General features: G+C 66.1%; 52 protein-coding genes, 1 tRNA gene and 1 pseudogene (2 of these 54 running past the window's edge). 33 read left to right on the top strand and 21 right to left on the bottom strand.

All coding sequences use genetic code 11. The annotated features are described in order from the left end of the window. The 4 genes and pseudogenes from VGK27_10115 to tatA form a co-directional block, all read right to left on the bottom strand. Positions 1–1449, bottom strand: partial view of a DUF3426 domain-containing protein gene (locus VGK27_10115; protein ID HEY3490457.1) — the 5' portion only. The gene continues 159 nt to the left of window position 1, outside the view; 1449 of the gene's 1608 nt are visible here — the first part of the coding sequence; the start codon lies at positions 1447–1449; its stop codon lies off the left edge, out of view. Further along, positions 1446–2021, bottom strand: coding sequence for a hypoxanthine phosphoribosyltransferase (hpt, locus tag VGK27_10110; protein HEY3490456.1), 576 nt, complete (start codon positions 2019–2021; stop codon positions 1446–1448). The genes VGK27_10115 and hpt overlap by 4 nt, the downstream gene beginning before the upstream one ends. Continuing rightward, positions 2018–2836 carry a twin-arginine translocase subunit TatC gene (tatC, locus tag VGK27_10105; protein HEY3490455.1) on the bottom strand — a complete coding sequence of 273 codons (819 nt, stop codon included), beginning with the start codon at positions 2834–2836 and terminating at the stop codon, positions 2018–2020. The genes hpt and tatC overlap by 4 nt, the downstream gene beginning before the upstream one ends. Positions 2837–3063: 227 nt before the next feature. Next, positions 3064–3201: pseudogene (gene tatA, locus VGK27_10100) on the bottom strand (twin-arginine translocase TatA/TatE family subunit). 139 nt (positions 3202–3340) lie between these two features. Here tatA and VGK27_10095 point away from each other — a divergent pair. Together VGK27_10095 and VGK27_10090 are read left to right on the top strand one after the other, a co-directional pair. Next, positions 3341–6400 carry an acyl-CoA dehydratase activase gene (locus VGK27_10095; protein ID HEY3490454.1) on the top strand — a complete coding sequence of 1020 codons (3060 nt, stop codon included), beginning with the start codon at positions 3341–3343 and terminating at the stop codon, positions 6398–6400. Then, the gene (locus VGK27_10090) at positions 6397–7677 is read left to right on the top strand and encodes a hypothetical protein (GenBank protein HEY3490453.1); all 1281 of its coding nucleotides are present in this window, start codon (positions 6397–6399) and stop codon (positions 7675–7677) included. Before VGK27_10095 ends, VGK27_10090 begins: the two co-directional genes overlap by 4 nt. A gap of 7 nt (positions 7678–7684) precedes the next feature. Here the strand turns inward: VGK27_10090 and VGK27_10085 are convergent, their stop codons facing one another. Further along, entirely contained in the window at positions 7685–9718 is a 2034-nt protein-coding gene (locus tag VGK27_10085) for a PBP1A family penicillin-binding protein (GenBank protein ID HEY3490452.1), read from the bottom strand. 210 nt (positions 9719–9928) lie between these two features. Here VGK27_10085 and VGK27_10080 point away from each other — a divergent pair, with 210 nt between their 5' ends. Then, positions 9929–10555, top strand: a complete 627-nt coding sequence (locus tag VGK27_10080; GenBank protein ID HEY3490451.1) for a hypothetical protein — start codon at positions 9929–9931, stop codon at positions 10553–10555. Positions 10556–10583: 28 nt separating this feature from the next. On the opposite strand, the gene VGK27_10075 is transcribed toward VGK27_10080, so the two are convergent. The 5 genes from VGK27_10075 to VGK27_10055 form a co-directional block, all read right to left on the bottom strand. Next, positions 10584–12713, bottom strand: a complete 2130-nt coding sequence (locus VGK27_10075) for an EAL domain-containing protein (protein HEY3490450.1) — start codon at positions 12711–12713, stop codon at positions 10584–10586. Next, positions 12713–13087 carry a response regulator transcription factor gene (locus VGK27_10070; GenBank protein ID HEY3490449.1) on the bottom strand — a complete coding sequence of 125 codons (375 nt, stop codon included), beginning with the start codon at positions 13085–13087 and terminating at the stop codon, positions 12713–12715. Before VGK27_10070 ends, VGK27_10075 begins: the two co-directional genes overlap by 1 nt. 22 nt (positions 13088–13109) lie before the next feature. After that, positions 13110–14708 carry a methyl-accepting chemotaxis protein gene (locus tag VGK27_10065; GenBank protein HEY3490448.1) on the bottom strand — a complete coding sequence of 533 codons (1599 nt, stop codon included), beginning with the start codon at positions 14706–14708 and terminating at the stop codon, positions 13110–13112. Positions 14709–14842: 134 nt separating this feature from the next. After that, positions 14843–15469, bottom strand: coding sequence for a response regulator transcription factor (locus VGK27_10060; protein HEY3490447.1), 627 nt, complete (start codon positions 15467–15469; stop codon positions 14843–14845). Then, a complete protein-coding gene (locus VGK27_10055; protein HEY3490446.1) occupies positions 15466–16872 on the bottom strand; it encodes a HAMP domain-containing protein in 1407 nt (468 codons plus the stop codon). The genes VGK27_10060 and VGK27_10055 overlap by 4 nt, the downstream gene beginning before the upstream one ends. A 79-nt stretch (positions 16873–16951) precedes the next feature. Here VGK27_10055 and VGK27_10050 point away from each other — a divergent pair, with 79 nt between their 5' ends. The 23 genes from VGK27_10050 (at position 16952) to dnaB (ending at position 39319) form a co-directional block, all read left to right on the top strand. After that, entirely contained in the window at positions 16952–17569 is a 618-nt protein-coding gene (locus tag VGK27_10050; protein HEY3490445.1) for a LysE family translocator, read from the top strand. A 35-nt stretch (positions 17570–17604) separates the two neighbouring features. Next, the gene (locus tag VGK27_10045; protein ID HEY3490444.1) at positions 17605–18375 is read left to right on the top strand and encodes an ATP-binding protein; all 771 of its coding nucleotides are present in this window, start codon (positions 17605–17607) and stop codon (positions 18373–18375) included. Continuing rightward, positions 18372–19733, top strand: a complete 1362-nt coding sequence (locus VGK27_10040; protein HEY3490443.1) for a sigma-54 dependent transcriptional regulator — start codon at positions 18372–18374, stop codon at positions 19731–19733. Before VGK27_10045 ends, VGK27_10040 begins: the two co-directional genes overlap by 4 nt. 204 nt (positions 19734–19937) lie before the next feature. Then, complete coding sequence (locus tag VGK27_10035; GenBank protein HEY3490442.1) at positions 19938–20315, top strand: response regulator; 378 nt, start codon at positions 19938–19940, stop codon at positions 20313–20315. A 48-nt stretch (positions 20316–20363) separates the two neighbouring features. After that, positions 20364–22268 carry a molecular chaperone DnaK gene (gene dnaK, locus VGK27_10030; GenBank protein HEY3490441.1) on the top strand — a complete coding sequence of 635 codons (1905 nt, stop codon included), beginning with the start codon at positions 20364–20366 and terminating at the stop codon, positions 22266–22268. A gap of 125 nt (positions 22269–22393) precedes the next feature. Continuing rightward, positions 22394–22846, top strand: a complete 453-nt coding sequence (locus VGK27_10025) for an Hsp20/alpha crystallin family protein (GenBank protein ID HEY3490440.1) — start codon at positions 22394–22396, stop codon at positions 22844–22846. Positions 22847–23505: 659 nt separating this feature from the next. Then, the gene (locus tag VGK27_10020; protein ID HEY3490439.1) at positions 23506–24519 is read left to right on the top strand and encodes a DnaJ C-terminal domain-containing protein; all 1014 of its coding nucleotides are present in this window, start codon (positions 23506–23508) and stop codon (positions 24517–24519) included. Positions 24520–24579: 60 nt separating this feature from the next. Beyond that, positions 24580–25443, top strand: a complete 864-nt coding sequence (htpX, locus tag VGK27_10015) for a zinc metalloprotease HtpX (GenBank protein ID HEY3490438.1) — start codon at positions 24580–24582, stop codon at positions 25441–25443. Between the two features lie 44 nt (positions 25444–25487). Further along, the gene (locus VGK27_10010) at positions 25488–27758 is read left to right on the top strand and encodes an ATP-dependent Clp protease ATP-binding subunit (GenBank protein ID HEY3490437.1); all 2271 of its coding nucleotides are present in this window, start codon (positions 25488–25490) and stop codon (positions 27756–27758) included. After that, complete coding sequence (locus tag VGK27_10005; GenBank protein HEY3490436.1) at positions 27759–28241, top strand: DUF1844 domain-containing protein; 483 nt, start codon at positions 27759–27761, stop codon at positions 28239–28241. Continuing rightward, on the top strand, positions 28241–29716 hold the full coding sequence (locus tag VGK27_10000; protein ID HEY3490435.1) for a DegQ family serine endoprotease: 1476 nt from the start codon (positions 28241–28243) through the stop codon (positions 29714–29716). The genes VGK27_10005 and VGK27_10000 overlap by 1 nt, the downstream gene beginning before the upstream one ends. A 156-nt stretch (positions 29717–29872) precedes the next feature. Further along, positions 29873–32467, top strand: a complete 2595-nt coding sequence (clpB, locus tag VGK27_09995; protein ID HEY3490434.1) for an ATP-dependent chaperone ClpB — start codon at positions 29873–29875, stop codon at positions 32465–32467. Positions 32468–32545: 78 nt separating this feature from the next. After that, positions 32546–33397, top strand: coding sequence for a 4-(cytidine 5'-diphospho)-2-C-methyl-D-erythritol kinase (ispE, locus tag VGK27_09990; protein ID HEY3490433.1), 852 nt, complete (start codon positions 32546–32548; stop codon positions 33395–33397). A gap of 20 nt (positions 33398–33417) precedes the next feature. After that, positions 33418–33702 (top strand): septation regulator SpoVG, encoded by a 285-nt coding sequence (spoVG, locus tag VGK27_09985; protein HEY3490432.1) that lies wholly within the window; start codon positions 33418–33420, stop codon positions 33700–33702. A 14-nt stretch (positions 33703–33716) separates the two neighbouring features. Beyond that, a tRNA-Gln gene (locus tag VGK27_09980) sits at positions 33717–33790 on the top strand. An 88-nt stretch (positions 33791–33878) separates the two neighbouring features. Next, entirely contained in the window at positions 33879–34820 is a 942-nt protein-coding gene (locus VGK27_09975) for a ribose-phosphate pyrophosphokinase (GenBank protein ID HEY3490431.1), read from the top strand. 32 nt (positions 34821–34852) lie between these two features. Continuing rightward, on the top strand, positions 34853–35512 hold the full coding sequence (locus VGK27_09970; protein HEY3490430.1) for a 50S ribosomal protein L25: 660 nt from the start codon (positions 34853–34855) through the stop codon (positions 35510–35512). Then, positions 35478–36101 carry an aminoacyl-tRNA hydrolase gene (gene pth, locus VGK27_09965; protein ID HEY3490429.1) on the top strand — a complete coding sequence of 208 codons (624 nt, stop codon included), beginning with the start codon at positions 35478–35480 and terminating at the stop codon, positions 36099–36101. Before VGK27_09970 ends, pth begins: the two co-directional genes overlap by 35 nt. Before the next feature lie 73 nt (positions 36102–36174). Beyond that, on the top strand, positions 36175–36561 hold the full coding sequence (rpsF, locus tag VGK27_09960; GenBank protein ID HEY3490428.1) for a 30S ribosomal protein S6: 387 nt from the start codon (positions 36175–36177) through the stop codon (positions 36559–36561). Between the two features lie 15 nt (positions 36562–36576). After that, on the top strand, positions 36577–36993 hold the full coding sequence (ssb, locus tag VGK27_09955) for a single-stranded DNA-binding protein (protein HEY3490427.1): 417 nt from the start codon (positions 36577–36579) through the stop codon (positions 36991–36993). A gap of 39 nt (positions 36994–37032) precedes the next feature. Further along, positions 37033–37323: a 30S ribosomal protein S18 gene (gene rpsR, locus VGK27_09950; GenBank protein ID HEY3490426.1), complete on the top strand. Its 291-nt coding sequence runs from the start codon at positions 37033–37035 to the stop codon at positions 37321–37323. An 11-nt stretch (positions 37324–37334) separates the two neighbouring features. Beyond that, complete coding sequence (gene rplI / locus VGK27_09945) at positions 37335–37781, top strand: 50S ribosomal protein L9 (GenBank protein HEY3490425.1); 447 nt, start codon at positions 37335–37337, stop codon at positions 37779–37781. 149 nt (positions 37782–37930) lie between these two features. Continuing rightward, positions 37931–39319, top strand: a complete 1389-nt coding sequence (gene dnaB, locus VGK27_09940) for a replicative DNA helicase (protein ID HEY3490424.1) — start codon at positions 37931–37933, stop codon at positions 39317–39319. A gap of 6 nt (positions 39320–39325) precedes the next feature. On the opposite strand, the gene VGK27_09935 is transcribed toward dnaB, so the two are convergent. Genes VGK27_09935 through dusB form a run of 6 tightly spaced genes read right to left on the bottom strand, consistent with a single transcriptional unit; the run spans position 39326 to position 44545 of the window. Then, the gene (locus tag VGK27_09935) at positions 39326–39649 is read right to left on the bottom strand and encodes a multidrug efflux SMR transporter (GenBank protein HEY3490423.1); all 324 of its coding nucleotides are present in this window, start codon (positions 39647–39649) and stop codon (positions 39326–39328) included. Then, positions 39649–40461 carry a hydroxymethylpyrimidine/phosphomethylpyrimidine kinase gene (locus VGK27_09930; protein HEY3490422.1) on the bottom strand — a complete coding sequence of 271 codons (813 nt, stop codon included), beginning with the start codon at positions 40459–40461 and terminating at the stop codon, positions 39649–39651. Before VGK27_09930 ends, VGK27_09935 begins: the two co-directional genes overlap by 1 nt. Beyond that, the gene (gene thiE / locus VGK27_09925) at positions 40434–41081 is read right to left on the bottom strand and encodes a thiamine phosphate synthase (GenBank protein HEY3490421.1); all 648 of its coding nucleotides are present in this window, start codon (positions 41079–41081) and stop codon (positions 40434–40436) included. Before thiE ends, VGK27_09930 begins: the two co-directional genes overlap by 28 nt. After that, entirely contained in the window at positions 41078–42520 is a 1443-nt protein-coding gene (locus VGK27_09920; protein ID HEY3490420.1) for a sigma-54 dependent transcriptional regulator, read from the bottom strand. The genes thiE and VGK27_09920 overlap by 4 nt, the downstream gene beginning before the upstream one ends. 10 nt (positions 42521–42530) lie before the next feature. After that, positions 42531–43643, bottom strand: coding sequence for an ATP-binding protein (locus tag VGK27_09915; GenBank protein HEY3490419.1), 1113 nt, complete (start codon positions 43641–43643; stop codon positions 42531–42533). Beyond that, positions 43640–44545 carry a tRNA dihydrouridine synthase DusB gene (gene dusB, locus VGK27_09910; protein HEY3490418.1) on the bottom strand — a complete coding sequence of 302 codons (906 nt, stop codon included), beginning with the start codon at positions 44543–44545 and terminating at the stop codon, positions 43640–43642. The genes VGK27_09915 and dusB overlap by 4 nt, the downstream gene beginning before the upstream one ends. Positions 44546–44702: 157 nt before the next feature. Between dusB and VGK27_09905 the strand changes: the two genes are divergently transcribed. Together VGK27_09905 and VGK27_09900 are read left to right on the top strand one after the other, a co-directional pair. Next, on the top strand, positions 44703–47159 hold the full coding sequence (locus VGK27_09905) for a sodium-translocating pyrophosphatase (GenBank protein HEY3490417.1): 2457 nt from the start codon (positions 44703–44705) through the stop codon (positions 47157–47159). A gap of 127 nt (positions 47160–47286) precedes the next feature. Beyond that, entirely contained in the window at positions 47287–47859 is a 573-nt protein-coding gene (locus VGK27_09900) for a zinc-ribbon domain-containing protein (protein ID HEY3490416.1), read from the top strand. Positions 47860–47869: 10 nt separating this feature from the next. Here VGK27_09900 and VGK27_09895 read toward each other — a convergent pair whose 3' ends face one another. Both VGK27_09895 and VGK27_09890 read right to left on the bottom strand, forming a co-directional pair. Beyond that, positions 47870–48970 carry a thermonuclease family protein gene (locus VGK27_09895; protein HEY3490415.1) on the bottom strand — a complete coding sequence of 367 codons (1101 nt, stop codon included), beginning with the start codon at positions 48968–48970 and terminating at the stop codon, positions 47870–47872. Between the two features lie 15 nt (positions 48971–48985). Beyond that, positions 48986–50860, bottom strand: a complete 1875-nt coding sequence (locus VGK27_09890) for a SurA N-terminal domain-containing protein (protein HEY3490414.1) — start codon at positions 50858–50860, stop codon at positions 48986–48988. A 194-nt stretch (positions 50861–51054) separates the two neighbouring features. On the opposite strand from VGK27_09890, the gene VGK27_09885 reads away from it, so the two are divergent. The 5 genes from VGK27_09885 to rodA are packed head-to-tail and all read left to right on the top strand — an operon-like array spanning position 51055 to position 56509. Further along, positions 51055–52098 carry a rod shape-determining protein gene (locus VGK27_09885; GenBank protein ID HEY3490413.1) on the top strand — a complete coding sequence of 348 codons (1044 nt, stop codon included), beginning with the start codon at positions 51055–51057 and terminating at the stop codon, positions 52096–52098. Positions 52099–52145: 47 nt separating this feature from the next. Further along, positions 52146–52988, top strand: coding sequence for a rod shape-determining protein MreC (gene mreC / locus VGK27_09880; GenBank protein ID HEY3490412.1), 843 nt, complete (start codon positions 52146–52148; stop codon positions 52986–52988). After that, positions 52985–53470: a hypothetical protein gene (locus tag VGK27_09875; protein HEY3490411.1), complete on the top strand. Its 486-nt coding sequence runs from the start codon at positions 52985–52987 to the stop codon at positions 53468–53470. The genes mreC and VGK27_09875 overlap by 4 nt, the downstream gene beginning before the upstream one ends. Beyond that, on the top strand, positions 53467–55362 hold the full coding sequence (gene mrdA / locus VGK27_09870; protein HEY3490410.1) for a penicillin-binding protein 2: 1896 nt from the start codon (positions 53467–53469) through the stop codon (positions 55360–55362). The genes VGK27_09875 and mrdA overlap by 4 nt, the downstream gene beginning before the upstream one ends. Before the next feature lie 13 nt (positions 55363–55375). After that, positions 55376–56509 (top strand): rod shape-determining protein RodA, encoded by a 1134-nt coding sequence (rodA, locus tag VGK27_09865; protein HEY3490409.1) that lies wholly within the window; start codon positions 55376–55378, stop codon positions 56507–56509. Between the two features lie 12 nt (positions 56510–56521). On the opposite strand, the gene VGK27_09860 is transcribed toward rodA, so the two are convergent. The 3 genes in view from VGK27_09860 to VGK27_09850 are tightly spaced (at most 56 nt apart) and all read right to left on the bottom strand, a layout consistent with a single transcriptional unit that may run on beyond the window. Then, positions 56522–57079 (bottom strand): hypothetical protein, encoded by a 558-nt coding sequence (locus VGK27_09860; protein ID HEY3490408.1) that lies wholly within the window; start codon positions 57077–57079, stop codon positions 56522–56524. Then, positions 57076–57402, bottom strand: a complete 327-nt coding sequence (trxA, locus tag VGK27_09855; GenBank protein ID HEY3490407.1) for a thioredoxin — start codon at positions 57400–57402, stop codon at positions 57076–57078. The genes VGK27_09860 and trxA overlap by 4 nt, the downstream gene beginning before the upstream one ends. A gap of 56 nt (positions 57403–57458) precedes the next feature. Further along, positions 57459–57491, bottom strand: the 3' portion of a protein-coding gene (locus VGK27_09850) for a CoA-binding protein (GenBank protein ID HEY3490406.1). Its footprint extends 366 nt past the window's final position; only the last 33 of its 399 coding nucleotides appear in the window; the start codon falls outside the window, past its right edge; the stop codon is at positions 57459–57461.

The raw sequence follows: 57491 nt of genomic DNA, 5'->3' as shown, positions 1-57491 counted from the left end.
GGCGGTCCTGAGCGCCTCGCCACCCAAAACGTTCCCGGCATAGACGGTCTTCTCGGCCATGGTCTTGTTGGAGGCGTCCAGCAGCGCCGCATGGATCCGGATGCGTCCCTTCGCCACGGTCCCCATGTTGGCGACCTGCCCCTTGATGACGAACATCCGGCCGGCCTTCGTGGTGTTGTCGTAGTACCCGATCAGGTTTCGGACGTCGAAGGGCGATCCTGCCTGCCGCGCCGCGTTGTCGCCCCCCAGGAGCGGGGCGAGCGACGGGACCAGCGCGCCGAGCCTGGCGCGTCCGGCGTCGGTGAAGCCCAGGTAGCCGCCCGTCCCTGCGATCGCCAGGAACAGGAGGGCGAGCCCGGCGACCGCGGGGCGAAAAGACGACTCCCGGCGCTTTCGTTGCGCGCTTTCCCGGACGGCGGTCTTCTGGACGGGGTATTCCGGCGGAAGCGCCTGGGGCTGGGACGGCTGCCGATCGGGCGGAGGCTCCTCCGCTTCCTGGGTGAGGATCGGCGACATGCCGGTTCCCGTGGCCGGGAGTTCCGGGACCCGCATCGTCTCCTCGTCAAGCTGGAAGGGAAAGGGGTCCGCCACCATCGTGTCGGACGCGGGGGGCGCCGGGGGAGCCGTCTCTGTCACCGTGTTTCCCAGCAGGTCGAGCGTTTCCATGTCGTTGAGCACGAAGGGGTGCGATTCCTGCGCGGGCTCGGGAGGGAGCTCGGGAAAGGGCGCATCCATCGGAAGGGACGCCTCGTCCTCGCGCTCGTTCCCGGCCAGGAACTGCTCGAACGCCAGGTCGACTTCGTCGAGCGGCGGAGACGCAGGCGGCGGAGCGCTCTCGAACGACAGCTCAAGGGGTTTCTCTGTGAGCAGGAGCGGCGTCTCGGGAGCGGTGGTTGCCGCATCGGCGAAAGGGTCGATCCCGCTTTCGTAGACCACCGGGGGCGCTTCCCCGGAAGCGCCGGCGTCGGAACGGTGCGACCAATCCCCGGGGAACGCCGTCGTCTCAATCGCGTCTTGTTGGGCGGGGCTCTCCGGCTGCGCCGTCGGGGACAGCGCGCCGAGGTCCATGAAGTCGTCCTCCGGCGTGAAAGCCGGCGGCGCCGGAGCTACGGGCGGGGGCTCCGGCGCGAGGGCCGGAAGCTCCGGGACCACAGCCGGCGGCTCGGCCGCATAGGCCGGGGGCTCCGGGGATGGCGGTGCCTGCCCCTGCGGCTGGAACGCGGACGCTCTCGCGCCCAGCGATTCCTCGAGGGCCTGGCCGATATCGAATTGTCCGGCGGCCGGCGCCGCGTCGATCGGCTCCATCTCGACCGGCACTTCAGGAAGATCCTCCTTCATGACCAGGATGGATTCGTTGCATCGCCTGCATCGGACGCGGGCGCCCTTTCCCTTGATCTTGGACTCGTCCAGCCGGAAACGCGCATGGCAAGCCTGGCATTCGATGATCATTCCTGGTCCTCCGACGGTTGGTTTTCCTGTTCGGGTTCGGGCAGGGCATAGATGTGCGGGAGATTCCGATACTTCCCGGCGTAATCCATGCCGTATCCGACGATGAATCCCTTGTCCAGGCAGAAGCCCGGGTAATCGATCGCGACGTCGACCTCGCGCCGCTCGCGCTTGTCGATGAGGGCGCAGCAGCGAAGCGTTCGGGCGTTCTTCGCCGCGAAGTGGCGACGCAGGTAATGGAGCGACCGACCGGTGTCGACGATGTCCTCGACGACGACGACGTCCTGCCCCGTGATGTCGATCTCGATGTCCTTCGTGATCTCGGCGGCATCGCCCGGGGATCGGCCGGCCCCGTAGCTGCGCAGCCGGAGGAAGTCGACCTGCACGGGGACCGAGACTCGTCGAGCGAGGTCGGCCAGCAGGAAGGCGCCGCCGTTGAGGACGCCGACCAGGATGACGCCCCGGGGGTGATCGGCCGAGATGCGGCCGGCCAGCAGGGCGATCCGCCTCCGGATGCGGGCGGCCGAGAACCGGAGCTGCGCGCCGGCGGGCAATGCGCCGAAGGTCTCCGTCATGCCGCGGCCGCCTTCCGGTGCCGGCGGGCGCCCACTCCGCAGGTGAGGATGCCGACCTCGTAAAGGACGTAGAGCGGGACGGCGATCAGGAGCTGGGACACCACGTCGGGAGGCGAAAGGACGGCGGCGAGGATCAGCGCGCCGAGGACCGCCAGCTTGCGCCCCTTGCGCAGCAGCCTCGACGTGAGGATTCCCCCCCGCCCCGCGAGATAGAGCGCCAGCGGCAGCTCGAACAGCACGCCGAAGATCGTCAGCGTGCGGATGACCAGGGAGAGCGAGGCCTGCATCGACGGCATCGGCACGACGGTCTGCCGCCCGAAGGACAGCAGGAAGGAGAAGATCGAGGGGATGGCCACGAAATAGCCGAAAGCGACCCCGGCGACGAGCCCGGCGGCGGACCAGAAGGCGAAGCGCAGGACGAGCGCGCGTTCCTTGTCGTAGAGGCCCGGGCTGACGAAACGCCAGACCTGGTGGAAGACGACCGGGCTGGCCAGCAGGAAGCCGCCCCAGAGCGCGACCTTGAAATAGGTCAGGAACGCCTCGGTCAGCTCGGTGAAGATCAGGCGCGATTCGGGCGGAAGGGAACGGGTGAGCGGTGCCATGAGCGTCTTGTAGATCGGCCCGGCCCAGTTGTAGCAAAGGAGAGTGCCGATTCCGACAGCGATCATCGCCCGGACCAGCCGCTTGCGCAACTCTTCGAGGTGCCCGGTCAGCGGAAGGCGGCCGTCGGTGCCGGCGGGCTCGGGAGCGTCTTTCGCGGGGGCTTCAGTCGCGGGTGCGTCGTTCTCGGGAAGCGTCATGCGCCGGTCCGTCACGCCTCCTTGCGGGTTTCGGGCGTCGGGGCCGGCTTTGCGTCAGCGCCGGGCACGATGGGCTGCGCGGCCTCGGGAGAGGGCGAAGGCTTGTCCGGCTCGGGCATCGTCGCGGGGGGCAAACCGAACGCCTCCGGTGGATAGGGCGAGCCCTGCTGCGGGTCCTGGACGGACGGCGATGGCGTCTCCTTTGACTCGGGCTCGCGGGTCGCGTCGATGAGCCCCTGCCGTACCTCTTCGGACGCCTTCTTGAATTCGGCCATTCCCTTGCCCAGGTTGCGGGCGAGGTCGGGCAATTTCTTGGGGCCGAAGAAGATCAGCGCCACGACAAGAATGAGAATCAGTTCCGGCATGCCGATTCCGAACATGGATGGTATCCTTTCTTTCCCCGATAATCGAATATACCGCGTCGCGTGTCCCTAAATCCAATATAACCGGGTTCGGGGGTCCGTTTTGCCCCAGGTTCTGATAACATACTGGCTATACCCGAAAAAACGGCAGTATCGAATGTCCCCGCATGGAGGCGTTGTGTTTCTTGGCGTAGATGTCGGATCGACCAGCATGAAATTCGTTTTGTACGTTCCCGCGGGGGAAGCATCCCCGCCGGACGGCGTTCGCGCGTCGTTTCTCGAAGCCGGGCCCGTCCCGCTGGCCGTCGGCGGGGGCGAACTTTTCCTGCTCTCGAACGAGCGCGTCCTGGGCGACCCCGGGAAGAAGGTGACCGATCGCCTGCGCTGCTGGCTCGACGTCCTCGGCGACGGCCGGGTGGCCGGCATCGTGTTCACGGGCCGGAGCGGCCGGCAGATCGCCCAGTCGCTCGGTGGCAAGTACGAGAACGACTTCCGCTGCCTGGTCAAGGGCGTGGCGGCCACCTGCCCGGAGGTCCGCACGATCTTCGAGATGGGCGGCGAGAACGCCAAGGTGATCCGGCTCGACGCGGGCCGCGACGGCGGGCCGCCCCGCGTGCGCGACTACGACACCAACGGCGATTGCGCCGCGGGCACCGGCTCCTTCATCGACCAGCAGGCCGTTCGGATGAAGATCCCGGTCGAGGAGATCGGCGACCTGGTGGCGAAGGTGGGCAGCGCCGCCCGCATCGCCGGCCGCTGCTCCGTATTCGCCAAGAGCGACATGATCCATGCGCAGCAAAAGGGAGCCTCCCCCGAGGAGATCCTCAAAGGGCTGTGCGAGGCGGTCGCGCGCAACTTCAAGAGCAACATCAACAAGGGGAAGGACACGCGCTCCCCCGTCGCCCTGGTCGGCGGCCTGTTCGCCAACCGGGGCGTCGTCGAGGCGGTGCGCACTGTGTTCGAATTCTCCGACGCCGACTTCATCCTGCCCCGAGGCTTCGCCTGCCTGGGCGCCGCCGGCGCCGCCATCGCCGCGTCTCAGCTCGCGCCCGCAGACCGCAAGGCCATCTCCTTCGACCGGCCGGAGGCTGAAGAGAAGACCGTTTTCGCATCGTGGGACCCGCTCAAGCTCGACAATGTCGTGTTCCTGCGCGACCGGCAGCAGCCGCCTCCGAAGATCGAGGGTCGCCCCGACGTCTACCTGGGCATCGACATCGGCTCGGTCAGCACCAACTTCGCCGTCATCGACGTCGAGGGCAACCTGATCAAGGAGATCTACGTCCGGACGCAGTCGCGGCCCGTGCAGGTCGTGACCGACGGCCTCCGGATGCTGCAGGAGGAGTTCGGCGACACGCTCAACGTCCGCGGCGTCGGCACCACCGGTTCGGGACGCGAGCTGATCGGCGAGCTGTGCGGCGCCGACACGGTCCAGGACGAGATCACGGCGCACAAGACCGGGTCGACCTTTATCAGCAACCGGTACTTCGACCGCCCCGTCGACACCATCCTCGAGATCGGGGGGCAGGACGCCAAGTTCATCGGGCTCGAGAACGGCGTCGTCACCGACTTCGCGATGAACGACGCGTGCGCTGCAGGCACCGGCTCTTTCCTCGAGGAGCAGGCCGAGCGGCTCGGGGTGCAGATCAAGGGCGAGTTCGCCGAGCTTGCGCTTTCGTCGAAGGCGCCCCTCCGGATGGGGGAGCGCTGCACGGTCTTCATGGAGCAGGACGTCAACAGCTTCATGGAACGGGGCGCCGGCAAGGCCGACATCGTCGCAGGGCTTGCCTACTCGGTCGCCCTCAATTACCTCAACCGGGTGGTGCGCGGCCGGAAGATCGGCGACGTCATCTACTTCCAGGGCGGAACCGCCTACAACGACGCCGTCGCGGCCGCCTTTTCGATGGTGCTCGGCAAGCAGGTCATCGTTCCGCCGCACAACGGGGTGATCGGCGCGATCGGCATGGCGCTGCTCGCGCGCGACAAGGTGCGCGCCACCGCCGAGCCGACCCGCTTCCGCGGCTTCGATCTCTCGAAGGTCGAATACAGCCGGCGGGAGTTCGTCTGCAAGGGGTGCAGCAACTACTGCGACATGCAGGAGATCCGCATCGAGGGGGTCAACAGCTACTGGGGCGACAAGTGCTCCGACCGCTACCGGAAGGCCGTCGAGACCGGCAACAAGCCGATCATCGAGGACCTCGTCGCCCTGCGTAACGGCCGCATGGATGCGCTCGCCGACGATTTCCGTCCGGGCCCCCGGGGGACGATCGGTTTCCCGCGCGCGATGTACTTCTACGACCATTTCCCATACTGGAAGGCGCTGCTCGAGACGCTGGGGTTCGGCGTCAAGGTCAGCCCTCGCACCGATCGGGCGATCGCGCGCGAAGGATTCGAGCGCACCGTCGCGGAGCCGTGCTACCCGATCCAGGTGGCGCACGGCCACGTGGCGGCGCTGCTTCGCGACGGCGTCGACTACCTGTTCATCCCCAACGTGATCAACGCCCAGACCGAGCACCGGCACACCGAGTCGCACTTCTGTCCCTGGGGCCAGACGCTTCCGTTCGTGATCGCGTCGGTTCCGCAGTGGGAAGAAGAGCTGGGGCGCAAGCTGCTGGCGCCGACCATCCGGTTCCGCGATTCCGAAAAGCTCCAGATCAAGGATCTGCTCGCGGTGATGGGGCCGCTGGGCGTCCCGCGCAACCTCGTCCGCGACGGGCTTCGGGCCGGGCGCGCGGCCCAGGAATCCTTCCGCAACTTTCTGCGGCAGGCGGGCGCCGAGGCGATCCGGGCCATCGAGGCGGCCGAGGCGCACGCCGTCGTGCTGCTCGGGCGTCCCTACAACATCTACGACCGCGACATCAACCTCGACGTCCCGTCGAAGCTGCGCAGCCGCTACGGGCTCAACGTGATCCCGATCGACTTCCTTCCCATCGACGACCTCGACATCCGCGATCTCAACGACAACATGTTCTGGAACTACGGGCGCAAGCTGATCGCCGCCGCCCGGTGGTGCAAGGACCGCCCCCGGGCCCACGTCGTCTACCTGACCAATTTCAAGTGCGGCCCGGACTCCTTCGTCCGGCATTTCATCCCCCGCGCCGCCGGTTCGCCCCACCTCGCCCTCCAGTTCGACGGGCACGGGAACGATGCCGGCTACATGACCCGGTGCGAGGCGTATCTCGACAGCAAGGGAGTTCTGCGTTGGTGGGCCGAAAAATGAGCGATAACCCTCTCAAGGGACGAACGGTATTTTTTCCCCCGATGACCGAGGCGGGCGTCAAGGTGACGGCTGCGGCCTTCCGGTCGGTCGGGATCGAGGCGCGGCCGCTGCCGCCCTCGGACGGCGAGACGCTTTCCCTCGGCGGGCGCTTCTCTTCCGGCGAGGAATGCCTGCCGCTCAAGGTGACGCTTGGCGACGCGCTCAAGCTGGTGGTCCGCGGCGAGATTGCGCCCGAGAAGATGGCGATCTTCATGCCTGCCGCCGACGGTCCGTGCCGTTTCGGCATGTACGGGACGTATATGAAGATGGTGTTCGGCGAGATGGGGTTCGGCGACGTCCTGTTCGTCTCCCCGTCCAACGAGGACGGCTACGCGGGCATCGGCGAGCACGGGGGGAAGCTGCTGCGGACAGCGTGGCGCAGCATCGTGGCGTCAGACCTCCTGAGGAAGCTGCTGTTCCGGGTGCGGCCGTACGAGACCGAGCGGGGCGGGACCGACGTCGCCTTCGACCGGGCGATCGAGATCCTGTGCGCCGCGATCGAGCAACCGGGAGACGGGGTCCGGGCGAAGATGGCCCGGATGATCGACGCGCTAAACCGGGGGCGGACGCTGATCCACGCGGTCCCGACCGATTATTCGAACCCGCGGCACCTGATCGGGATCGTCGGCGAGATCTTCTGCCGGCTCAACAAGTTCAGCAACGACGACGTGATCCGGAAGGTCGAGGAGACGGGCGGGGAATGCTGGATCTCCGACGTGTCCGAGTGGGTGTGGTACACCAACGCGGCACAGTTCGACCTGATTTCCAGGTACAAGCGCCATTTCACGAAAGAGAATTTCGGCGCCCGCATCAAGTGGCACGTCCAGCGGCGCGACGAGCACGCGCTCCTGGGCGCGTTCGGGGGAGACTTCAGGGGATACGAGGAGCCCCATGACATCCGCGAGGTCATGGAAAATGCGCGCCCCTACCTGCCGCCTGAAGGGGTGTTGGGCGAGATGATGCTCTCGGTGGGCAAGACGATCTATCTTTATGGGAAGGGGGTCGACGGCATCCTCGACATCAATCCCTTCTCGTGCATGAACGGGATCGTCTCGGAGGCGGTCTATCCGCGCGTCTCGCGCGGGATCGACGGGTTGCCGGTCCGGGTGCTCTATTTCGACGGCTCCGGCGCCGACCGGCGGCACGAGCTCGAGATCTTCATGGACCTGGTGGCCGAGTACCGGACCCGCAAGAAGACCCGTCGCACCTTTCCCGAGGCGATGGCCGCCGCGCGCTAGTCGAAGGCTACAGCAGATCGTCGGCGGGGGCCGCCTTCGGGGCGGTTCCTCCGCCGGTTCCCGCCGCGCCCGCCTCGGGTACCGTCCCCAGCTTGAACGGCAACACCACTCCCTCGGTCGATCCGGAGGGCAGCACCTTGTTCGTCGACGGGTCGACGTGCGCGAAGGTGATGCCCGGGGGGACCGGGAATTCGTGCGACGGCGCAACGCCCAGCGCCCGGCCCATGTAGCGGATCCAGATCGGCAGGGCGATCGAGGCAGCCGATCCGTGCCCAAGCGGTTTGGGGGTGTCGTACCCGACCCAGACGGCGGCCGCGATGTCGGGCGAGAAGCCGACGAACCAGGCATCGTTCGAATCGTTTGTGGTGCCGGTCTTGCCCGCGATGTCGGGGCCGAGCCCGCGCGCCGAGGCGGCCGTCCCGCTACGGACGACCTCCTGCATCAACCGCACGGTGAGGTAGGCGGTCTCGGGCGAGATGGTGCGCTCGATCCGGGGGCCGGCCTTCTCAAGCACGTTTCCGGACCCGTCGCGCACCTCGCGGATGAAATAGGGGGTGGGCCGCTCGCCCAATGCCGCGAAGGTTGCGTAGACGGTGCACAGCTCGATCGGCGAGACGCTCGACGATCCCAAGGCGATCGACAGGTTGCGCTCGATCGGAGACTGGATGCCGAGCGAACGGGCCATGTCGAGCGCCGAGTCGACGCCGATCTCGCTGAGCAGACGCACGGTGGCGAGGTTGCGTGATTTGGCCAGCGCCTCGAGCATCGTGATGGGGCCCAGGAAGGTGCCGTCGTAGTTGCGCGGCTTCCACATCTCGGTCTCGCTCTTCTCGAACTCGATCGGCGAGTCGTCGACCGTCGAGATGACCGTCTTGCCCTTTTCGATCGCGGCCGCGTAGACGATCGGCTTGAATGCCGATCCCGGCTGCCGCTTCGCCTGGAGCGCCCGGTTGAACTGCGACTGCGCGAAGTCGGCGCCCCCCACCATCGAGAGCACGCCGCCGGTGTGCGGGTCGAGGGCGATCAGCGCCCCCTGGATGCCGGCCAGCTTTCGGTCGGCGTCGAGCCGCTTGAGCCCCTCGGTCAGCGCGTCGTCGGCGGCTTCCTGCATCCGCGCGTCGATCGTCGTGTAGATATTGAGCTGGCTCTTGTAGATCGCGTCTGCGCCGTACTTTTCGGCCAGGTAGTTGCGGACATATTCGAGGAAGTAGGCGGCCTTCGAACGGAACGTGGAAGGCGGGGCGATCGTCAGCTTGAGGTTGAACGCCTCGTCGGCCTGCTGAGGGGTGATGAAGCCGACCTCTCCCATCCGGCGGAGGACATATTTTTGGCGCGCCTTGGCCTGGTCGAAGTGGTTTCTCGGCGAATACCGCGTCGGGGCCTGGGCAAGGCCCGCGAGCATCGCGCCCTCGGCGACGCTGAGTTCGCCGACGCTCTTGTTGAAGAAGGTGCGGGCGGCCGCCTCGACGCCGTATGCCCCGTCGCCCAGGTAGATCTGGTTGAGGTAGAGGTAGAGGATCTCCTGCTTGGTCATCGCGTGCTCGATGCGGTAGGAGAGGATGATCTCCTTCATCTTCCGCTGGACGTTTTTCTCGGGCGTCAGGAAGAGCGACTTGACCGTCTGCTGCGTGATCGTGCTGGCGCCCTGGGCATACCCGCCGTGCAGCATGTCCTTGACCACGGCGCGCAGGATCGCGAAATAGTCGACGCCCTTGTGCTTGAAGAAGTGGGCGTCCTCGGCCGCGACGAAGGCGTTGACGACGTGGGGGGGAATGGATTCGTAAGGGACGAGCGTTCGTTTTTCGAGGTAGATCTCGCCGACGACCTTGTTGTTGCGGTCGTAGATCTTGGAGGAGACGCTGGGGCGATAGGCCGCAGCGGACTGGATCGACGGGAAATCGCCGAACTTCGCCAGGAGGAAGAAGCCGAGCAGCCCGCCGAGCACGAGACAGACGCCGATCGTCGCGATGACGGCGAGTACGGCGAACCCTTTTCTGGACGGGGGAGTGGAAGGTTTCAGGAACGACAGTTTGCGCGCCACCGGCAGGCCCTTTTCGATTACGGAAGTGATGGACGGAATAACAGAAAATTATAGCACTGCCGATCGCGGAAGGGGAATGAGTCGTCCGGGCCCGACGCCGCATCCATTTTCATGAAACATCCCGTCGGGATTCGTGTTGAATAGGATACCGGGCAGGGTCGTCAGTCTTTGCGGCGAATCCGGCCAAGAACGGAAAGGCGGGGGGACGAGATGGTTCGCAAAATGATCGTAATGATGATGGTGCTGGCAATCGGGCTCTTGGTCGGCTGCGGTGGCGGAGGGGGCGGCCCCGCGTTGATCACGGGCCAGGTCCTGAGCGACCAACGCAACGACGGCGATATCACCTCGACGGGGATCATCACGGCGGCGGCGGCCAACCGGAACGTTCTCTTCGGGGTTTCCCCGGGGACCGAGTATCGGGCGTTCCTCGATTTTCCGCTCAACGGCACCAACGGCGGCTCGGTCATCCCAGTCGACGCGCGGGTTGCCTCGGCCGACCTTACGGTCTTCGTCAACAGCATCAATGTGGCGGCCGCGATCCCGACGCTGCTCGACCTGGTCGCCTATTCGAGCACGACGGGACCGGTCCTCAACGACTACAACTCGGCGACGCTGACGCCCACCTCATTTCGCTCGCTGACATTCCTCCAGTCGACCGACGTGGGGAACTTCGTCCGGATTGACGTGACGCCGCTGGTCCAGGATGCGCTCGTCCAAGGGGTATCCCACGTCCAGTTCCGATTCCTTTACGACTTCGTCGCGAACCCCAACGGCATCGTCGAGCTCGCCGATGGCGCCGCCGACAAGGCCCCGCTGCTGACGATTACTTACCAGTAGCGTTCGCATACCCGCATTGCTTTGTCCGTCAGCTAGCCAGCGCGGCCGTTTCCCGGACGAACCGTTCCAACGCCGCGGGCGGCAGCGGCTTGCTGTACAGGTAACCCTGGCCGGTTTCGCATTTGAGGCCGGCCAGGAACCGCAGTTGTTCCTCGGTCTCGACCCCCTCCGCCACGACCGACAGGTTGAGCCCGTCGGCCATTCCCAGGATCGTGTTGACGATCGCGGCGCAGTTGGCGTCCTGGGGCAGGTTCATGACGAACGAGCGGTCGATCTTGAGCTCGTGGATCGGCATCCGCCGCAGGTAGCTTAGCGACGAATAACCCGTGCCGAAGTCGTCGATCGAGAGGCTGACGCCGAGATCCCGCAGGGCGTGCAGTTGCCGGATCGTCTCCTCGACGTCATGCATGACGATGCTCTCGGTCAGCTCCAGGCAGACCAGCGCGGGGTCGATCCGGGTCTCCGCCAGGACGGTCCGGACCGTGTCGACGAGCCGCCCGCTGTGGAACTGCCAGGCCGATACGTTGACCGACAGCTTGAGCGGGGGGATCCCCGCGTCGAGCCAGGCTCGCAACTGCCGGCAAGCTTCCGACAACACCCACTCGCCGACCGGCACGATCAGCCCGGCCTCCTCCAGCACGGGGATGAACACGGCGGGGGAGACCATCGCCCCGCCTTCGGGCGTCCACCGCAGCAGCGCCTCCATTCCCGTGATCGCCATCGTCGACAGGTCGAACTGCGGCTGGTAATGCAGCGCGAACTCGCCCCGGTCGAGCGCCTTGTGCAGGCGGTTACCCATTTTCAGGCGAGCGTCGGCCTGGGCGTTGATCTCGGGCGAGTAGACCTGGAAGCGGCCCGCGCCCTGCTTGCGCGCCTCGTACATGGCCGCCTCGCCGTTGCGGAGGAGCAGCTCGGCCGTCTCCCCGGCGCCGGGGTACGAGGCGATGCCGATGCTCGGAGTCATGAACAGCTCGGTCTGGCCCAAGAGGAACGGAGTTCGGAATGCCTCCAGAATTCCCCTCGCAAGCCCCTCCGCTTCCCGGGGCTCGCGAGGCGACATGAGCAGCACGAACTCGTCGCCCATGAAGCGGCCCACCATCTCGACGTCCGTCGCCGTTTCGAGCAGGCGATTTGCGACCTGGCGCAGCAGCTCGTCTCCCTGCGGGTGTCCCAGTGTGTCGTTGATGTATTTGAAGTTGTCGAGGTCGAGCAGGAGGGCGGAAAGCTGGCGATTCCCCGAGGCCGCTTCCGGGATGAGTCCGTTCAGCATCTCGTGAAGGAGCCGCCGATTGGGGAGCCCCGTCAGATCGTCGTGGCTTGCCTGGCGCTTCAGCTGCTCCTCGTACCGCTTGTGCGCCGAATTGTCGCGGATAAGTGCCTGCATGAATGTTGTTTCCTGGATCACGACCTGATTCAGGCTGATCTCGGCGTCGAACGTCTCCCCGTCGGGCCGGACGTGCTGCCATTCGAAAAACTGCGGCTCTCCCTCCAAGGCGTGCGAGACGTGCTGCCAGTACAGGCTTGCTGATGAGGCGCCGTCGGGTTGCTCGGCGGGAGAAAAATCCAGGAGTGTGCGGCGGGCGATCTCGTCCCCGCCGCGCGCAAACAGCTCGAGCGCCTTTCGGTTGCAGCTCAGGATCCGGCCGTTGATCCCGAGGAGGAGGATCGCGTCGTTGGCGTTCTCGAACAGCGCGCGGAACCGCTCCTCGCTGTCGCGCAGTTCCGTCGTCCTCCGGCGAATTTCGTGCTCGAGCCCTTCCCTGTAGTTCCTGTTTTCGGCCATGAGCCGGGCGCGCTCGAAGGTTCTCCGGATCGTATGGAGAAGCTCCGCAGCCTCCATCACCGGCTTGGTCACGTAGTCCCAGGCGCCCAGGCGGATCGCTCCGATCGCTTCGTGCACGGTGCCGATCCCGGACACCACGATAACCGGCGTCGCAGGGCTTTCCGCCGTGATCGCCGCGATGACCCCGAGCCCGTCCACGCCGGGCATCCTGAGGTCGGTGATGACCAGGTCCGGCCGTTCACGCCGGAACGTGTCGATCCCTTCCTGCCCGTCGCCGGCCTCGAGGAAGGCGTAGCCTTCCGAGGACAAGAGTCCCCGGAAGACGGTCCGGATCATGGGCTCGTCGTCGATGATGAGGATCCTTTCGGGAAGCATCAGCCGGCCGCCTTGAGCCGGATGCCCCGGATCGCGTCGACCAGCCGCTCGGCGGCGTGTCGCTTCTGGACATATCCAGCGGCGCCCAGGTCGATCGCCCGGGCGATATAGTCAGGCTCCGAGTGCGTGCTGAGCATCAGCACCGCCATCCCGGGATACTGCACCCGAACCGATTTCAGCAGGTCGAAGCCGCTCTTCCCGGGAAGCGAGATGTCGAGCAGCATCAGGTCGAATTCGCCCGCGGCCAAAATAACCGCCATCTCGTCGCCGTCGCCCGCCTCGCCGGTCACGCGCATCTCGGGCGCATCGCGCAGGATTTCCCGGACGATCTCCCGGACCAGCGGCTGGTCTTCGACCAGGAGGATTCGGATCATCGGCGTCTCCTTTGCCCCTTTTTCAGAACGCGCTCATCGCCGCTTCGCCCAGCGGGAGCGCTTCGGCCGGGGAAACGGACTGCCGGAATCCGGGGCGTCCGCCGTCCCGGAGACCGGCGGGCGGGAAGGTGCGGCCGCGCGTCCCCCGCTTCCCCTCCTTGGCCACGAAAACAGCCGGGTGGTTGCGTTCCCCCTTCATCATGAGTTCGAGCGTATGCACGATCTCCTGCAGGTTGATCGCCTGGCTGTTCATCTCCTCGGAGGAGGCTGCGATCTCCTCGGCGCTCGCCGCGTTCTGCTGCGTCACCTTGTCCATCTGCGAGACCGCGCTGCTGACCTCCGAGACGCCGCGCGCCTGCTCCGTCGAGGCCGCTGCGACCTCGGCCGAGAGCTCGGTCACCTTCTTCACGGAGGCGGTAACCTCGGTGAAGTCGGCCTCGGTCTTCTGGACCAGCACCGTGCCGTCCTTGATCTTGCCGATCGTCTGCTCGATCAGGCCGGCGGTATTCTTTGCCGCGCCCGCCGCGCGCTGCGCCAGGTTGCGCACCTCGTCGGCGACGACTGCGAATCCCGCCCCCGCCTCGCCGGCCCTCGCCGCCTCCACCGCTGCGTTAAGCGCCAAAAGGTTGGTCTGGAAGGCGATCTCGTCGATCGTCTTGATGATCTTGCCGATCTCCTCGCCCATCGACGAGATGTCCTTCATCCGGACGACGAGCTGTTCCATCGACGCGTTCGCCTTGGCGACCGAACGGCCCGTGTTTTCGGAGAGGCTCCTGGCCATCCCCGAGTTGTCGCTGTTCTGGCGCGTCATCGAGGAAATTTCCTCCATCGCCGCCGCGGTCTCCTCGAGCGAGGCCGCCTGCTCGGAAGCGCCTTCGGCGAGCGACTGGGAGCCGACGGCGACTTCCTCGGAGGCGGTGGAGATCTGCGCCGTCGACTCGTCGAGGGTCTGGATCACCCGGGTGATCGGGAGGGAAATCGTGCGCGACATCCACCAGGACAGGAGCAGGCTGCCCGCGAGGATCGCGGCGGCCACGCCGTAGAGGATGCCGAAGAGGCGATGCACTTCCCGCATGACGTCGTCGACGTAGATGCCGGAGCCGACCACCCATCCCCATTCCGGAACCAGCTTGACATACGAGACCTTGGGGCTCGCCGTCTCCTCGTTCGGTTTTTTCCAGGAGTATTCGACCATCCCCTCGCCCGATTTGCGGGCGACCTCGACCATCTCCCGGAACAGGTACTTGCCGTTCACGTCCCGGTTTTCGGTTTGGCTCTTGCCGACCATGTCCTTGGAATAGGGGTGCATGAGCATGACGGTGTTCAGGTCGTTGACCCAGAAGTAATCTTTCCCGGTCGGGCCGTACTTCATGTTCCGCAGCGATTCGAGCGCCATGGACTTCGCGAGAGGCTCGGGCAGCGCCTTCGATGCGGCCTGCTTCACGTAGAAGTCGACCGTCCCGGAGGCGGACTGGACGAGGTCGCGCGTCTTGGTCGCCTTGGCTTCCATCATGTTCGCCTTGATCTTGGGGTACATCCAGCCCAGCAGCAGCAGGAAGCAGAGGGTGACGGCAAGCCCAAGCGCCATGATCCGGGTCGAGAGGGAATAATTCTTCAGCATATGCGGCCTTCCTTCGGTCGGAGGTGTCGCGCCGGCGGTCTCGCCGGCCACGTAGACCTTTTCGGAAGTCTTGAGGCCCGGGAATAGAGGGGGATCGCTGAAATGCAGGTAGGGAGATTCCCTACGCGGGGCGTCTACAGGTCATGCTCGGCGGCGTAGCGGACCAGGTCGGCATTGCTGGCCATGTTCATCTTCCGGAGCAGCCGGTCGCGGTAGGTGCCGATCGTTTTCACGCTGAGGGCCAGGGCGTCGGCGATCTCCTGCGGCTTGCAGCCCCGGCTGATCATCTTCAGCACCTCGAGCTCCCGGCTCGAGAGCGATTCGTGGGGCAGTGCGTCGAGGTTGCCGGAAAGGAGACCCGCCACCTGCTCGGCAAGGTCTGGCCCCATGTACTTGCGCCCCGCCGCCGCAAGCCGGATCGCCGCGACCAGCTCCTCGGGCGGCGCGAGCTTGGTCACATAGCCATGGGCGCCTCCCTTGAGGGCGCGCACGGCATACAGCGGCTCTTTGTGCGTGCTGAGGATGATCACCGCAATCCGGGGATGCGTTTCCCGAAGCCAGGCGAGGACTTCGAGGCCGTTCCGGCCCGGGAGCGCGATGTCGAGGAGCAGGACATCGCAGAGGGTGTTCTCGAGGAGCGCCCGCAGCTCGTCCTCGTTGCCCCCTTCGCCGACGACATCGAGGTCGCCGGTCTCGAGGAGCGCCTGCCGGAGCCCCTTGCGGACGATGGGATGGTCGTCGACGATCATGAGACGGATCATGCCGATGCTCCTTCGGGCGGCCTGGCCGCGGACGTCGGGACGAGGACCGTCAGCTCCGTGCCGGCGCCGGGCCTGCTCCGGATCCTGAGCCGTCCGCCGACCAGCCGCACCCGCTCCCCGATGCCGATCAAACCGTGCGATCCTTCCCTGGAGCGACGGGCGGGATCGTAGCCCTTCCCGTCGTCGCATATCGCGAGCGACAGGACGCCCAGCTTCTCGCGGATCCGGATCCGGACCCGACCCGCGTCGGCATGCCGCGCCACGTTCGTCAGCGCCTCCTGGGCGATGCGGAAGAGCGCCGTGGCCTGTTCCGGTGTCGGGGAGACGGTTTCGGGCCGGGACGCGAAATCGACCGGGATGCCGTATCGTTCGTCGAATTCGCGCGCCAGCCATTCGACCGCCGGCACAAGCCCGAGGTCGTCGAGGATCTGGGGCCGCAGCTCCCGGATGATCCGCTCGACGACGTCGTGCGTCTCGTCGACGGTCTCGATCAGCGCCCGGATCTTGTCGGCGACCGGCTCCTGCCCGGGGAGCAGCCGTTTGCCGACCCAGTGCAGGTCGAGCCGCAGGGCGGTCAGCTGCTGGCTCAGGTCGTCGTGGATCTCGCGGGCGATCCGCGCCCGTTCCTCTTCGAGCGTCCGCTGCTGCCAGGCGGCATGCTGCCGGACCCGTTCCTCGCTTTCCCGCACCGCTTCGTAAAGATGGCGCAGCCGCGCGACCATCCGGTTGAACGAATCGCCGAGCCGTCCCATTTCGTCGGCGGACCCGACCGGGATCGCGACGTCGAAGTCGCCCCGCGCGACGCGGCCGACCGACGTCTCGAGCGTCCTCAGCGGGCGGATGACGATCCGCCGGAGACTGAGGAACAGCACCGTGGAAAAGACGATCGACAGCAGGACCGTGTGGTTGATGCCCTCGATCGCCCGCTTGCCCATCGTTTCCCGCAGGGCGACATCCGAGAAATGGACCTCGGCTGTGCCGAGGATCTTCCCGTCCCGGACGATCGGGCGCCGCGATATCACACGGGCGCTTGCGAGCAGCTTTTCGTCGACCGCGGCGGGATCGAGCAGCGCGATCGAGCAGGCGTCGTGCAGCACGCTGCCGGCGATCCGGCGGCCGGAAGGGTCCTCGAGCAGGATCGCGAGCACTTCGCGGCTTTTCATCTCGTGGGAGATCGTGGTCCGGATGAGCGCGCGGTCGGACTTGGCGACGGGATCGGTCAGGTTGTAGGCCAGCCGGGCGGCGGCGACCTCGGCCCGGTTCTCGAGCTGGCGGAACGCGTCGGCCCGGTCGGACTCGTAGAGGACCAGCTCGGAGACGGACATGGCGGCCATGACGGAGACGAGCGTCACGAGCAGGATCTTGAACGCCATGTTCCTGCGGATCGAAAATATGCTGCGCAATCGCCCCCTCCCGATGTTGCGAGCCACTTTAACATATGGCTCGGCGGCATCGCACGGCGGCTGTTGTAGAATCGGGAGGATGCTCGTCTTCCTTTCCGCAGGGGTTGTCATGGGGCTTTCGGCCGGCGTCTCGCCGGGGCCGCTGTTTGCGCTGATCGTTTCCCAATCGGTCCGGCACGGGGCGCGGGAGGGGATGAAGGTCGCCATCGTGCCGGCGCTGACCGACGTCCCGATCATCCTGGCCTCGACGTTCCTCCTGTCGCGCATCGGAGATTTCAAGCCCGCGCTCGGCGCCGTCTCGGTCGCCGGGGCGCTGCTCCTTTGCATGTTGGCGTACGAGAGCTTTCGCTCCGCGCCGCCCGGCCTGGAGGTCGCGGCCGACGAGCCGCACTCGGTCCGGAAAGGGGTGCTCGTCAATATCCTGAGCCCCCACCCGTATCTGTTCTGGGTGACGGTCGGGGCGCCCATGATCCTCAAGGGGTGGGCGAAGGGGCCGTCCTTCGCGCTCGCGTTCGTCCTCGGGCTCTACCTTTGCCTCGTCTGCTCGCAGCTCGTCCTCGCCCAGGTCGCCGCCCGTTCGCGGCGGTTGCTGAACGGGAAGGGGTACGTCCGGCTGATGCGGCTGCTCGGCGTCTTCCTCGCCGCCTTCGCGCTGATGCTGCTCCGGGACGGGCTCGGGCTGCTCGGGTTGCTTTAGCCCGCCGGCCGCCCGGCTGTTGTAGAATCGTCATCGTGCCTACCGTCACCGGAACCAGGAAACGTCTTGCCGACCTCGGCGCGGTCGCCTCGGGGCTTGCCCACGAGATCCGCAACCCGCTGAACTCGCTCTACATCAACAGCCAGCTGCTGGTCGAGATGGTCCAGGCGTTGCCCGATTCGCTCGGGGAGCGGCGCGACGACATGCTGGCGCTGGCGCGTGCCGACATGAAGGTGACGCAGCGGCTCAACGACCTGCTGACCGAGTTCCTCCGCTTCGCCCGGCCGCCGGTGAAAGAGCTTGTGGTGGTCGACCTCAACCGGATCGTGGCCGACACCCTCCGCTTCCTCGAGGTCGATTTTTCGCGGCGCGGCGTGCAGTTGGACGTCCGTCTCCATCCCGGGCCCCTGTTGCTCTTCGCCGACGACAAGCAGCTCAAGGCGGCGCTCATGAACGTGCTCCTCAACGCGGAGGAATCGATGGACAAGACGCCCCCCTGCATCGCCATCGAGACGGGCATCCGGCGCGGCCGGCCCTGGGTGCGCGTGACCGACAACGGGCGCGGCATCCCCGCGGCCGACCGCAAGCAGATCTTCAGGCTGTTCTTCACGACGCGGCGCAGCGGAAGCGGAATGGGGCTTCCCATCGTGCGGCAGGTCGTGCGCGACCACGGCGGCCGGATCACCGTGCGCAGCCGCGAGGGGGTCGGCACCGCCATCACCTTCTCGCTGCCCTCCGAGGAGGTGTTCAAGACGGCCACCTCCCTTGCGGCGGGCAAGATGCTGCTGCCGGAGCGGGTGAAATGAAGGAGGCGCCCAAGATCTTCGTGTTCGACGACGACGCGGACAGCCTCGGCAGCGTGGTGGCGGCGCTGCGGCGCGACGGCTACGACGTCCACCCGTTCGTCGACCCGGCCGAGGGGCTGGCGCGATTGCAGGCGGAGGGGGCAGACGTCGTCCTCACCGACCTGCGGATGCCCGGCCTGACCGGCATGGACGTGATCGGGAAGCTCGCGGCCGACAGCAACGGCGTGCCCGTCGTCGTGATGACGGCCTACGGCTCGGTCGAGAGCGCGGTCGAGGCGGTGCGCGCTGGCGCGTCCGACTTCCTGATGAAGCCGATCGAGATCCCGCGGCTGCGGGCCGCCGTCTTCAAGGCGGTCAAGGAACGGTCGATGCGGAAGGAGATCGTCCGATTGCGGGAAGAGGTCGGCGGGGCCGCCGGCATCGAGGAGATCGTCGGCAGCTCCCGCGCGATGGAGGACGTGCTGCGCCGCATCCGGCTCGTCGCTCCCACGCGGATGAACGTGCTCGTACTGGGCGAGAGCGGCACGGGCAAGGAGCTGGTCGCCCGGGCCATCCACCGGTTGAGTCCCCGCAACGGGATGCCGTTCCTCCCGATGAACTGCGCGGCGATCCCCGAGACGTTGCTCGAATCCGAGCTGTTCGGGTACGAGAAGGGCGCTTTCACCGGGGCCAATTCGACCCGCCAGGGGAAGATGGAGCATGCGGAAGGCGGCACCCTCTTTCTCGACGAGGTGGGGGAGATTCCCTCTTCGATCCAGGCAAAGCTTCTCCGGGCGATCGAGCAGAAAGAGTTCTCGCCGGTCGGGAGCTCCCGCGTCGTCAAGGTCGACGTCCGGATCATCGCCGCGACCAACCGCGACTTGGCGGGGCGCGTCGCCGAGGGGCAGTTCCGCGAAGACCTCTATTACCGGCTCAACGTGTTCCCGGTCGTCGTGCCTCCGCTTCGCGACCGGCGGGAGGACATCCCGAAGTTGGCCGAGGCGCTCTTGGCCGAAGTAGCCGCCGACAACGGTTTCCCCCCGAAGCGGCTGTCTCCCGCCGCCATGCGGGCGTTGCTGTCGTGCGGCTGGCCCGGAAACGTCCGGCAGCTCCGCAATGCGCTCGAAACCGCTTCCCTCATCGCCCCCGGCGAAGTGATCGAGCCCGATGCCCTGCCTGCCGAAGTGACCGGCGGCGTCCTCCCCTCGACCGCGACGGGGCCGATCGCGCTTCCGGGTCCCAAGACGATCGAGGAGGCCGAGCGCGAAGCGATCCGCGCCGCGCTCGAAAAGACCGGCGGCAACAAGACGCAGGCGGCGAAGCTGCTCGGCATCGGTCTGCGCACGCTGCACCGCAAGGTCAAGGAACACGGTCTCTGATCCGCCGCATCGCACCGGCCCTGGGCACGAACGTGCCATAATGGCACGCCTGTCGGCCTTGAATGGCACGGTTTCCCCTCGGATGGACGTGACAGCATTCGGGGACCCATTCGTAACTCCTTGAATATCCGTACACAATCTCTTCTGCGACCGCGGCGCTTCCCTCGGCACGGATGTTGATGTTATCGGAGTCGGAGGTTTCGAATGGCGCGCAGGGTTGTGGTCATCACGGATGGGCAGTCCGACGACTACGGCGTCATCGGGCCGCTGCTCGGGGCGCTCTCCGACGCGGGAGCGGAACCCGAGCTGTTCACCGACAGCGACGCGGGGCTGACCCAGGCGGCCGGGGGGATGGCTGACCTCGTGGTGGTCGACCTCGATGCGCCGTCGCTCGGCGGGCTCGACGGGATGATGAAGATCGGTCGTGTCGCCTCCCGCATTCCCGTGCTGCTGCTGGCCGGCGAAAACAGCCGGGCCCGGCGCATGTGGGCGGTCGAGGTGGGCGTCGTCGGATACGTCACGAAGCCGGTCGACGGCCGGACCGTCGCCCGCTTCATCGAGAAGGTGCTGAAAGGCTTTTAGGCAGGGCATAAGCAAGATCACTCACCGAAGGGAAAAGGAGCTATTGCAATGGCGAAGATCATCGGAATCGACCTGGGCACGACCAACTCGGTCGTCGCAGTCATGGAAGGCGGCGAGCCCAAGATCATCATCAACGAGGAAGGAAGCCGTCTTACCCCGTCGGTCGTCGGCTTCGGCAAGAACGGCGATACGCTGGTCGGGCAGGTCGCCAAGCGGCAGGCCGTGCTCAACCCCGAGAACACCGTGTTCTCGATCAAGCGTTTCATGGGGCGCCGATACGACGAGGTCACCGACGAAATGAAACTGGTGCCTTACCGGGTCGTCAAGGGTTCCGCGCAGGACGCGCGCGTGTCGGCAGGCGGCAAGGAATACACCCCGCAGGAAGTCTCCGCGATGATCCTCGGCAAGCTCAAGAAGGCGGCCGAGACCTACCTGGGCGAGGACGTCAAGCAGGCGGTCATCACCGTTCCGGCCTACTTCAACGACTCGCAGCGGCAGGCCACCAAGGACGCCGGCCAGATCGCCGGGCTCGAGGTGCTCCGCATCATCAACGAGCCGACGGCCGCGGCGCTGGCGTACGGCCTCGACAAGAAGAAGAACGAGCTGATCGCGGTGTTCGACTTCGGCGGCGGCACGTTCGACATCTCGGTGCTCGAGGTGGGCGATAACGTCGTCGAGGTCAAGTCCACCAACGGCGACACGCACCTGGGCGGCGACAACATCGACCAGAAGATCATCGAGTGGATCGTCGACGAGTTCAAGAAGGACCAGGGAATCGACCTGTCCAAGGATCGCACCGCGCTGCAGCGGCTGAAGGAGGCGGCCGAAAAGGCCAAGATCGAGCTGTCCTCCACGACCGAGACCGAGATCAGCCTGCCGTTCGTCACGGCCGACGCCACCGGTCCCAAGCATCTCCAGCTCAAGCTGTCGCGCGCGAAATTCGAGGCGATGATCGACGGCATCCTCCAGCGGGCGCTGCATCCGTGCGAGCAGGCGGTCAAGGACGCGGGCATCGACGTCGGCAAGATCGACGAGGTCGTCCTCGTCGGCGGATCCACGCGCATCCCGAAGGTCGTCGAGATGGTCAAGAAATTCTTCGGCAAGGACCCGCACCAGGGCGTCAACCCCGACGAGGTCGTCGCGGCGGGCGCGGCGGTGCAGGCGGGCGTGCTCGGCGGCGAGGTCAAGGACATGCTGCTGCTCGACGTCACGCCGCTTTCGCTGGGCATCGAAACGCTGGGCGGCGTCATGACCAAGCTGATCGAGCGCAACACGACGATCCCGGTCCGCAAGAGCGAGACCTTCACGACGGCAGCCGACAGCCAGCCGAGCGTCGAGGTGCACGTCCTCCAGGGTGAGCGCGAGATGGCGTCCTACAACCGGACGCTGGGCCGCTTCAACCTCGAAGGGATCCCGGCGGCGCCCCGCGGCGTGCCCAAGATCGAGGTGACGTTCGACATCGACGCCAACGGCATCCTGCACGTCAACGCGAAGGACATGGGCACGGGCAAGGAACAGAAGATCACGATCACGGCCTCGACCGGCCTGTCCAAGGACGACATCGACAAGATGGTCAAGGAGGCCGAGGCCAACGCCGCCGAAGACAAGAAGCGGCGCGCTGTGGTCGATGCGCGCAACCACCTCGACTCGATGATTTTCAACACCGACAAGACGCTGAAGGACAACAAGGAAAAGCTGCCGGCCGAGATGGTGACGAAGGTCGAGGCGGCGATCGAAGAGGCGAAGAAGTCGCTGGTCTCCGAGGACGAGCAGGTTCTCAAGAACGCGGCCGAGACGCTCCTCAAGGAGTCGCAGGTGATCGCCGAGCACCTCTACAAGGAAGCGTCGGCGACCCCGCCTCCGGGGGCGGAAGGGACGCAGGCCGAGGGCGAGAAGAAGGCCCCCGAGGGCGACGTCATCGAAGCCGAGTACGAGGACCCGGGCAAGAAGTAACGGAGGCGAACGGCCCCCCTCCCGGGTGCATCGGGATCGGGTGAATGCGCGAAACATCGGATCCCCTCGTCCCGTAAGCGAGGGGCGAGGGGGGTCCGATAAACAGGATGAAAGGAGGAGTCGTCATGGCAATCGTGCGGTGGTGGGACCCCATGCGGGACCTGGCGGGAATCCAGGACAAGATGAACCAGATCTTCGAGGACACCTTCACGCACACCCGCGGCCGCGAAGAGGGGCTGACGGGCGGGATGTGGACCCCCGCGGTCGACATCTACGAGACCGACGCCAACGTCGTCGTGAAGGCCGAGCTGCCCGGCGTCCAGAAGGACCAGGTGGGCGTCGAGGTGAAGGACGGCGTGCTGACGCTGCGCGGCGAACGCAAGTACGAGAAGGAAGTGAAGGAGGAGAACTTCCACAGGATCGAGCGGTCCTACGGAACCTTCCAGCGCGCCTTCTCGCTGCCGACCTCGGTCGACCAGGAGAACATCTCGGCGGTCATGAAGGACGGCGTGCTCGAGGTGACGCTCCCGAAGAGGGAAGCCGCCAAGCCGAAGCAGATCAACGTGGCGGTGAAGTAGGGGCGCGACGGGGGACGCGAGAGGTCGTCGCCGGGTTCCAGTCCCGCTCCGCGGGTCGCCGTATCCCCGACCGGGGGACGCCTGGTCCGGCCATCCATGGCCGGCCTGCGGCTCCATCCCGCCTCGCGCCGCCATCCCTGGCGGCAGACCCGAACGTCGCGAGGCGGGTAGGCCCCCGGGAGGGATACGCCGCCCCGCTGCGCAGGCCTGGGGGGGGGCGACGACCCGGAAACGGCAGGTTATAGCAGGATCCGATCTTTGATTTCAAGGCTCCGCATGAGCGACGACCGCGACGTGGATTGGCAATGCGCCGCGCATGCGGCCCTTGGTCGGCGACGCCCTCCGGAGCGTAGCGGCTCCGGATGTACCCTGATAGGGGGCCTACCCGTCCCGCGACGTTTGAGTCTGCCGCCATGGAGCGAGAATCCGTCCGACTGATTATTGATCGGGGATTCGAGCTCCGAAGCGAACGCCGAGCGGGTAGCGAGGATGAGGCGCCATGGATGGCGCCGTCAGTGAGTGGAGGCCGCCGGCGGCAGCTCGATGCCGGACGCATCGAGCGTGAGCCGGGCCGAGCAAGACGTCCCCCCGAAGGGGACACCCGGAGACGCCTTAGCGCCGGGACAATCCCGGCTGTCCCGGGCGAATCGGAGGGGTCCATGGACCCGAAAAAGGATTACTACAAGCTGCTGGGCGTGGCGGAGGGCGCTTCCGAGGACGAGATCCGGAAGGCGTACCGCCGGCTCGCGAAGAAGTTCCACCCCGACTACAACCCGGGCGACAAGACGGCCGAGTCGAAGTTCAAGGAAGTGAACGAGGCCAACGAGATCCTGTCCGACGGGAAGAAGCGGGCCGAGTACGACGCCTTGCGGCACGGCGCGTTCACCGGCGGGGTCCAGGATGGCTTCCAGGAGGGCTTCCAGGGCGGCCCGTTCGGATTCCCCGGGGGCGGCGGTCGATATTCGCACACCGAGACGGTGGGCTTCGAGGATCTGCTGGGCGACCTGCTCAACCGGGGGGGCGGACGCGGCGCCGGTTTCGGCCACGGCGGCATCCCGGCCGACGACCTCGAGATGGAATTGTCGATCGACTTCCTCGACATGGCCCGCGGTGCGGTCCGCGAGGTCGTGTTCAGCCGGCCGAAGCCGTGCGCCGCGTGCGGCGGCACGGGACGCGCGGGCCGCAAAGGCTGCCCGAAATGCTACGGGGCGGGCTATACGCCGGTCGAGGAGCGGATCAAGGTCAAGATCCCGGCGGGCGCGCAGGACGGCTCCAAGATCCGGGTGCCCGGCAAGGGGGGCGAGGCCGAGGGACGCAGGAACGGAGACCTCCTGCTCCGTCTCCGGATGCGGCCGCACCCGTATTTCCGGCGCGACGGCAACGATATCTCCCTCGACGTCCCGATCCGCGTCTCCGAGGCGATCAAGGGCGCCCGGATCGAGGTGCCGACGATCGACGGGCCGGTGACGGTGACCATTCCCCCGGGCTCCTCGAGCGGACGGAAGCTGCGGCTCAAGGGGAAGGGCGTCCCCTCCCCGGGCGGGACCGAGCGGGGCGACCAGTACCTCGTGCTTCAGGTGGTGGTGCCCCAGGGGGCGTCCGACGAGCTTTCGACGCTGGCCGACCGGCTTGTGCCGTTCGAGGATTCCGGCATCCGGGAGAGCTGGAACTGAGCGGGTTATAATTGAATCTTTAGTTGAAGGATTCGAGCACGAAGGGGAAGGGCGAAGAAGATGGGCAACACATTGAAGACGGCGTTCCTGCTGGCGGTCCTCACGGCGCTGTTCCTGCTGATCGGGCAGGCCGTCGGCGGGCAGGGCGGCATGATGATCGCGTTCGGGATGGCCGTCGTGATGAATGTCGGATCCTACTGGTTTTCCGACTCGATCGTCCTGCGGATGTACGGCGCGCGCGAGGTGCCCGAGTCCGAGGCCCCGCGGCTCCATGCGATCGTCCATCGCCTTGCGGCGGCGGCCGGCACCCCGATGCCGAAAGTCTGCGTGATCCCGGGCGATTCCCCCAACGCGTTCGCGACGGGGAGGAACCCCGAGCATGCCGCCGTGGCGGCGACCGAGGGAATCCTCCGCCTGCTGCCCGAAGACGAGCTCGAGGCGGTCCTGGCCCACGAGATGTCGCATGTCCGCAACCGGGACATCCTGATCGGGACCGTGGCGGCAACGCTGGCCGGCGCCATCATGATGATCGCCCGGATGGCGCAGTTCGCGGCCATCTTCGGCGGGGGAAGCCGCGACCGGGACGGCGAGGGCGGCGGGGGCATCCTCGGGATGGTGTTCCTGGCGATCCTGGCGCCGCTGGGCGCGATGCTGATCCAGATGGCGGTCTCCCGCTCGCGCGAATACCTGGCCGACGCGACGGGGGCCAAGCTTTGCGGCAACCCGCTGGCGCTGGCCCGGGCGCTCCAGCGCATCTCGGGCGTCGCCGAGACCGTCCCGCTCGAGTCCGCGGGCCCGGCGACGGCGCACCTGTTCATCGTCAACCCGCTTTCCGCCGGCGGTATCGCCGGACTTTTCAGCACGCACCCGCCGGTCGAGGAGCGCGTCGCGCGGCTTCGCGAGATGGCGGCAGGGGCACGTTAACCGGTATCGAAGAGGAAGAGACGTAGAGGGGATAGATACACTAAATGATGGAAATTGCGTTCTACCGCGAAAAGCTTTCCGACTCGGGACACCGGGTTCTCAACGCGGCGATCGAGGAATCGCAGCGGCGGCACCACTATTACCTCGGGCTCGAGCACCTGTTCATCGCATTTGCGATCGAAGAGAAAGCCACCTTCGCCGAGCTGATGGCCTCCATCGGCCTCGACGTCGACGCGGTCCTCTACTCGGTCAACGAGCACCTCAACATCTCGCGCCAGTACCTGGGCGTCGGGCTCAAGGTGCCGCCCGCTACCAAGCAGGTGTTCCGCGTCGCCTGGGAGACCGCCCAGCGAAACCGGCGCCCCAACATCGACGCCGAGGACATCTTCCTGGGCATCTTCCACGAGGTCCATTCGATCCCGGCGCGCATCCTCAAGGGGTACGGGCTCGACCCGGGTGTGGCCTTGTCGCGCTTCGCCGGGCAGCTGCGCAGCCGCGAAGAAAAGGTCGAGGAGGTCCGGAAGCGGTATGAACTGCCGCCGAATCTCAAGACGTTCGCCGTCAACCTCAACCAGCTTGCGCGTGAGGGGAAGATCCCGCCGATCATCGGCCGCGAGCGCGAGATCGACCGGATCGTCGAATACCTGTGCCACAAGGACCGCAGCAACTCGGTCATGATCATCGGCGATCCCGGGGTGGGCAAGACCGCCGTCGCCGAGGGGCTCGCGATGCGCCTCGAGTACGAGCCGCACCGGATTCCCGAGCGGCTGCGCAGCCACCAGATCGTCAACCTGCAGATGAACACGATCGTCGCGGGCACCGTCTTCCGCGGGATGTTCGAGGACCGGATCGAGAAGGTCATCTCCGAGGTCAAGGAGCGCAAGAACCTCATCCTGTTCATCGACGAGGCGCACACGATCGTCGGGGCGGGCTCCGCGATGGGCGTTCCGTCCGACGCGGCCAACATCTTCAAGTCGAGCCTCGCGCGCGGCGAGCTGCAGATCATCGGCGCCACGACCGCGACCGAGTTCAAGGAGATCATCCAGGAGGACGAGGCGCTGGCGCGCCGCTTCCGCGTCGTCAAGATCGAGGAGCCGTCGCTCGAGGACGCCCGCGAGATCCTCATCGGGCTCAAGCCGCGGCTCGAAGCCAACTACGGCGTGACCATCGAGGACGCCGCGATCGACTTCGCGCTGTCCATGTCCGAACGGTACGCCCGGTCGCTGCGGCTGCCCGACAAGGTCATCAACTGGCTCGACACCGCCTGCGTGCGGGCCGAGCTTCGGGGGGGCGAGGAGCTGGTCGTCACGTCCGCAGACGTGCTCTACGTCATCGCCGACGAGACCCGGACGCCCGAGGACGTCATCCGACGCGACGTGCTCGACCGGTTCGGCGACCTCGAGGAGAAGCTGTCCCGCAGGGTCGTCGGCCAGAAGGAGGCGATCGACGCGGTCGCCCGCTCGCTCCGGCTCAACAAGGGGCCGCTCAAGGCCAACCTCAACCGGCCCGACGGGGTCCTGCTCTTCTTGGGGCCCACGGGCGTCGGCAAGACCGAGATGGCGCGGGCGTTGGCCGAGTACCTCTTCGGCGACGAGAAGCACATGGTGCGCGTCGACATGTCCGAGTACCGCGACGGCAACCTCGCGGTCGACAAGCTCATCGGCATGCCGCGCGGCATCGTCGGCTCCGAGCGGGGCGGCATCCTGTCCAACCAGCTCCGCGACAACCCGTATACGGTCGTGCTGCTCGACGAGATCGAGAAGGCCGACTCCTACGTCCACAACCTGTTCCTCCAGGTGTTCGACGAAGGATGGCTGACCGACGGGCGCGGCAAGAAGGTCTACTTCTCCGATTCGATCATCATCATGACCAGCAACCTCGGCGCCGACGAGTTGTCCAAGCTGTCGCGCCCGCTCGGCTTCGGCGAAGGGACCGGAGACTTCGGGTCGGTCAAGAAGAGCGTCCTGAAGGCGGTCGAGAACCGCTTCTCGCCCGAGTTCATCAACCGGCTCGACGACGTGGTCGTCTTCTCGCCGCTCTCGGCCGACGAGGTCAAGAAGATCGCCGGTATCCACCTGGGCGCGCTCCGCAAGACGATGGCGTCCCACGGGAAAACGCTCGACGTGACCGAAGCCGCCCTGTCCGCGCTGGCGCGCACAGGCTTCAGCGTCAAGTACGGCGCCCGGTTCCTCAAGCGTCACATCGACGAAAAGGTCAAGATCCCGATCACGCTGCGCTGGAAGGAAACGGACCACTTCTATCTCGACGCCGTCAACGGCGAGGTGGCCGTCATTACGGAAAAGGTGCCCGCATAAATGGCCGAATCGACCGAAGACAAGGGATTCAAGTTCGTCGACAAGCGGACGATGTCCGACGAGGAGCGGGAGGCCGAGCAAAAGTCGGCGACGATCCCGCCGCCTCCTCCCCCGCATGCTCCGGCGCCCCCCGCGGAGGGCGCCGCGCAGGGAGAGAATGTGCCGCCGATAGACCCCCACGCCGCGCCGCACGGGCACGGGCCCGGAGCCGGTCCCCCCGCTTTCCTCGACCTGCTCCAGTCGCTCCAGTTCAGTGCGATGATGCATCTCGGCATGGTCCAGGAGCAGGACGGCAGGCGGTCGCCCGTCGACCTGCCCGGCGCCAGGGACGCGATCGACATGATGGACATCCTCAAGGAAAAGACGAAGGGAAATCTCACGGCGGAAGAGGACGAAGTGCTGACCGAGGGGCTTTATGTACTGAGGATGAGCTACCTCGCCGCGACGAACGCCGGAAAACCGCAAGGAGGAGGAAAACCCTGATGGTCCCGAGAGGCAAGGTCATCGTTCTGCTGCTGGCGGCAGTCGCCGCGGGGGTGGTTCTGTCGTCGGCCTTCAACCTTTCCCCGCGCTGCAACGCGTTTTACCCGGGGACGTCAAAGGTCGAGCCGGCCGCCGCGTCCCGCCTGGTGCCGATCGATATCCCGACGCTGTTCAAGGAAGTGTCGCCGGCCGTCGTCAACATCAGCACGACGCAGGTCGTCAAGTTCAGCCAGCCGAAGCTCCGCAACCCGTTCGGCGGCCATGGCGATCCTTTCGACGAGTTCTTCAATAATTTCTTCGGGGGCGGGCAGGGCGGCGCGGTTCCGCGCGAGCAGAAGCGCAAGAGCCTCGGTTCCGGCTTCATCGTCTCGGACGACGGCTACATCCTGACCAACAACCACGTCGTCGAGAACGCCGACGAGGTCACGGTGACGCTGCTCGACAAGGAAGAGTACAAGGCCACCGTCGTCGGGAACGACCCGAAGACCGATATCGCGCTCATCAAGATCAAGCCGAAATCGAAACTGACCTATGTCCATCTGGGCGATTCGAACCGTCTGGATGTCGGGGAGTGGGTCGTCGCCATCGGCAATCCGTTTGGGCTCGGGCACACCGTGACTGCGGGCATCGTCAGCGCGAAGGGACGCATCATCGGATCGGGTCCATACGACGATTTCATCCAGACCGACGCGTCGATCAACCCGGGCAACTCGGGCGGTCCGCTCTTCAACCTCAAGGGCGAAGTGGTCGGCATCAATACGGCGATCGTCCAGGGCGGGCAGGGAATCGGCTTCGCGACGCCGATCGACCTGGCCCGCTCGGTCATGGGACAACTGAAGGACAAGGGCAAGGTGACGCGCGGCTGGCTGGGCGTCCACATCCAGAAGCTGACGGCCGACATGGCCGAGTCGCTCAACATCCCGGGCGGCAAGGGCGTTCTGGTCGCCGACACCACCAAGGACGGGCCGGCCGAGAAGGCCGGGATCAAGTCCGGCGACGTGATCGTCGCGTTCGACGGCAAGGAGGTCGTGGCGGAGAACGAGCTGCCCCAGATCGTGGCGGCGTCCCGGCCCGGCAGCAGGGTCGACGTCAAGCTGATCCGTGACGGCAAGGAAATGACCGTCAAGGTGACGCTCGCAGATATGGAGGGCGGCCCGGGCGAGAAGGCCGAGCCCGGCGAAAGCGATGCCGTCAAGAAACTGGGCATCTCCGTCCAGGACATCACGGCCGAGCTAGCCCGCCGGCTGGGCACCGAGAACCGGAAGGGCGTGGTCGTTTCTTCGGTCGAGGACGGCGGCGTCGGCGACAATGCCGGTTTCGAGCAGGGCGATATCGTACGGCAGGTCAACCGGCAGCCGGTCGCTAGCGTGGCCGAGTTCGACAGTGCCGTCAAGAAGTCGAAGGGCGACAAGGTGACGATGTTCCTCGTCGAGCGGGGCGAGGCGCGCATCTTCCTCGCCGTGAAGATCAAGTAGCGTCGCAATCGACGCCCGCCCCCGCGTCAGACGGGGGGCGGGCATATTCCGCAAAGGCAGAGCCCGGCTGCCGGTCCGGCGAATTCGCAGCCGGGACCGGGAGGGGCGGGTGCGCCCGCCGGGACGGGGCGAAGCAGGCGGCATAAGGAGGACAAGATGGTTCCGCTCGAGAAGCTGACGGTCAAGTCGCAGGAAGCGCTGCAGGACGCCGTTCGGATGGCGTCCGAGCGCGGTCACGCGCAGGTCGAGCCCGAGCACCTGTTTGCGGCGCTGCTGCGGCAGGAGGGCGGCGTGGCCGCCGACCTGCTGACGCGCACCGGGGTGGCGCCGGGACGCCTCCTGGCGGATGCCGATGCGCTGCTGGCCGCGATGCCCCGGGTGTCCGGGGCGGTGAACCGCGGTCTCTCGCCCCGGTTCGAGCCGATCTTCGAAAAGGCGCAATCCGAGGCCGACGCGTTCAAGGACGAGTTCCTGTCGGCCGAGCATTTCCTGCTGGCGCTGTGCGGCGAGCCGGGCAGGGTGGCCGACCTTCTGCGGAAGGCGGGCGTGACGCGCGAGGCGCTGCTGTCGGCGCTCACCGCCATCCGGGGGACGCAGCGGATCACCGACGAGAACCCCGAGGGCAAGTACCAGGCGCTCGACAAGTACTGCAACGACCTGACCGAGAGCGCGCGGCGCGAGAAGCTCGATCCCGTGATCGGACGCGACGAGGAGATCCGGCGCACGATCCAGGTCCTTTCCCGGCGCACCAAGAATAACCCCGTGCTGATCGGGGAGCCGGGTGTGGGCAAGACGGCCATCGTCGAGGGGCTTGCGCAGCGGGTCGTCTCCGGCGATGTCCCCGAGGGGCTGAAGGACAAGCGAGTGCTCGCGCTCGACATGGGCTCGCTGATCGCCGGCGCGAAGTACCGGGGCGAGTTCGAGGACCGGCTGAAGGCGGTGCTCAAGGAGATCGCTGCAGCCGAGGGCAAGGTCATCCTGTTCATCGACGAGATGCACACGCTCGTCGGGGCGGGCAAGGCCGACGGCGCGATGGACGCATCCAATATGCTCAAGCCGGCGCTGGCGCGCGGCGAGCTCCGGTGCGTCGGGGCGACCACGATCGACGAGTACCGCAAGTACGTCGAGAAGGACCCGGCGCTCGAGCGCCGGTTTCAGCCGGTCATGGTCGAAGAACCGTCGGTCGAGGACACGATCGCGATCCTGCGGGGCCTGAAGGGGCGCTACGAGGTACACCACGGCGTCCGCATCAAGGACGCGGCGCTGATCGCGGCCGCCACGCTTTCCCACCGCTACATCTCCGACCGCTTCCTGCCCGACAAGGCGATCGACCTGGTCGACGAGGCGGCTTCGCGACTCAAGATCGAGATCGACTCCGTGCCGACGGAGCTCGACGAGGTGCAGCGGCGCAAGACGCAGCTCCAGATGGAGAAGCAGGCGCTCGCGAAAGAGACCGACGCGGCGTCGCTCGAGCGCATGGGGCTGCTCGACGAAGAGCTGGCCGAACTGACGAGGCGGATCGACGACTACCGTGCCCGATGGGAAAAGGAGAAGGCGTCGATCGGGAAGGGGCGCGCGATCAAGGAGAGGATCGAGAAGGCGCTTTCCGAGATGCAGCGTGCCGAGCGGGAAGGGAACCTCGCGAAGGCCTCCGAGCTGAAGTACGGGACGATCCCGGCGCTGCAGCGGGAGGTCGAGGCGCTGGCGCCCGCAACGGCCGATGGGACGGGGGGGCGTCTGCTCAAGGAGGAGGTCGACGAGGAGGACATCGCCCGGATCGTGGCCCGCTGGACCGGCATCCCGGTGACGCGGCTGGTCGAGGGGGAGGTGCAGAAGCTGGTGCACATGGAGGAGCGGCTGGGTGAGCGCGTCGTCGGCCAGGAGGAGGCGCTTCGCCTGGTGGCCAACGCGGTGCGGCGCGCGAAGTCGGGCCTCAAGGATCCGAGGCGGCCGATCGGCTCCTTCCTGTTCCTGGGGCCGACGGGCGTGGGCAAGACGGAAACCGCGCGGGCGCTGGCGCAATTCCTGTTCGACGACGAGGCCGCGATGGTGCGGCTCGACATGTCCGAATATATGGAAAAGCACTCGGTGGCCCGGATGATCGGCGCCCCGCCGGGATACGTCGGCTACGAGGAAGGGGGCGCGCTGACCGAGGCGATCCGGCGAAAGCCGTACACCGTCGTGCTGTTCGACGAGATCGAGAAGGCGCACCCCGACGTGTTCAACGCGCTGCTCCAGGTGCTCGAGGACGGGCGGCTGACCGACGGGAAGGGGCGCACGGTCGACTTCCGCAACACGGTGGTCATCCTCACCTCGAACGTCGGCTCCCACTGGATCCAGGAGCTTTCCGGCCGCGGGGAAGAAATCGTCCGCGACCGGGTGATGGACGAGTTGCGGACCACCTTCCGGCCCGAGTTCCTCAACCGGCTCGACGAGATCATCCTGTTCCATGCGTTGGGGCGCGAGCAGATCGCCCGCATCGTCGACCTGATGCTCGGCGAGCTGAACGTCCGGCTGGCCGACCGGAAGATCACCGTCGAGATGACGCCGGCGGCGAAGGCGCGACTGGCCGAGCTTGGGTACGATCCGGTCTACGGCGCGAGGCCCTTGCGGCGCGCGATCCAGAAGCACCTCCAGGACCCGCTGGCGCTCGCGTTGCTTCAGGGCGGCTTCCTGCCCGGCGACACGGTGCGAATCGACGCCGATGCGGTGGGCGGCTTCTCGTTCGGGAAGGCGGCAGCCGGGGCGTGACCCGTGCGCTTTCATCCTTGACACGGCGAGCTCCCATGGGTCATGCTTTTATGAAAACATCGTTTGAAAAGGCGTCCTTTGGATAAGACCTGCTCCGTCTCCGTGCTCGCGCCCGCCAAGCTCAACCTCACCCTCAAGGTGTTCGGAAAGCGTCCCGACGGCTATCACGACATTCGTTCGCTGATGGTTCCGATATCCCTTTATGACATGGTCACGGTGACCGGGATTCCGCAGGGAATCGAGGTCTTGTCCGATCGGCCGGGCGTGCCGTCCGGCTCGGACAACAGCTGCGGAAAGGCCGCCGGGCTTTTCCTGGCGTGGGCCGGCGTGACCTCCGGGGTGCGAATCCGCATCCGGAAAGTGATTCCGATGGAAGCGGGCCTCGGCGGAGGCAGCTCCGACGCCGCCGCGACCTTCAAGGGCCTGACCGCCCTGACGGGCGCGGAGCCGCCTCCCGACGTCCTGCGCGACATGGCGGCGAAGGTCGGCGCCGACGTACCCTTCTTCACGGTGGGCGGGGCCGCGTTGGCCGAGGGGATCGGCGAGCGTCTGACGCCGCTGACCTGGTCGGTCCCGTTCCATGCCGTGGTCGTCAAGCCGCCGTTCGGGATGCCGACGGCCGAGGGATATGCGCGGCTCCGGCGCGGCCCCGGCGAAGCACCGGGGGAGAACGCGTTCGAGCCTCCGCGCGATTGGGACGCGCTGGTCGGCTGCGTCGACAACGATTTCGAGGGGGCATGGGCCGGCGTCTACCCCCAGGTCGATGCGATCAAGCGACAGCTGCTCGACGCGGGCGCCGGTACCGCGGCGATGACCGGCAGCGGCTCGTCGATCTTCGGCCTGTTCCGCGAAGAGGGCAAGGCGCGGGAAGCGCAGGGGGCGCTTTCCCGGGACACGGGCAACACGATTTTCCTGGCGCGAAACATCTAGGGCAACGGAAGGAGGGGGACATGCAGATCACGGAAGTGAAGGTCTATCCGGTATTCGACAACGAGAAGCTGAAGGGGTACGCCACGATCATCTTCGACGACTGCTTCGTCGTCAGGGATCTCAAGGTCATCCAGGGAACCAGCGGCATGTTCGTGGCCATGCCGAGCAAGAAGACCAAGGACGGCAGTTACCGGGACACGGCGCACCCGCTCAACAACGAGACGCGAGACATGATCGAGCAGGCCGTGCTCGGCGAATACGGGCGGGAGGCCTCCGTGCTTGACGCTGTAGCCGCCGCCCAGTAAGATCACCGGTGCGCTGGGAGGTCGTTCAACGGAAGGACAGAGGCCTTTGAAGCCTCGAATGAAGGTTCGACCCCTTCCCTCCCAGCCATCGTCCCTGTTTTTACGCTTGCCAAGCGGGCCTCGCCCGATATAATATTCAACTCTTTCGGTTTAATCACTCCCTACAGGGGATACGTGTGACCAGGCTAAAGCTTATTTCAGGAAACGCAAACATCGACCTCGCGAAAGAGATCGCGGCCCACCTCTGCATCCCGCTGGCGACCACGGTGGCCAAGCGGTTCAGCGACGGCGAGATCAACGTCGAGATCCGCGAGAACGTCCGCGGCGCCGACGTATTCATCATCCAGCCGACCTGCAGCCCCGCCAATGATCACCTGATGGAGTTGCTCGTCCTGATCGACGCGCTCAAGCGCGCCTCGGCCAAGCGCATCAACGCGGTCATTCCTTACTACGGATACGCCCGGCAAGACCGCAAGGTCCTTCCGAGGGCCCCCATCACGGCCAAGCTGGTGGCCGACCTCCTCACGGCGGCCGGCGTCAACCGCGTGATCACGATGGATCTCCACGCCGGCCAGATCCAGGGATTCTTCAACATTCCGGTCGACCATCTCTACTCGGCGCCGGTGATGCTCGAATACATCAAGTCCAGGTTCGCCAACGAGGGCGACATCGTCGTGGTCTCCCCCGATGCCGGCGGCGTCGAGCGGGCCCGGGCGTTCGCCAAGCGGCTCAACGCATCGCTGGCCATCATCGACAAGCGGCGGGTCGCGCCCAACGTCGCCGAGGTCATGAACATCATCGGCGCGGTCGAGGGCAAGACCGCGATCATGCTCGACGACATCGTCGACACGGCCGGCACACTCGTCCAGGCGGCCGACGCGCTGACCGCCAAGGGCGTCAAGGCGGTCTATGCCTGTGCGACGCACGCCGTCCTGTCCGGCCCCGCCATCGAGCGAATCGAGAACTCGCAGATCCGTGAGCTCGTCGTCGCCAACACCATCCCGCTGGGTGACAAGACGGCCTGCAAGAAGATCAAGGTGCTCTCCGTGGCCAACCTGCTGGGCGAGGCCATCAAGCGCATCCATTTCCACGATTCTGTCAGTTCGCTGTTCGTATAGTCAGTTCGCTGTTCGTATAGGAGGATAAGGCAATGGCAATCGTCGAATTGGCGGCTACGATCCGCCAGGGTATCGGGAAGCAGGCCAACCGGAAGGCCAAGCATGCAGGACGCGTCCCGGGCGTGATCTATGGCAAGGGGCTTCCGAGCCGCAATCTCGAATTCGAGCGCCGGCCGCTCGAAAAGTATCTTTCCAAGGCCAAGCACGGCACGGTCATCGTCAAGATGAGCGTGCTCGACGGGGCCGAGTCGAGCGAGTCGTTCGCGGTCCTCAAGGAATTCCAGTTCCATCCGGTGACCGACAGCGTGACCCACGTCGACTTCTACGAGGTCGCGGCCGGCAAGAAGTTCAACGTCGAGGTTCCGCTCCGCGTCAAGGGCAAGCCGGCGGGGGTCGAGTTCGGTGGCATCCTCGAGGTCATGATCCGGTCGCTCGAGATCCGCTGCACCCCCGACAACGTCCCCGAGTTCATCGAGATCGACGTGTCCGAGCTTAACCTCGGCGATACGCTCCACCTTGGCGCGCTGGCCTTCCCCGAAGGCGTGAAGCCGGTCGAGAAGGACCTCAAGATGGCCATCGCCGCGGTCCACACGCCCAAGGACGAGGCCGTGAAGGCATCCGAAGAGGGCGCCGCCGTCGAAGCGCCGGCAGCAGCCAGTGTCGCCGAACCCGCCAAGAAGGGAAAGGGATAACCGGCGCCCCTCCCGCCTGATCGTCGGGCTGGGGAACCCCGGGCGGCGCTACGCGCCGACCTTCCATAACGCGGGGTTTCAGGCCATCGACCGTCTCGCCGGGACGCTGGGCATCCGGCTCCACGTCGAAGGCAAGCTCGAGTACGGCATCGGCGATGCCGCCGGCGAGATCGTGATGCTGGCGCGTCCGCAGACCTACATGAACCTGAGCGGCACGGCGGTCGCTTCCGTCTTCCGGAACTACGCCGAATCGCCCGAAGACCTTGTCGTCCTCCACGACGACCTCGACATCCCGCTCGGGGATGTCCGGCTCAAGCGGGGCGGCGGCGCGGGCGGCCACAACGGGTTACGCTCTTTGCAAACCGAATTGTCGACGCCCGATTTCCTCCGGGTCCGCATCGGGGTCGGTCGTCCCCCCCCGGGGTGGGATGCCGCCGATTACGTGCTCGCCCCGATCCCCGAGGAATCGCGCGACGTTTTCGAAAGCTCGGTCGCCTCCGCGGCCGACGCCGTCCTCGATCTCATCCGGGACGGCTTCGAAAAGGCATCTACGCGCTGGAACCAGAAGCGCAAGGCCTCCCCCGCCTGACGGGGGAACAACTCCTTGCTCCCGGCAAAAACGACCGGGGGCTTGAACATCCGAGAGGAGGATTTTCGAACACATGATCCGCAAGTACGAAACCGTCATTCTTTTCGACACCGAGGTATCCGAGGACACGCGCAAGGAGTTCCTTGCGAAGCTGGCCGCCATCATCGTCGCCTACAAGGGCGAAGTGCTCAAGCAGGACGACTGGGGCACCCGGAGACTCGCCTACACCATCAACAAGAAGGTCAGCGCCTTCTATACCTTCCTTTTCTACACCGGCGATCGCGGCGTGGTCGAGGAAGTCGAGCGCAACATCAAGATCATCGACGGTGTCCTTCGCCACATGACCACCCTCTGTACGGCCGAGGTCAAGGCCAAGGTGGCGCCCGCGCCCGTCCAGGAAGAGGCGCCGGCGATCCCGCCCGACGCGACCCCCGCGCCTCCCGCGCCGGTCGTCGAGTAGCAGCCGGAAGCGGCGATGGTCACCTTCAATCGCGTCATCCTCGCAGGAAACCTCGTCCGCGATCCCGAGATCCGCTATCTTCCTTCGGGTCTCTCGGTCACGAGCTTCGGCCTGGCCGTAAACGAACGCATCAAGAAGGGCGATGCATGGGAAGAGCATGTCTCGTTCTTTGACGTCACCGTCTTCGGCAAGCAGGGCGAGAACTGCGCCGAGTACCTTTCCAAGGGGCGCCCGGCGCTCGTCGAGGGGCGTCTCCGGCAGCGTCGCTGGGAGCAGGACGGCGTCAAGAAAAACAAGATCGAGATCATCGCCGACAACGTCCAGTTTCTCGGGGCGGCCGGCAAGGGCAACGGCGCTCCCGAAGGGCCCAGAGGCAGTTCTCCCGCCGCCGGGTCCGGCGGCGATGCGCCCGACGAAGACATCCCATTCTAAAACCGATAATGAACAAGAGAATATCAGGAGGAAAGCACGATGAGCACACCGTATAAGCCCCGTCCTTCCGGTCCCGGCGGACGGGAGGGCGGTCCCGGAGGGAAACGTCGGTACGTCCGCAAGAAGTTCTGCCGCTTCTGTGCCGAAAAGGAGCTGCAGCTCGACTACAAGAACGTCTACCTGGTCAAGCAGTTCGTCTCCGAGCGCGGCAAGATCGTCCCCCGCCGCATCTCGGGCACCTGCGCCAAGCACCAGCGGAAGCTGACGACCGAGATCAAGAAGGCGCGCATCATCGCCCTGATCCCGTTCACCGCGACCCAGGTCCGGTAGGGGGTGCGCCGATGAAAGTGATACTCAGGGAAGACGTCGACAAGTTGGGCAAGGCCGGCGAGATCGTCAAGGTCGCCGACGGCTACGGCCGCAACTTCCTCATCCCCAAGAGCTTCGCGGTGCAGGCCAATCCGCGGAACCTCAAGACGCTCGAGCATGACCGCGCCGTCATCGAGGCGCGTGCGAAGAAGTCCCGCAAGGCCGCCCAGGGCGTCGCCGACAAGCTGGCCGCCGTCTCGCTGACCCTTTCCGCCAAGGCCGGCGAGGAAGGCAAGCTGTTCGGGGCGATCACCTCGCGCGACATCGCCGATGCGCTCGAGAAGCAGGGCGTTCCGGTCGACCGCAAGCTGGTGCAGCTGGCCGACCCGATCAAGCAGCTGGGCGACTACAAGGTCAAGGTCCGCCTTTCGGCCGACCTCTCGCCCGAGATCTCCGTCAGCGTGGTGGCGGAAGTCTAGGCACGCTTCACTCGCCGAATCCGGCGCCGCGGCCCGCATGATCGGCGCGGCACCGACTCGACCAGAAACGTGCCGCCCGGCGTTCGACGCCGGGCGGCACGTTTCGTTTGAACCGTCATCCGCATGTGTCCCGCCGTGGGGGGAACAAGATGTCCGATCTACGCGAAACGCACGGCAATCCCGGGGGGAACCTCTCCTCCTCCCGTGTCCCGCCCTACAACCTCGAGGCCGAGCAGTCGGTCCTGGCCTCGATCCTGCTCAACAACGACCTGATGAGCAACGTCCTCGAGCTGCTGCGTCCCGACGATTTCTATCAGGGCTCGCACCGGACGCTGTTCACCGTGATGCTCGACCTCTCCGAGAACGGGCAGGCGATCGACCAGCTCACCCTGTCGGCCGCCCTTTCCGACAAGGGCATCGAGAAGCAGGTCGGGGGGCTGAGCTACATCTCCGAGCTTCTCCAGTCGGTCCCCACGACGGCCAACCTCAACGAATACGCCCGGATCGTGAAGGAGAAGGCGATCCTGCGGCAGGCCATCGCCGTGGCCCAGGAGATCACGGCCAGCGCCTATCAGGGCGTGAGCAACGTCAACGATTTCCTCGACCAGACCGAGCAGGCGGTCTTCGCGATCGCCGAGAACCGGATCCGCCCTTCCTATCATTCCATGGCCGAGATGGCCAAGGAGACGATGAAGATCATCGAGGATCTCTACGAGAAGAAGCAGATGATCACGGGGGTCCCGTCCGGCTTCCGCGACCTCGACGGGATCACTTCCGGCTTCCAGCCCTCGAACCTCATCGTCGTCGCCGCCCGCCCCGGCATGGGCAAGACCGCGCTCTGCCTCAACATCGCCCAGAACGTGGCGCTCCAGTCCCGCATCCCGGTCGCGATCTTCTCGCTCGAAATGGGGCGGCAGGAGCTGGCGCTCAGGATGATCTGCTCCGACGCGCACGTCGAGGCGACGAAGCTGCGGCGCGGATTCGTCTCCCAGAACGAGTTCGTCCACGTCGTCAAGTCGGTCAGCAAACTGTCCCAGGCGCCGATCTACATCGACGACTCGGGCGGCCTGAGCTCGCTCGAGCTGCGCGCCAAGGCACGGCGGCTCAAGAAGGACAAGAAGATCGGGATGCTCATCATCGACTACCTCCAGCTCATGAGCGGGTCCGGACGGGGCAATTCCGACAACCGGGTCCAGGAGATCTCCGATATCTCGCGCGGCCTGAAATCGCTGGCCAAGGAGCTCGAGATCCCGGTCATCGCGCTGTCGCAGCTCAACCGGGGCCTCGAGGGCCGCACCGACAAGCGCCCGCAGCTGTCCGACCTGCGCGAGTCTGGCGCCATTGAGCAGGACGCCGACATCGTGCTCTTCATCCACCGGGAGGAGATGTACCTGAAAGCCGAGACGCCCGACGACAAGAAGGGGACGGCCGAGATCATCATCGGGAAGCACCGGAACGGGCCGACCGACACCGTGCCTTTGACGTGGCTCGGGAAGTACACCAAGTTCGAGAATCGCGCGACCGACGATTTCCAGTAGCGAAGTTCAGCGCCCGCCGAGGCTCAGGTTGAGGCCGACCACGCCGGCCACGATCAAGGCGATCGAAACGACCTTCAGCGCCGTGAGCGACTCCTTGAACCAGATCATCCCGACTGCCGCCACGAGCACCGTGCCGACCCCGGACCAGATGGCGTACACCACGCTGACCGGCAGCGTCTTCAGGGTGATCGACAACGCCGTGAAGCTGCCGACGTAAAAAAGCAGGACCAGAACCGTCGGAAGCGGGCGTGTGAAGCCGACCGATAGCTTCATGCAGGTCGTGCCGGAAACCTCGAGCAGGATTGCGAGGGCGAGCAGCAGCCGGTCCATCATTCCTCCCCGGATCGCCCGTCGTCGAGCGTCCACCTTCCCTCGGCCGACGGGAATCCCCCTGCGATAAAGTCTTCGACCAGCGTCTTCGCGAACCGCGCCGCATCGGGAAGCGATTGCCCGAGCGCGATGCGCGTTGCCAGCGCCGAGGCGAAGGCGCAACCGGTTCCGTGGGCATCGCGTCCTGGAAGCTTCCGGCCGGGGGCGAGCAGCGTCGCCGTTCCTTCCTCGAAGACAAGATCCGTCCCCGCCTTCCCCCGCCAAGGGAAATGGCCTCCCTTGAGCACGATGTCCGCGCCGGTCCGGTCGGCCAGGTCGCGCGCCGCGACGACCGCATCCTCGAAGCGCCGCACCGTGCGGTCGAGCAGCTTCTCGATCTCGGGCAGGTTCGGGGTGAGGACGTCGGCCCGGGCGAAAAGCTTCCGGAAGGCGGGGAGGGCGTCCCGGGAGAGCAGCGATCCGCCTGATGAGGCGCGGATCACCGGATCGTGCACCAGGGGAAGATCGTCGTGCGCTTCAAGGAACGACAGGATCGCGAGCGCGGCGGCGCGGGTGCCCACCATCCCGATCTTGACGGCCGCGATCCGGTGCGCCTTTTCGACGCAGGTCAGCGCGCGTTCGATCGTGTCGCGTGAGAGCGGGACGACGCGGTCGAATGCGGTCGTGCTCTGGAGCGCAAGGCAGGAGGGCACGGCGACCGGATAGCCGCCCGCGGACGTCACGGCGCGCGCGTCCATCAAAACGCCGGCGCCGGCCGTGGGGTCGTACCCGCCGAACGCGAGAATCACGGGTTTCGTTTTTCTTCGTCCCATATGCGGATGAACTCCCTCGCGGATGCGGCGATGTCGGGGGCGGCGAAGAGCGCCGAGGCGACGGCTACGGCCGCCGCCCCCGCGTGGATCACGGGCCGGACATTCCGGTGCGTGATACCGCCGATGGCGACCGACGGGATGGCGACGGCGGCCGCGATCTCGGCGACAAGCGCCGGGCCGCGCGCCGGGCGGGCATCGGCCTTGGTCTCGGTGGGATAAACGGCCCCCACGCCGACATAGTCGGCACCGTCGTCCGCGGCGCGCCGCGCCTCGGACGCATCGTGCGTCGAGACGCCGATGAGGAAGCCGGCCGGCGCGAGGCGGCGCGCCGCGGACGGCGGCAGGTCGTCTTGCCCCAAATGGCACCCGTCCGCCCCGCAAAGCAGCGCGACATCGAGCCGGTCGTTGACGATGAAGGTGGCATCCGCCGCGCGGCAGGCGGTCGCAAGGCGCGTGGCGCGCGCCAGCATCTCGCGGCCGGTCGCCGTCTTGTCACGATACTGGAACAGGCGGCAACCTCCCGCCATGGCTTCCGCCAACGCCCGGTCGAGCGCCTCATCGGGGTCGGCCGAACCTCGGGCGGAGACGGACAGATCGAGGATGGCGTAGAGACCGGTCACCGTTTCCGGTCCGGCTTCTTTTTGGGGGCGAGCCCGAGATCGGTGATCTTCTTGCGCAGCGTGTTCCGGTTGATCCCGAGGATGGCGGCGGCGCGGATCTGGTTGCCCCCCGTCGCCTCGAGGATCACCCGGATCAGCGGCTTTTCGGTCTGGCGCATGAACAGGTCGAGCAGGGCGCTTTCGTTCTCGAGGGCGGGGCCGAGCCGCTTCACGAACTCGCGCACCCTCTCCTCGATGATTTGTTCGAGCGGGGCGCCGGAAAGGTCGGGGGCGCCTTCGGCCCTGGCCAGCTCCCGCGCGACCTCATCCCGCCGGAGCAGCTTCCCCGGGGCGATCACGGCCAGCCGCTGGACGAAGTTCTCGAGCTCCCGGATGTTTCCTTTCCAGTGGTGCAGGGAAAGCGTCTCGAGCGCCTCCTTCGAAAAGGACCGGGTCGGCCGCGACAGCAGCGCGCAATACTTCTGGAGGAAGAAATCGGCCAGCAGAGGGATGTCCTCGCGCCGCTCGGATAGCGACGGCACGCGGATGGGGAACACATTGAGACGGTCGAAGAGATCCTCGCGGAACTTCCCCTCGGCGACCATGCGATGAAGGTCGCGATTGGTGGCGGCGATCAGCCGGCCGTTGAAACGGCGGACCCGGTTGGAGCCGAGGCGGGTATATTCGCGCTCCTGGAGGACCCGGAGCAACTTGACCTGGAGGTCGGGCGGCGTGTCGCCGATCTCGTCGAGGAAGAGGGTGCCGCCGGCCGCGGCCTCGATCTTGCCTTCACGCGCGGCATCCGCGCCGGTGAAGGCTCCCTTGTCGGCCCCGAAAAGCTCGGCTTCCTGCAGTTCGCGAGGGATCGCCGATGCGTTCACCGCGACGAAGGGGCTTTCGGGGTGGCCCAGGTCGTGGATGGCGCGGGCGACCAGCTCCTTGCCGACGCCCCGCTCTCCAAGCAGCAGGACGGTGGTATCGGAATCGGCGATCTTCCCGATGCTCTGGAACACCTCGAGGATCGCGCGGCTCTTCCCGACGATGCGGGAAGCGGCCCATTCCCCCGGCTCGGTCGCGTGGAAGGGCCGCTCGCGCGAATCCGCCTCCTTGGCGACGTCGCGGAGGAGCGCCTCGATCCGGTCGATGTCGAACGGCTTGGTCAAAAACTCGGCCGCGCCGGCGCGGGTCGACCGGGCTGCGGTTTCGGGCCGGGCGACCGCCGTCATGATGAAGAAGCGGGTCGGGGATTTCATGGCGTGGACGCGCTCGAGCACTTCGATCCCCTCGAGCCCCGGCATCCGGACGTCGATGAAGGCGGCGGCGTAGTCCTTGCGCGAAAGCAGGTCGAGCGCCTTTTCGCCATCCTCGGCCAGGTCGGCCTGGAAGCCCATCCCCGCGACCGTTTTCTGGAGCACCCAGCGGATGCTCTCGTCGTCATCCGCGACGAGGATTTTCTTCAAGGCGTTTTCCTCACGTCTTCCGGGAGTCCACGGGCAGGGATATTGTAACCGTCGTCCCCTCGCCGCGCACCGATTTGATGGCGAGTTTCCCGCCGTGCCGCGAGATCGCCTGCCGCACCATGACCAGGCCGAGACCGGTCCCCTTGGGCTTGGTCGTGTAGAAGGGCAGGACGGACTTGTGAAGGTCTTCCTCGGACATGCCGACGCCGCTGTCGGTGACCACCACGTCGAGGAAAGAGCGTTTCTGCCCGGGCCCGCGGCTGAGGCGGTAATTGACGTTCATCCGGGCCTCGACGCGCACGGTCCCTTCCTCTTCGATCGCCTCGACCGCGTTCTTGAGGACGTTCAGCAGCGCCCGGTAGATGGTGTCGGCGTGGCCGGAGACGTCGGGCAGGCTCGGGTCGACCTTGAGGTCGAAGCGGATCCGTTTTCCCTGGGCGCGCACTTCGGCCTCCAAAAGCTCTTTCACGTCCCGTAGCAGCGGCAGGAGGGGCACGGGACGCGGTGGCGGAGGCGTGCGCCCCATCTCGAGCATCTTCTCGATCAGCCGGTTGATGCGTTCCGCCTCGCGAAGCATAAGCCGGATGCCCTCGTCGCGCTCCTCATCCGTCGTTCCGTGTCGAAGGATCCACTGACCCGCCCCCAGGATGCCGCCCAGCGGGTTCTTGATCTCGTGTGCGATGCCGTAGGCGAGCATCTGCGTCTCCTCGGCGCTGATCGCCGCGCGCTCCTCCTGGCCGACCAGCGACAGGAACTCTGCCGACTTGATCGACAGGACCACCCCCTGGTGCTCGCCCTGCGCGCCGGCCAGGGGGGAAGCGTCGACGATGACCGGGAGGGCCGTTTCGGCCGGACCGCTCCCGAGCCGGGGGCCGGAGGGGCGTGAGAGCTCGACGTCGAATGCGGTGACGGCACTGCCTTCCTCGAGCGCCTTTCCCAGGATCCGGACGGTAACCGGGCTGTCGGCGAAGACTTTTCGGTAGTGGAGGCCCTTGAGCGCCTGGGCGGATCCACGCAGGATCTCCTCGGCGGCCGGATTGAGATAGACGAGCAGGCCGTCCCGGCCGAACACGAGGATGCCGGAATCGATCGACTCGAGCGTCTGGAGGTAGAGCGGGTTCAAAAGAAGCGCTCCACGACGGCTCGGATATCGTCGATTGAGGCGACGCGCACCAGCTCGGCCCGAAAATGGGCGCCGCCCGGCGTTCCCCGGCTGTACCACGCCAGGTGCTTCCGCATCTCGATGATGCCGACTTCCCCGTGGCGGGCGAAAAGCTCGCTCCCGTGCCGGAGGATCAGGGCGCGCCGTTCCTCGGGCGATGGCCTCGTATCCCCGAAGATCCAGGGGTTGCCGAGCGCGGCCCGGCCGATCATGACGGCGTCGCAGCCGGTCTCGGCAAACATGCGACCGATGTCGGCGAGGCGCCGGACGTCGCCGTTCCCGATGACGACGCGGCCGGGGAAGGCCTCCTTGAGCCGGGCGATGTGTGTCCAGTCGGCCTCGCCCGAGAACATCTGGTTGCGCGTCCGGGGGTGGAGCGTCACCGCGGCGGCGCCGGCCTCGTAGACCGCCCCGGCGACCTCGAGAAACGACTCGGTCCCCTTCGCGAAGCCGGAGCGGATCTTGACGGTCACCGGGATGCGCGCCTGCCGAACGGCCTCGGACACGATCCGGCCGCACAGCGCCGGGTCGGAGAGCAGCGCCGCCCCGGCGCCCCCTCCGGTCACTTTCCGCACCGGGCACCCCATGTTGATGTCGACGAAGTCGAAGCCCAGCTCTCCGATGGCCGCCGCCGCCTCGCCGATCTCTTCGGGCACGGCGCCGAAAAGCTGCGCCCCGATCGGCCGCTCGGACGGCTCGAACGCGAGGTAGCGCATGCTGCGCGCCGGCTGCATCAGCAGGCCCTTGGCGGAAACCATCTCGGTCACGACGATGCCGGCCCCGTGCTCGCGGCAAAGCCGCCGGAAGGTGGTGTCGGTGATCCCTGCGAGGGGCGCCAGGATGAGTTTTCCGCGGAAGTCCATAGAGGAGGGATATCTTACCCCAAATCCCCTCGCGGCAGCCCCTTGACCCGGATTTCTTCCGCATGGTATAAATTGGCGGTTAATCCAATCCCGTCCGATCGAATCAAGTTTCATAACAACGCGTTACATTTCATCAATCCCAAGGGGGAAACGCTTTATGTCACAACCGCTACCCGTTCCGACGGCGTTCCGGCGGGGCAAGGCGACGCTGATTGCGATGCTCGCCTCCGCTCTGACGCTGCTCGCCTCCACCGCTTTCGCGAGCGAGGCCGAGCTCAAGCTCCCCGACCTGTCTACCCAGCTCTTCATGGGCCTCGACGGCCACTCGATCCTGATGATCGGCCTGGTCGTGTGCGCCCTGGGCATGGTCTTCGGCCTCGTCCAGTACACGCAGATCAAGAACCTGCCCGTCCACAAGTCGATGCTCGACATCTCCGAACTCATCTACGCGACGTGCAAGACCTACATGGTTACGCAGGGCAAGTTCATCGCCCTCCTGTGGGCCTTCATCGCCGCGATCATGGTGTGGTACTTCAGCAGCTCGATGGATGCCTTCCGCATCGCCATCGTCATCATCTTCTCGGTCATCGGCATCCTCGGCAGCTACTCGGTGGCGTGGTTCGGCATGCGCATCAACACCTTCGCCAACTCCCGCGCCGCGTTCGCCGGTCTCAAGGGCAAGCCCTACCCGACCATGGAGATCCCGCTCAAGTCCGGCATGAGCATCGGCATGCTGCTCATCTCGGTCGAGCTGATCATGATGCTCGCCATCCTGCTCTTCGTCCCCGGCGACATGGCCGGCGCCTGCTTCATCGGCTTCGCCATCGGCGAATCGCTGGGCGCCGCGGCACTCCGCATCGCGGGCGGCATCTTCACCAAGATCGCCGACATCGGCTCCGACCTCATGAAGATCGTCTTCAAGATCAAGGAAGACGACGCCCGCAACCCCGGCGTCATCGCCGACTGCGTTGGCGACAACGCGGGCGACTCGGTCGGCCCCACCGCCGACGGGTTCGAGACCTACGGCGTCACCGGCGTGGCGCTCATCACCTTCATCCTGCTCGCGGTCGGCAAGCGGCTCGATCCGACAGCCCAGGCCGGCATCCAGGTCCAGCTGCTGGTCTGGATCTTCGTCATGCGCATCGGCATGATCATCACCTCGGCGCTCGCCTACTTCATCAACGGCGCGATCAACAAGGCCAAGTACGGCGAGGCCAAGAAGTTCAACTTCGAGCACCCGCTGACCATGCTGGTGTGGCTCGCCTCGGCTTTCTGCATCGCCGCCACCTACCTGCTTTCATACCTGCTGATCCCGAACCTGGCCAACGACCCCACCCTCTGGTGGAAGCTGGCCACGATCATCACCTGCGGCACCGCGGCCGGCGCGATCATTCCCGAACTGGTCAAGGTGTTCACCTCGACCAACTCAGGGCACGTCCGCGAGGTCGTCAAGGCGGCCGAAGAGGGCGGCGCGTCGCTCAACATCCTGGCCGGTCTCGTCGCCGGCAACTTCTCGGCCTACTGGATGGGCATGGCGATCATTTCGCTGATGGGCGCCGCCTACGGCGTCTCCACGCTGGGCGGCTTTGAACCGATCATGGAATCGCCGGCGATCTTCGCCTTCGGCCTGGTCGCCTTCGGCTTCCTCGGCATGGGGCCGATCACCATCGCGGTCGATTCCTACGGCCCGGTCACCGACAACGCGCAGTCGGTCTATGAGCTGTCGCTGATCGAAGAGATCCCGAACATCGCCCAGGAGATCGAGAAGGACTTCGGCTTCAAGCCCAACTTCGAGGAAGCCAAGATGTACCTCGAGGAAAACGACGGCGCCGGCAACACCTTCAAGGCCACCGCCAAGCCGGTGCTTATCGGGACGGCCGTCGTCGGCTCCACCACGCTGATCTTCTCGATCATCCAGCTGCTCGCGGGCAAGTACGGCACCGAAGGGCCCCTGGGCATCTTCGCCGGCCTCTCGATCATGAACCCGCTCTTCCTGCTCGGCCTGGTCACCGGCGGCGCAGTCATCTACTGGTTCTCGGGCGCTTCCATGCAAGCGGTCTCCACCGGCGCCTACCGCGCGGTTGCATTCATCAAGAAGAACATCAACCTCGAGGTCGGCGACAAGGCCTCGGTCGAAGACAGCAAGAAGGTCGTCGAGATCTGCACGCAGTACGCGCAGAAGGGCATGTTCAACATCTTCCTCGGTGTTTTCTTCAGCACGCTGGCGTTCGCCTGCCTCAACCACTACTTCTTCATCGGCTACCTGATCTCGATCGCGATCTTCGGCCTCTACCAGGCGATCTTCATGGCCAACGCGGGCGGCGCGTGGGACAACGCCAAGAAGCTGGTCGAAACCGAACTCAACATGAAGGGCACGGCGCTGCACGACGCCTGCGTCGTCGGCGACACGGTCGGCGATCCGTTCAAGGACACCTCGTCGGTGGCCATGAACCCGATCATCAAGTTCACCACGCTGTTCGGCCTGCTGGCGGTCGAGCTGGCCATCACGCTCGATCCGGGCGTCAGCCACATGCTGGCGGCCTTGTTCTTCGCCATTTCGACCATCTTCGTCTGGCGCTCGTTCTACGGGATGCGCATCCAGAACGAGAAATAATCCTTCAACGGGCTACGGTCGGTCCCGATCGGGGCGCTGCGTCGCAAGACGCGGCGCCCCTTTTTTTGTGCGCCCGGCAGGGCGCACCGGGTAGACTGATCCCGATCACGCAATTCCAGGAGGCGCCATGTACTGTTCGTCCTGCGGCAGGGAGATCCGGCCCGGTGCGCTGTTCTGCGACGGTTGCGGCGCTTCCACGATCGCCGATCCCGTAGAGGGGGGCGGGGCACCATTCCCGGCCGAGGCCGATGTCGTCTGCTTCGTGGGCGACCAATCGGGGTATTACCTGGGGAAGTTCCGGAGCTTCCAGGTGGGGCGCGTCGAAGCGTTCGTCCCGACCTGGAACTGGAACGCGTTCTTGTTCACCACCTGGTGGTTCCTCTATCGGAAGATGTATCTGTGGGCGCTGCTGGCATTCGTGGCTTCCTGCATTCCCGTCGTCGGGCTCGTTGCCTGGATCGCGGTGGGGGTGGCGGGGAACTACCTTTACTATCGGCACGCGAGTGCGCAGATCGGCCGCGTCCGGGCCGTGACGCCCGAGGGAGACCTGCCCCGGGTGCTCGCGCAGATGGGCGGCGTCAACCGATGGGTGATATGGGTGGGGGTCGTCCTGACGATCCTTGCGATCGCGGGCATCATCGCTGCGATCTCGATCCCTTTGTTCCTGAAGACGATCAGCGAAGGAACGCGCGCGATCTGAATCCCGGTTTTCAGGGGATCGTCTTGAGCTCCGAAGCGCTCTCGACGACGATCTCGGGGCGATCCTTGAACCGCTTGACCGTGCCGCGTACCCGAACCGTCTTGCCGACGTAATACGTCTCCGGCGAATCGGGCAGCCCCGGCAGCTTGGCCGTGAACAGCACGATCGTCACGTACCGTTTCCAGTTCCCGTGGAAGTTGAGGAAGACCGTCTTTCGACTGCGCTTGGCGCGCACGACGGTTCCCTCGACAGTGATGGTCTTGCCGTCGTATTCGTCGGCGTGGTCCCATGGGATGATGCCCGGGGAGAGCTGCCGACCGGGCGTCTCGCCTCCCGCACGAGAGGATTCCTCCCCCATCGTCCTGAATCCCGCCTTCTCCGCCTCTGTCGCGAACTCGGCATCGGACAGTTCGGACCGGAGCCGGAAGAGCCGGCCGATCTCCCCGGGAAGCTCCCCGCCCTCGATCCCGGGTTTGCCCATCCCCCCATGCACGAGTCCGTACTTTCCCCCGCCCAGGGGCCACACCGTCGCCGGCGTGTGGCCGTTCCGGTCGACCCACCGCAGCTCGCGGAGACCCCCATCTTGCCAAAGGCCTATCCCTTCGCGACGCGCTTCGGCTTCGACCGCGTCGAACTCGGCCTGACGAGAGAAGAAGAAGCGCCGGTAGACGCGCGCCATGCCCTTCCGGACCAGCTCCAGATTGATCAGGAAACGGCCGTCCTCCGAATAGACGTAGCGCAGGAGACGACCGTACTTGTCCTGCTCCTCGATGTCTTTCTCGAGCAGGACCGGTTTCCCTTGGCAGAGCGCGGAAAGCGCCTCCGTCGCTTCGTCGGCGAAGAATTCCTTCGGCTTGGACGGGTGGCTGCGTTCGGGAGTGTCGATGCCGACCAGGCGTACGGTCTCGATCTTCCCGGCAGGTGGGAGGACACGGATCGTGTCGCCGTCGACGATCTCGATGACCTTGGCCTTTTCGATCGCTTGCGCGGCGTGCAACGGCGCCGGCGCCAGGAAGAGAACCAGGAAGAGGGCGCTGCCGAGGCGGAAAAGAAAATGCCCGCCGGGGCGCGAGGCCCCGGCGGGCGGAGAGGGAACGAGGTGTGCCGACATGGCCCCCTGCATCGATTACTTCAGGGCATCGGGGTTTTTCTTGACCTTCGCGTCTTTGTAGCGGGCCGTGACGTAGGCTTCGAGAAGCTCGGTGCGCCGCTTCTCCTCGAGGTCGCGGAGAAATGCTTCTTTCCGTGATGCCCATTCGTTGGGGTCGGCAGGCTGTTCGTCGATGAAGGCGACGGCCATGGTGCGAGCGCCCGCCTCGATCGCTCCGGAAACTACGGGAGATTTCGGGGTGAGCATGGCCAGCGACTTGCGGTCCTTGGCAGGGATTCCCTTGAGCATTTCGGGGAGCGTTCCGGACAGGGGTGTGAAGAAGGGCGTCGTGGAGACGGAGAGCCCCTCGGCCTTTGCGATCCGTTCGAGGTCGGCAGCCGATTTCGCGCCGGAAGCGACCTTGCGGGCGGCCGCGACTGCCGCGACATGCCGCTTGTCGGCGGTCACGAGCGCCGACAGGCGGTCGCGCAACTCGGCAAGGGCCGGCACCCGGGAGTCTTCCTTGGCCGCGACCTGGAACAGGTAGTGGACGTCGCCGACGCTCTTGACCGGTCCGACCTCGTGGAGCGGTTGCATGAGCGCTTCCTGAACGACGGCGGGAGGAAGCCCGCCCGTCTCCTTGTCGCCCAGCCAGCCGGTCTCCGCAGTCGGGATGCCGTAGCCGGTCGCAACGGCCTTCAGGTCCTTGGACGTGGTGGCCTTGCCGCGCGCCTCGTACGCTTTGACCACGACCACGTCCTTCCCCTTTTCGGTGCGAAGCAGTGCGACGACCTGGTCGTGGACCTGGGCGAGCGGAAGCGGTTCCGGAAACTTGATGCGGTTGATGCGAACGATCTGGATGCTGTCGCCCGCATCGATCGGGCCGACGACCGAGTCGACCTGGCCCCCGAAGACGGCTTCGACAACCGAAGCCGGGCCGGATCCCTTGCGCTTGAGCGTGAGCTCTCCCGACTTGCCGCCCGATTTCTTCGCCAGCGCGTCGAATGCGCTCTTGCTCTTGCCTGCCTCGGCGAGCATCCCTGCGGCCTTCTTTTGAGCGTTATCCTTGGTCTTCGCCGTGTAGGGGAGCACGATCCGGGATACGAACCGCTCTTCATCGGTGCGGAACTTGTCGGTGTTGGCTTCGTAAAACTTCCGGATCTCGGCTTCCGGCGGGGCGGCATCGCCCCCGAACCGGGCCGGCTCGAAACGGGCGACCAGCAGCTTCACCCGGGCGGGAATCCGGAACTGCTCCTTGTCGGTCGCGTACCGGGCGCCGATCTCGCTTTCGGTGGGCGGGGGCACGTTCCGCAAGGCGGAGGGATCGGCGACTGCTACCAGGAGCCTGATCTTGCGGTTCAGCGTCTCGAAGCGGTCGCGGCCTTCGGACTCGGGAATGCGCCCCGCGGCATGGAACAGCCCCTCGAACTTGCGCAGCGTGATCTCTTCCCGTTTCTGCTCTTCGTATTCGGACGGGGAGATCCGGTTGTAGGTGAGCAGGCTGCGATATCGGTCTTCGCGGAACTGGCCGTCTTCCTGGAAGGAGGGGGTAGCGGCGATTTCCCGCTGGACCTCGGTGTCGGAGGCGGTCAGCCCCATCTTGCGGGCGTCTTCGAGCAGCAGCGCTTTCTGGATCAGGGAGTCGAGCGCCTGATCCTTGATCCGGAGCGCCTTCTGCATCTCGGGCGTGAAGGCCGGCCCGTAGACGTCGCGGTAGCTCTTTTCGATGGCGTTGGCCGCCTGGTCGAGCGCGGCCATCGAGATCTTTTCTTTTCCGACGGTCGCGGCGGCGCTTTGCGTCTGGTCGGAGAAGCCGACGAAGACGCCCCAGGAAACGAAGGTGAGCGCGATGAATCCGAGGATGACCTTGATGACCCAGGAGCCGGCGTTCCGGCGGAGGACGTCGAGCATGGCAGTGCGTACCCCTTTATCAGATGAGGATGATGGTTCGGTCGAGAACACTCTATGCTAATTCGGGAGGCCGCACGATTCAACGATATTCCGTCGCATGGCGGACGGGAATTGCATTGCAGCAGGGGGCTTGATATTATAAGTGACTACCATTCAAACCGTCATCTTCAACGAATTCCCTGGGGGGATATATGATTTTCGACCGGCTGCTCGGCCTGTTTTCGAACGATCTCGCCATCGATCTCGGCACCGCGACGACGCTCGTCTACGTCAAAGGCGAGGGGATCATCTGCTCCGAGCCGTCCTGCGTCGCCGTCCAGAGCGACAGCCGTGGCGCCAAGAAGGTTCTCGCGGTCGGCATCGAGGCCAAGCGGATGATCGGGCGCACGCCCGGCAATATCGTCGCCATCCGCCCGATCAAGGACGGCGTCATCGCCGACTTCGGCGTCACCGAGGCCATGCTCCGCTACTTCATCCGCAAGGCGCACAAGCATCGCGCACTGGTTCGCCCCCGGATCATCATCTGCGTCCCCTACGGCTGCACCGAGGTCGAGCGCCGGGCCGTCCGCGAATCCGCCCAAAGCGCCGGAGCCCGCGAGGTCTACCTCATCGAAGAGCCGCTGGCGGCCGCCATCGGCGCCGGCATGCCCATCACCGAGCCGTCGGGCAACATGATCGTCGACATCGGCGGCGGCACGACCGAGGTGGCCGTCGTTTCGCTGGGCGGCATCGTCAACAGCCAGTCGGTCCGCGTCGCAGGCGACAAGATGGACGAGGCGATCCTGCAGTACGTCAAGCGCAAATACAACCTGATGATCGGCGAACCGACGGCCGAGCTCATCAAGGTCAAGATCGGCAACGCCTTCCCCGGGTACAAGTTCTCCGAGGGGGGCGATTCGATCGAGGTCAAGGGACTCGACCTCGTTTCCGGCGTGCCCAAGGCGCTCATCCTGCACGCCGACGAAGTGCGCGAAGCGCTTTCCGAACCCGTCCGCGTCATCGTCGATGCGGTCAAGGGCGTCTTCGAGCGGACGCCGCCCGAGCTCGCCGGCGACATCTACGAGCGCGGCATCGTGCTCGCCGGGGGCGGGGCATTGCTGCGCAACCTCGACGCGCTGCTGCGCGAAGAAACCGGTCTCCCCGTCTCCGTGGCCGAAGACCCGCTTTCCTGCGTCGTCCTCGGCTCGGGCAAGGCGCTCGACGAGCTCGACCTGCTGCGGCAGGTCGCCCTGGGCTGACATCCTAAGGGCCCGTCGCCCGAGGGGCGCGCTCCGGCCGCATCGAGATGAATATCTTCCGTAAATGGGGGCGTCCGCTGGTCGCAGCCGTGCTGCTGGCGGGCGCCATCCAGTGCTTCGTCCGGCCCCCGGTGCTGCTCGCGGCGTCCGACCCCTTGCGCGGGTTCGGCGCCGCGGTGTTCCAGCCGGTCTACAAGGTCGCCGATTTCCTCCGTGAAAATGTCACCGGGTTCTGGTACCGCTACCTGGCGCTGATCGGGGTCTCCGAAGAGAACGACCGCCTCCGCAAGGAGACCGTCGAGCTCAGGGCCCGTCTTCAGGAAAGCCGCGACGCGCTGCTCGAAAACCGGCGGTTGCGCGAGTTGCTCCAGTTCGCCCCGATGGCCGAGAAGCCGACGATGGGCGCCCGGGTCGTCGGCCATGACGTTTCTCCCTGGTTCCAGGCGGTCTACATCGACGCGGGTTCCGTCTCGGGGGTCGAGCCCGGCATGGCGGTGACCACGCCGGGTGGCGGGATCGGCCGGATCCACAAGACCTGGCGCAACCTGTCCGAGGTGCTGCTGGCCACCGACGGCCGTTTCGCCGCCGACGTCATCGTCGAGCGCAGCCGCGTGCGGGCCGTGGCCGAAGGGATGGGCGGCAGCTTCTGCCGGCTCAAGTACGTCTCGCCGCTGGCCGATGTCGCGGTCGGTGACCGCGTGCTGTTCTCGGGCTTCGACGGGAGCATGCCCAAGGGAACGCTGCTGGGGGCGGTGGTCTCCGTCGACAAGCCCAAGGAAGGGCTTTTCCAGAAGGTCAAGGTGCAGAGCGCGGTGCATTACCAGTCGGTCGAAGAGCTGCTGGTCGTGCTGGCGCGGCCCACGATTCCGTTCCGGGGCGACAGCCCTTGAGATCGGCCCTCGGGCTTGTCTTGATCGCCTACGCAGGGATCGCCCTCAATGTCTGGTGCCTTTCCGGCTTCGTTCCCTGGTTCCTGCTTCCCGATTTCGGATTCCTGGCGATCGTCTATGCCGGGCTGTTCATCACCGGGCCCGCCGGATTCCTCGCGGCGCTGCTGACCGCCCTGTTCCGCGAGACCACGATGTCGGCGCCGCCGCTCACCTTCCTGCTGTCCTCGCTCGCCGTCTACTTCTTCACGCGTGAGATCGGCTGCCGCCTGTTTCTGCGCGCCGAGCCGTTCATTCTCGCCACTGTGGTCGGGATGCTCGCGGCCGAATCTCTCTCGGTCGTGATCCTCCTCGCGTTCACCGGCGCGCATCCCTTCGCGCCGCTCTGGTTCGCCGAGGAAGCGGTTCGCATCGCCTGGACCGGGCTGGTCGCCGTCCCCGCCTACATGTACCTCTCCCTGCGCTGGCGTCAGGTGGAGGAATGAGCGAGTCGATCCGGAAGCGCGAGCACGATCCGCTGATCGTCGGCCGCATCCGCTTCCTGGCATGGTTCTCCCTGGCCGTTTTCGTCCTGCTGGTCGGGCGCGTCTACTGGCTGCAGGTCGCCCAATACGACAAGTACCAGACGCTTTCCGAGAACAACCGCCTCCGGATCCGGACGATCCGCGCGCCGCGCGGCCTGATCCTCGACCGCAAAGGGCGTCCGATCGCCGAGACGCAGGCCTCGTTCGACCTCATCTGTTCCCCCGTCGACGTAAACGATCTGGCCGGCGAGCTTCGGCTGCTCGACGAGATCGTCAGTTTCGATCCCGAAGAGCTCGACGTCATCGCAGAGAAGATCCGCGCCGCCAAGAAGAGCAGCCCTTTCAGCAGTATCAACGTCATGCGCGACTTGACCTACGAGCAGGTCTCGGTCGTCGAGTACAACCGCGAGGCGCTCCCCGGTTTTTCCATCCTGATCGAGGCGAAGCGCAGCTACCCGTACGGCGAGGCGTTCGCGCATGTCCTGGGCTATGTCGGCGAGGTGAGCGACACCGACCTCGAGAAATCGGCCGACGGGAGCCTCGAACTGGGCGACATCATCGGCAAATACGGCCTTGAGCAACTCGCCGACAACGTGCTGCGCGGCGTCAACGGCGGGCGCAGGGTCGAGGTCGACGCGGCCGGTCGAGACCGGCGGTTGGTCGACGAGGTGCCGCCGCAGACCGGCGGGACGCTCTACACCACGCTCGACATCGACATCCAGAAAGCCGCGTTCGAAGCGATCGGCGACCGGGCGGGGGCGGTGATCGCGATGAGCCCGAAAACGGGCGACGTCTACGCCTTCGTATCGGCCCCCGGCTTCGATCCCAACGTCTTTTCCCGGGGGATACGCAAAGCCGAGTGGCAGGCGCTGGCAACCGATACCCGCAATCCGATGCAGAACAAGGGGCTCCAGGGTACCTACGCGCCGGGCTCGACGGTCAAGCCCTTCATCGCGATGGCGGCGCTCGAATCGGGCATCCAGGGCCCGAAGGAATCGGCGGTCTGCAACGGCTCCTACCGGCTCGGCAACCGGACATTCCGGTGCTGGAAGCCCAAGGGACACGGTTCGATCGACATGTACCGGGCCATCACGCAGTCGTGCGACGTCTATTTCTACCAGTTGGGCCGGAAGCTGGGGCCCGGCCCCGTCGCGAAGGTCGAGCGGGGCGCCGGCCTCGGAACCATTACAGGAATCGATCTGCCGCGGGAGAAGAAGGGGCTCGTTCCCGACGAAGAGTGGAAGATGACCGCGCGGAAGGAAAAATGGTTCGATTACGAGAGCGTTTTGCTGGGGATCGGGCAAGGGCTGATCCACGTCACGCCGCTCGAGATGCTCGAAGGTTACGCGACGCTCGGGAGCGGCGGTCGGGTCATGCGGCCGCGCGTGGTCACGAAGACGGTCCGGATGGACGGCGGCGTATCCGAGCACCGGCCCGAGAAGCTTCGCGACCTGGGCTGGAAGGCCGAGAACGCGGAATTCATCCGCCATGCCCTCTGGGGGGTGGTCAACGATTTCGGGACGGCGGGCATCGCGAAGATGCCCGACATCGCCGTCGGCGGCAAGACCGGGACGGCGCAGGTGGTCCAGATGAAGGGCGAGCGGGTCAAGACCGACGACCTGCCGTACAATCTGCGCGACCACGCCTGGTTCGTCGCCATCGCCCCGGTCGACGACCCGCAGATCGCCGTCGTCGCGATGCTCGAGCACGGGGGGCACGGCGGCTCCGCGGCGGCGCCGATCGTCAAGGCGGTCCTGCAGGAATTCTTCCGGCAGTCGCCGCCCGGCGCTCCCGACAACGCGGCTGCGGCCGGGAAGACGGCGCCTTCGGGCAAGCCGCCCGTAAAAAGGTAGGAGGAGAAGGGCGATGCACGGAACACGCGGAAAGATGTCGCGGCTCGACTGGCCGCTTTTCCTGATCGCCCTGCTGCTGTGCGGGATCGGGCTCATCAACGTCTATAGCGGCACGCGCATCTACAACACGCCGGGCCTGCCGCTGTTCGCCCGGCAGCTCGTCTGGATCGGCATGGGCATCTTCGTCTTCTTCCTGTTCTACCTGTCCGGCGACGGCTTCGTCGAGCAGATCGCGAACCTGTTCTTCTATTTCATCCTCGCGTGCCTCGCGCTGGTGCTCCTGGCCGGAAGCGCCCGCATGGGGGCGCAGCGCTGGATCGCCATCGGTGGCTTCAACTTCCAGCCCTCCGAGTTCGCGAAGATCGCCCTCGTCCTCGTGTTTTCCAGGTTCTTCGCCGACAGGTACGGCTACGCCGGAATCGGCTTCGTCGAGATGCTGCCCGCGGTGGGGATCGCCCTCGTCCCTTTCGCACTCGTGGCGCTGCAGCCCGACCTGGGCACCGCCGGCATTTTCCTCATCATCCTGGCCGGGATGATGGTCGTCGCGGGCGTCCGCCTCCGGGTGCTGCTGTCGCTGACCGCCCTGGCCGCCCTGGCCGTTCCCGCGCTCTGGTTCGTCATGAAGGACTACCAGAAGCAGCGCGTGCTCACCTTCCTCGATCCCGAGCGTGATCCGCTGGGGGCGGGATACCACGTCATCCAGTCGCAGATCGCCGTGGGCTCCGGCGGCTTCCTGGGGAAGGGGTACCTCCACGGGACGCAAGGTTCGCTCCGCTTCCTCCCCGAGCAGCACACCGACTTCGCCTTCGCCGTGTTCGCCGAGGAATGGGGCTTCCTGGGCGCGATCGTCCTCCTCGCGCTTTTCGGGCTGCTGGTCTACAGGGGCTTCCACCTGGCTGCGCGTTCGCAGGACCGCTTTGCGTCGTTCGTCTGCGGCGGCATGACGGTCTATTTTCTGGCGCACATCGCGATCAACCTGGCGATGGTCTGCGGGCTCTTCCCGGTCGTCGGCATTCCGCTTCCGTTCGTCAGCTACGGCGGCTCGTCGATGATGACCAACATGATGGCGCTCGGCATCATCGCGAACGTCGCGAGGACGCGCTATACCTTCCAGGGGCAGGGGGGATCGGAGACGGTCGGCGGGTGATAAAAGGGAAGGCTATTTCAGGCGCGCGGCGATCTCCGACCTAAGCGATTCGGTCAGAGCGGGGCTGTAGCCGATCCAACGCTTGAGTACCCGTCCCGACGCGTCGGCCAGCAGGAGGACCGGCGCCCGGTCGATCTTGTACCGCTCCAGGAACGGGGCCGTCAGTGCGGTTACCGTGGTGACGGGAAACGCGAGCGCGGGGAGCGCGGGCGGCGGCAGCAACGGCGGCGTTTCGGACGCCCCGCGCGCCGTCTCGAGCTTTTCCCGGTCGAACAGCACCCGGTAGACGCGCACCTTGCCGGCCGGGACCGTCTTCGAGACCGCAGCGATCGATGCCCAGGCGTCGGAGCAGGGGGGGCACCAGGGGAAGTCGAGCAGGATGAGCCGCAGCGGCTCCTTCGACGCGGGCAGATCGTTGAGCGGCCGCCCCGCGGCATCGGCCAAGACCGGGTTCTTGGCCGGGAAGGGGACGGTCCCTTCCGCCAGCCGCCGGCTCGCGCAGCCGCCGATCGATGCGAGGACGGCGGCGCAAGCGAGCGCCGCCGTCCCGATACGGAGGGAATTCCTCAAAAGTTTTTCTGGATCATCGAGACGATGTTGGCCTTCGGGGTGACGCCGACGAGCTGCCCCTTGATCTGGCCGTCCTTGAACAGGATCATCGTCGGGATGCCCCTCACGCCGTACTGCGAAGCGATCTCGGGGCTTTCGTCGACGTTGACCTTGGCGATCCGCACCTTGCCTGCGAGCTCGGTGGCGATCTCGGCCAGGAGCGGGGCGATCGTCCGGCAAGGGCCGCACCAGGGGGCCCAGAAGTCGACCACGACCGGCGTGTCGCCGCTTTCGATGGTCGTCTTGAAGTTCGTGTTGTTCAGTTCGAGGATGTTCTCTGCCATGGTTCCCTCCGGTATTTTTGCCCGGGCGGCCAGCGCCCGGGAATGACTGACGGGTCTTATCGGCCGCGCGCCGAGAGTTCCTTGAGCAT

It is taken from the genome of Candidatus Deferrimicrobiaceae bacterium (assembly GCA_036504035.1).
Taxonomy (GTDB): Bacteria; Desulfobacterota; Deferrimicrobia; order Deferrimicrobiales; family Deferrimicrobiaceae; genus JANXPS01.
The sequence above is the reverse complement of the archived record's forward strand: the minus strand, read 5'-3'. Positions and strand labels throughout refer to the sequence as shown.

Coding starts and splice junctions, on each gene's coding strand:
- hpt (HEY3490456.1), bottom strand. CDS start 2,021: ATGACGGAGACCTTCGGCGCATTGCCCGCCGGCGCGCAGCTCCGGTTC.
- VGK27_10095 (HEY3490454.1), top strand. CDS start 3,341: ATGTCCCCGCATGGAGGCGTTGTGTTTCTTGGCGTAGATGTCGGATCG.
- VGK27_10090 (HEY3490453.1), top strand. CDS start 6,397: ATGAGCGATAACCCTCTCAAGGGACGAACGGTATTTTTTCCCCCGATG.
- VGK27_10080 (HEY3490451.1), top strand. CDS start 9,929: ATGGTTCGCAAAATGATCGTAATGATGATGGTGCTGGCAATCGGGCTC.
- VGK27_10075 (HEY3490450.1), bottom strand. CDS start 12,713: ATGCTTCCCGAAAGGATCCTCATCATCGACGACGAGCCCATGATCCGG.
- VGK27_10070 (HEY3490449.1), bottom strand. CDS start 13,087: ATGATCCGAATCCTCCTGGTCGAAGACCAGCCGCTGGTCCGGGAGATC.
- VGK27_10065 (HEY3490448.1), bottom strand. CDS start 14,708: ATGCTGAAGAATTATTCCCTCTCGACCCGGATCATGGCGCTTGGGCTT.
- VGK27_10060 (HEY3490447.1), bottom strand. CDS start 15,469: ATGATCCGTCTCATGATCGTCGACGACCATCCCATCGTCCGCAAGGGG.
- VGK27_10050 (HEY3490445.1), top strand. CDS start 16,952: ATGCTCGTCTTCCTTTCCGCAGGGGTTGTCATGGGGCTTTCGGCCGGC.
- VGK27_10040 (HEY3490443.1), top strand. CDS start 18,372: ATGAAGGAGGCGCCCAAGATCTTCGTGTTCGACGACGACGCGGACAGC.
- VGK27_10035 (HEY3490442.1), top strand. CDS start 19,938: ATGGCGCGCAGGGTTGTGGTCATCACGGATGGGCAGTCCGACGACTAC.
- dnaK (HEY3490441.1), top strand. CDS start 20,364: ATGGCGAAGATCATCGGAATCGACCTGGGCACGACCAACTCGGTCGTC.
- VGK27_10025 (HEY3490440.1), top strand. CDS start 22,394: ATGGCAATCGTGCGGTGGTGGGACCCCATGCGGGACCTGGCGGGAATC.
- VGK27_10020 (HEY3490439.1), top strand. CDS start 23,506: ATGGACCCGAAAAAGGATTACTACAAGCTGCTGGGCGTGGCGGAGGGC.
- htpX (HEY3490438.1), top strand. CDS start 24,580: ATGGGCAACACATTGAAGACGGCGTTCCTGCTGGCGGTCCTCACGGCG.
- VGK27_10010 (HEY3490437.1), top strand. CDS start 25,488: ATGATGGAAATTGCGTTCTACCGCGAAAAGCTTTCCGACTCGGGACAC.
- VGK27_10005 (HEY3490436.1), top strand. CDS start 27,759: ATGGCCGAATCGACCGAAGACAAGGGATTCAAGTTCGTCGACAAGCGG.
- VGK27_10000 (HEY3490435.1), top strand. CDS start 28,241: ATGGTCCCGAGAGGCAAGGTCATCGTTCTGCTGCTGGCGGCAGTCGCC.
- clpB (HEY3490434.1), top strand. CDS start 29,873: ATGGTTCCGCTCGAGAAGCTGACGGTCAAGTCGCAGGAAGCGCTGCAG.
- spoVG (HEY3490432.1), top strand. CDS start 33,418: ATGCAGATCACGGAAGTGAAGGTCTATCCGGTATTCGACAACGAGAAG.
- VGK27_09970 (HEY3490430.1), top strand. CDS start 34,853: ATGGCAATCGTCGAATTGGCGGCTACGATCCGCCAGGGTATCGGGAAG.
- rpsF (HEY3490428.1), top strand. CDS start 36,175: ATGATCCGCAAGTACGAAACCGTCATTCTTTTCGACACCGAGGTATCC.
- ssb (HEY3490427.1), top strand. CDS start 36,577: ATGGTCACCTTCAATCGCGTCATCCTCGCAGGAAACCTCGTCCGCGAT.
- rpsR (HEY3490426.1), top strand. CDS start 37,033: ATGAGCACACCGTATAAGCCCCGTCCTTCCGGTCCCGGCGGACGGGAG.
- rplI (HEY3490425.1), top strand. CDS start 37,335: ATGAAAGTGATACTCAGGGAAGACGTCGACAAGTTGGGCAAGGCCGGC.
- dnaB (HEY3490424.1), top strand. CDS start 37,931: ATGTCCGATCTACGCGAAACGCACGGCAATCCCGGGGGGAACCTCTCC.
- VGK27_09935 (HEY3490423.1), bottom strand. CDS start 39,649: ATGGACCGGCTGCTGCTCGCCCTCGCAATCCTGCTCGAGGTTTCCGGC.
- VGK27_09930 (HEY3490422.1), bottom strand. CDS start 40,461: ATGGGACGAAGAAAAACGAAACCCGTGATTCTCGCGTTCGGCGGGTAC.
- dusB (HEY3490418.1), bottom strand. CDS start 44,545: ATGGACTTCCGCGGAAAACTCATCCTGGCGCCCCTCGCAGGGATCACC.
- VGK27_09905 (HEY3490417.1), top strand. CDS start 44,703: ATGTCACAACCGCTACCCGTTCCGACGGCGTTCCGGCGGGGCAAGGCG.
- VGK27_09900 (HEY3490416.1), top strand. CDS start 47,287: ATGTACTGTTCGTCCTGCGGCAGGGAGATCCGGCCCGGTGCGCTGTTC.
- VGK27_09895 (HEY3490415.1), bottom strand. CDS start 48,970: ATGTCGGCACACCTCGTTCCCTCTCCGCCCGCCGGGGCCTCGCGCCCC.
- VGK27_09890 (HEY3490414.1), bottom strand. CDS start 50,860: ATGCTCGACGTCCTCCGCCGGAACGCCGGCTCCTGGGTCATCAAGGTC.
- mreC (HEY3490412.1), top strand. CDS start 52,146: ATGAATATCTTCCGTAAATGGGGGCGTCCGCTGGTCGCAGCCGTGCTG.
- mrdA (HEY3490410.1), top strand. CDS start 53,467: ATGAGCGAGTCGATCCGGAAGCGCGAGCACGATCCGCTGATCGTCGGC.
- rodA (HEY3490409.1), top strand. CDS start 55,376: ATGCACGGAACACGCGGAAAGATGTCGCGGCTCGACTGGCCGCTTTTC.
- trxA (HEY3490407.1), bottom strand. CDS start 57,402: ATGGCAGAGAACATCCTCGAACTGAACAACACGAACTTCAAGACGACC.